Source organism: Clostridium sp. AM54-37XD (genome assembly GCF_003478225.1).
Lineage (GTDB): Bacteria > Bacillota > Clostridia > Lachnospirales > Lachnospiraceae > Coprococcus > Coprococcus ammoniilyticus.
Map to the genome: position 1 here is coordinate 229,652 of NZ_QUEV01000003.1, position 51,580 is coordinate 281,231.

Below are 51,580 nucleotides of genomic sequence, written 5' to 3' on the forward strand. Positions count from 1 at the left end.
TTCCGGTCTCCCGGAGATCCTTATGCATCAGGTCGCCGATTTCCCGCATCGCATCGATTACCTCGTCTGCAGGAATAGCACTTTCAATCCCTGCCAATGCCATATCAACAGCGCACAGCGCATTCATGGCACCGGACGCATTTCGCTTCACACATGGCACCTCCACCAATCCTGCAACCGGATCACACACCAGTCCAAGCAGGCTCTTTAATGCCATCGCTGCTGCCTGAGTAATGAGATGGCTGCTGCCGCTCTTTAACCATGCAAGTGCACCTGCTGCCATAGCGGAAGATGCCCCGATCTCTGCCTGACATCCGCCTCTTGCCCCTGATATGCTTGCCCGTCTTGCGATCACATCCCCGATGCCTGCTGCCACAAACAGAGCCTTTACCATATCATTTTCCGAGGTGTTCGTCATTCTTTCATATGTGATCAATATCGCAGGCACAACACCACAGGAGCCTGCCGTCGGTGCTGCCACGATCCGCTTCATGCAGGCGTTGCTCTCCGCCATCTTGATTGCCCTTGCCATGACTGCTCCGCCAAATTTACCACACATACATTTGTGTGTTGCCGCATAATCAGCCATTTTTTTACCATTTTTCCCGGACAGGCCGCTACGGGAAGTCAAACTGTCATCATACGCTTCATCTGCTTCCTTCATCGAACGATACATCTGGGTCATCCGGTTTACGATATCCATTTCCGGCTGCTGCGAGTCCCTTGCCTCCTCCCGGATCACAGCCTCCCAGAACTCACATTTATTTGTTTTCATATAAGCATCGATTTCTGCCAAAGATGAAAATGCCATTATCATTCTCCTTTTTAATTTCTTTCCTGTGCCACTGCATCCTTTATTACCTAGATTCCACGATCAATCATCTTTCAGACTCAGATAGGTTACCTTCAAGATTCCTTCCAGATGCTCCAGCCATTTCAGGGATTCCTTTGGAACCTCCTGATCACATTCCAGAACCATGACTGCATGACCTCCCGGACATGCCCGATACAACTGCATCGTTGCAATATTTATGGACTTATGTCCAAGCATCGATGTCACCTCTGTCACATGTCCCGGCTGATCCAGATTATGCACGATCAGAGTCGGGTAATCGCCACTGAAATTTGCATCCAGACCATCGATCTTACAAATGCGGATTCGCCCTCCGCCGACTGATTCCGCTTCAATATCAAGCTCTCTGCCGCTTTCTCCTGTCATATGAAGCACGGCTGTATTTGGATTTGCATGTGCAAGCTTCGCTGCATAAAAGATAACCTCCATGCCTGCCTGTTCTGCCAGTTCAAAGCTCTCAGGTACGCGGATATCATCCGGCTCCATACCGAGAAGCCCGGCAACCAGTGCTTTATCTGTACCATGCCCTTTTCCTGTTGCAAGAAATGAACCATACAGTCCGATCTCCACCTTCCGGATCGGTTCATCTATTAATTTATAACAAATATATCCAATCCTTACAGCTCCTGCCGTATGCGAACTGGACGGACCTACCATGACCGGACCTACAATATCAAAAATACTCATTTTGCCACCTTCCTGTTTCTTCCAGTATTCCTCAAATTTATAAATTTTATTCTACGACTGATCTTTAAAGCCATCCTACATAATAGTTCATGAACCGAATCATACCGCCTGTCAGTTTTGCCGCAAAAGCAAAAGCCACCGATATCTTCTGCAATTCATACAGTCCTGTATCACAAACGCTCTATGAAATAACATCTGATATTCCGGTGGCCTTTCACCTTATGTTATGAACTTGTCATATGCTGTCCATATCCGGTACAACATATTCTATTTTGCTTTCTTATAAGATACCTTTGCTGGGATATTGCTCTTTTTCAGAAGGCTTTTATAACTATTCGCCTGCTTTTTCGGTATCGTTACAACTGCTTTTTTGCTGATGCCTTTAAAGGCCTTCTTGCCAACCTTTGTGAGCTTCTTTGTTGTAAATGTAATCTTCTTTAGCTTTGTACATTTTTCAAAGCTGCTCTTGCCGATTGTCTTCACACTCTTGCCAATCGTCACAGTTGTAAGTACTTTGCATCCATAAAATGCCTGAGCACCTACGGTCTTTACTTTATCACCAATCGTGGCACTCTTCAAGTACTTATATCCCTTAAATGCCTTCTTACTGATGGCTGTAACATTAAATGTAACTCCACCGATCTTGACCGTATTCTTAATTGAAAGCTTAGTAAACTTCTTATCTGACTTCTTCTTTGTTGTACCAATTACAGTTACAGTTCCCTTACCATTTGTCGATGCTTTTGTGATCTTATACCGGATGCCCTTTACCGTATAGGTATTATTCTTAGCAACCTTGATCCGGAAAGTCTTTGTTATTGTACCTGTATACTTTCCCTTACCGATAATCGTAATCGTCGCCTTACCAATATTCTTATTATTCTTATATTTCACAGTATAATCTGATTTCGCTGACAGCGTCTTTCCCTTGACTGTCACAACAGGCGTCTGCTTCAATTTCTTTCCTGTATAAATAACAGAGGCCTGTATACCTGTAACAGAGGCTTTACTGATGTCAACCTTTGTCGTAGGCTTATTTGGTGTCGGATTCGGCTTTACCGGTGTTGGATTTGGCTTATCGGAACCCGGATCGGTCGTTTCCTCTTTCTTTGGCAGAATCTCCTGCTTCTTGTAACCACATACTGTACATTCATAGGTCATAATACCTGTAGCTGATGTAGTCGGTGCCTTTGTTACTTCTCCCTTACCAAATACATGCTCTGCCCGCTCAAGGATTTCACCACAGCTGCATTCCTTCCAATGCTGGCTGTCGTCTGACTTCCATGTATAGGAATGTGAATGCTCCTCGCTGATCACGATCTCCACACTGAATATAATTCCTCTATGTGCCTGATTCCAGCCCTTATTACCGGTCCAGTCATAATTTGTACTGTCATCCGGCTTGAAGCATACCTGTACGGTGCTGTTCTCTGACAGAATGGTCTGGTTTGCTGTATACCAGTAGTAGTATCCTCCTTCTGCATCCGGAAGCTCCACATCCTTTAACACAGTGTCCTTCTTTACTGTGATCGGTGCGATCTTCTGTGTAAATTCTGCTTTTACAGGTTCTACTGTTACTGTAAGCTCTACCGCATCTACCTGATCATATACTTCTGTATTCTTTGGAATATAGCTTGCTTCAAATGTATAGCTTCCTGCTTTTTCAAGCTTCGTTGCCGGAGCTGTCCATACAAAGCTTCCACCCTCTGTTTCAGGAATCTCTACGTCTGCAAGCGTCTGTCCATAAATACCGGTCAGACCGGTTGGAACCGCAAAGTCCGGAGCCTGTTTTTCTGCTGCTACAGATATCTTTACCTTGATCTGGATCGTTCCATCTGCAAGCTCCTCATATGCACCTTCTGCAAGGTCTGCTTTACTCCAGTCATAATCTGATGTATTCGCAGGAATGAAATATGCATCATATTCTTTTGTTCCTGCTTTTTCGATCACTGTCTCCGGAGCTGCCCATTTATAAGTACCCTTTCCGGATGTTGGAAGTGTTACGCTCTCTAATGTCTTTCCTGCCAAACCGGTACACGGATCCGGTGTCTCCATAACAGGTGTGCCCTTTGCAACCTTTGTAAATGTCAGCTTAAAGCTTGCAACGGTCTGATTCTTACCGCAGATCTTGATCGTTACCGTCTGTGCTTCCGCAGCTGCCTTTGTCGGTGTTCCATAGATTCTGCCATTCTTCAGCTCCAGACCAGCCGGAAGCACCGAACCCTTGGCAAGGGAATAACCAACTCTTGCTGCAGCACTGTCAATATCGTTTGCAATCTTTAATGCAGTCAGATCATATAATGGCTTATCCTCAGTTGTTGTCACCCCTACAACTGCTGTATCTACTGTATCTTCGTCTTTATCCAGAGTGATCATAGTTGCTGTATCATTCTTCATATTAACCGTAAATACTGTAGGTTCATATGGCATAGCGGCTGTCCATGTTGTTTCATCACTCTTATTCATCACTGATTCAGAAGAACCATAAACGATGGAATCAACTGTTGTATTTTCTATCGGAATACCGGTTACTGTTACTTTTACAGAACCGTTACCACGGATATATACAGCATCATCACCTTCTATACCGGAGGTCTTCATATCACCCGTCGTGGAGGCTGCAAGCTGTACAGGAGCTGTATCGCCTTCCTCAAAGCAGAATTCCGGATAAACAAGCTCTGCTTTGTAATAGATTGTACTATAGTAACTTAAAGTCTTCATCATGGATGGTTCCTTAGAGGTAAGGATATCTCCGACTGATGTTGAAGATACCATCTGCTCCAGATCACCGTCATTGATGATTGTTCCGTTATTTGTCAGCTTACCAAATTTGAATCGTCCTGTTTCCTGATTGATAACAGAAGCACCTGCATGGATCGTCAGTGTGCTTACAGTCGTATAACTGATCTCGCCACTATTTGTAATGGTGCCGGATACAGTTGACTTTGAATATCTGTCACCCTTACACGTCAGACTGCCTTTGTTGGTCAACGTGCCATTCAGATCCGCATCTCCTGTATATACAACCTTCACACCATCTGCGATCGTGATGTTGGAATCCTTCAGCGTATGAATATCTCTGGTTTCTACATCCTTATCGATCGTGTACGCTCCACCAAGATACAGATCCAGATAGTCTTCCGCATACAGACCGCCATTTAATGTCCAGTTGTTGTTATTCTGGTAGATATAGGTAACAATACCTCTGACATTTCCGGAAACTGTACGTTTTGCCCGGATATTATCTACTATACCATTTGCCGCTACCGTATAATTATTGCGACCCGTTTTGTCAGTAATATTGATGTCTCCAACAGTTCCGCCATATGCCAGCGTACATACAGTTGTATTCTCCAATGCACCGCTGACACCAAATGAATTCGTATCAAGTAAGACATCCATATCTCCATCTATTGTAGAATTATAAGACAGGTAATTCTTACCACTACCGCCTACTTCCCAGTTACCAATGATGTCATACTTTACAGATCCATGAATGGTACTGTCACATAAGCCAAATACGGAGCTTGAACCGGTAATCTGCTGTCCATTATAATTTGCAAATGCATATCTGCTTCCGGATGCCCCAATTCTTACATTTACTGACTTATTTACGACTGCCGAGCTTGTAACATACATCTTGTAATTTTCTCTATATGCCGTCTGTGCCATCTGTGCTGATCTGTAAACTGGAATACCAGTTCATCCGCCGTTGCCACACCAAGACCATATACATACTGATACATAGTACCTGCTGTCGCATAAAGCTCTGCCTTCTTTACAACTGCCAGATTTGCTATGTATGTATTGCTTGAGATCTTACCGCCCTTGATATATAAGCTTACGGTACCATCTACCTGCGCCTGGGAACCTGTAATATTTGCTTTACCTCTTGCGCCGTACAGACTGCCAATCGTTCCACCATACATATAGATAGAGATATCACCCTCATATGGTGCAGTTGTATCTGCATATCCAATTATGGCTCGTGTACTCAGATCGTAGGATGTTGCCCCTGCAATCTTTAATGCCTTTCCATTATCTGCAATTCCATCATGGTCATCATCCGGATAGATGGATACCTTTTTGCTGTCTGATGGATCCGGAAGAATGACAACGGAATGTCCCTTCAGATCAATATCCGTATACTGCTGTACATTCAGCTCCTTCGTCAGATCTGTAATCTTATATCCTTCCTCCTGAACAGTAAATGTAATCTTACATTCTGTCGCAGATCCATTTCTTCCTGTAATACGGAATACTGCCTCTGTTGTTTCTGCATCATCCGCAAGTGTACCGACTACCTTTGTTCCTTCCAGCTTCAGACCTGCAGGAAGTGCGGAGCCAGACTTAAGCTGATACTTAACAGAGCCCCCATACTGCATGGTTGTATCATTCTGGATCTGGATCTGACTAAGATCGTACGCCGGATCAGCAGTTGTATATTGGGTTCCTTTTACTACCATTGGATCTGCATACTGTTTGGAGCATGTGATCTGCTTCGGAATATAATCAATATATAGTTCAGATGCCGCTTGTGGAAATGCCAGCTTACAAACGCAGTCCGCATCTCCTTCTACCGGTTCTCCCCCATTTACAGATATTGCCCCTGTATATCCTGTAATATTTTTGTACTTTATATTCTGTGTTTTATTTCCCGGAAGGTAATAATAGGATTTCTTCTCATCCTCTCTGTATTCGTATGCATAATCTTCTGCAGAAGAATAAGATGTGATATCCTGTAAATTTGATGTCACAGTCACGACAAAATACAGCTTCGACCAGTCACTGATATCGGTATCCTCTGCAAACGCTCCATCCACCATCCATTTTCCGGTACAGGCAAATGTCTTTGCAGACACAGCTCCTTTATGGAAGATCTGAGCAGATGTATTCTTGATCTTGATATCTTCTGCCTTGAGCACCGCATCCTTTTCTATATATACATATGCATATCCCGGTGAAAAAGTATCAATGTTACATGTACCATGGAACCAGACCTTATCATAGGTCCATTCGTTTTGAGGTTCCGGCAGTTACACCCTTATTAAATGTTGTCTCTGTCCCTCCCGGAAGTGTGATCGCACCGGTGATCTCTACCGGAGCATTCGCAGTAAAATCCTTATACTGCGTTACCTGCAAAGAATCTCCTGTCAGCTTCTCATTTACTATATAATCCTCGACTGTGATCGCACCTGCCTGATCGATCAGATACCCTTCATAGAAACCATAACCGGATGGATTCTTAATAGCCATCTTGCCAACAGCCGCTTCTTTTCCCCGCTTCATCCTCATATACTGCACATGCGCACTGGAATCCAGTCCGTATACAGTGCTAACAGCTCCACCCTGAATATCTATAACAAGTGAATCTGAATCGGCATAGGACATAGTTGCACTCTTAACTCCAAATATACTTCCAACCGAACCACTAAGCACTGTGATCCTGATCGGGCGATCATAATCAATACCGGAAATACCATAGATCGTATATCCTGACAGATCTCCGCTATACATAGCCTGTCTGCCATCAGCCTTACCATCCCGATCATCATCTGCATAGATACCAGTGAGGATCACCCCATTATCAGATGTACCTGTCTGCTGAAAGACTGCAGATGTTCCGTTCAGGCTGATCGTCTTGTTTTCTTCATCGACCGTCAACCGTTCGATCGTGCTTTCCTGAATTTTCTGTACCTTGGACACGATCACATTTAATCTCAGAACAGCTTCCGTCCCATTTCTACCTGTTACATGGATATCCACGCGTTTTCCATCTTCATATAAAACAGTCGGAGTACCAATGATCCTGCCCTCTGTAAGTGTTAAACCTTCCGGAAGACTGTATGTAGCATCCTCTTTATATGAAATTGTGCCTGTTTTTGCATCATTCATAATGATCAGTCTGTTCAGATCATATAATGGCTGTTTCTCTGTATAGGTCTGATTCAATACAGCACTTGGATCAACAGATGTTTTCTTGATATCAATCGGAATTCCTTCAAATGCTGCTGTAACTACAACCTGCTCATCCGGCATTTCAAAGCTATAGGTATTTCCTTCCTTTGCAAGCTCTGATGCCTGGGTATCTGACTGCTTCTTTACCGTTGCTGAAAGGAATCGATAGCCCTTATTTGTACTGATATATACGGTTACAACATCTCCTGATTTACAATACCGCGTATCCGGATCCAAGGATGTCTGTTCACCGCTTCCAAGCGACATACTACCCTGATTCTGATCTACCTTCATAACAACCGGATATTTTATGCCTGCTTCATTTGACTCTGTCTCAATCTGTCCATTATTCAGATAGATCGCTGCAGCAGATGAACCGATCTGCTTTATAGCTGCTGCTTTTATCGTTCCCTTATTCACTACCTGCGCAGTGTATGGAATATATACATTTTCTTTTGTAGTCACTGTGATCTTTTCCGGAATCAGAACAGCTGCATAGCCGTAGCTATAATTACCATACGATCCGAAATACACATTATCCGCCGTTACATTTTCTGTAAGAATAACCTTGCCACCATAATAAATATCATTTTTTACCTTAACAACTGCTGACGCATTCTCTGTCTGCGAAGATGCCGGAATCACATAATACTTCGATGGTAACTTACAGTCATCTGTTATCGTCATATTGAGTGTTGCCTTTTGAGGTAATGAATTGGAAAAGGTTACCGCGCTCAGCTTGCTGAAATCTGTATTCTCAATCCATACATCTGTCGTTCTCTCAGCCGAATCCGAAATACTGCTATTATTGTTTGCAAAAAGAATCTTTTCTGATGAAGTTGATGTGATCTCACTGTTTCTGATCTTATAATCTGCATTTCCATAAAGAGTAACATTATTGATTGCATAGAAATACCGTGACCGTATGCTATTTACATCTGCTGTGAGATCGCCTTTTATTGTTGGTGAATATACAATATAATAAGAGCCATTGCCCGCCGATGTATTCGTATTGATCACCGGCTCTTTATCCTTATCCAGGATCGTTGCATCATTCTCATGGGCAGATGTAATCTTTACATTTTTATCCACATATGCATTATAAATTCCGTAATAGTCATAACAGATATTTCCGGATGTCCGTATCTCACAATCATCTCCCAAATAACCATTCATAACTCCATATATGCTATTTCCTGCTGTACAACCTGTGATCGAGATCGTCTTTTTTCCATATCCTTTTCGGGTTTCGCTGTTCGAACCATAATAACCCCAGATATTACTTCCCTGGCATCGGCTGATACTGATGTCAGCCTGTCCATTTATATTTGCAGAACCTGTATAATATCCATATACATTTATGCCATTCCCTGTAAGATCTTCCATCGTGAGCTTCACAGAATGAGTCTCAACGACATCATACAGTCCATATATGATGCCCCCGGCTGAGTTCTTTCGGATCGTGATATCTGCATCATAGCTGTCGCCCTGTACCCCTTCATTTCTTAGAAAGGAACAGCCGCTGGCTCCGTAGACAGCTCCTGATACCGTACAGTTCTCGATCAGAACCTTTACCTGTCCCTTCAGACCGGAGGAACCATTTATACCATATACACTTCCAAATGTTCCACTGCCGCCAAGGATCTTGATATCCGTATCACCTTCTACATAGCTGCCGCTTTCGATGCCGTAAAATGTCCATCCGGAGCCTGTATAATTCTTCAATGATACATCCAGCTTTCCGGTACAATTTGCCGCCTTTAGTACAGTAAAGGAATCGCCTCCGAGTGCATTAACTCCATCCGCATCAAAGGTCACATTCCCCACAATCTTACAGCCGGAGTCCACTGCTGCACCTTTTGCACTTTCACGCAGCGTAATATTACGCATTGTGACATTCAGATTCTTCTTGACCTCCGCTCCTGATGTAACCACACCGATTCCATTGTAAGTACCGCCATTTAAATTCAGTGATACATCTCCTGAAACACCAGCGGTCTTAACCGCATATAATGCAGACAGGCTGCATCCATCACCTGCTTCTACTGCCACAGAACCTTCTACGGCTGCATTCTCAGCTCCTGTTACAGTTCCGATCGTTGCACCGTTTTTTATACGCAGTGTTAATGCTGTCTTGCTGCTGTCTGTGTTCAATGCTCCATTGCTCAGTCCGTATACATAGCCAAGCTTTGCACCATCTATTGTGATTGAAACCGGCTGATCATATGTCTGCTGATAAAGTCCATATATCGGCATACTGCTTGAATAAATGATATCTGCACTTCCATCTAACTTAAATGCCGTTTCACCCTGATCAACGATTCCATTCTGATTCTTATCCTCATATATATTTATATAAGGAATCTGCTCCGTTGCATTTTTCGATGTACATATGACAACTGAATTACCATTCAGATTCATTCCTATCGTACTGCCAGAGTCATTCTTTATATATGTAACTCCTTTTGACGGATCAGCTGCTGTATAACCGGAATCTGTCCCGCTGTCTCCCTGTCCATCTGTCGCCGCCTGTACAGCTAAGCCCTGTGTCATACAAAGACCTGCCGCAAGTGTCAATGCTGCTACATATCCTCTCATACTTCGTTTTCTCATTCTGTCCTCCATTCATCGCTGTCTGGAACCGCATTCTGCCAATTCCTATATATACTTTGATATACTATAAATTGCCAGTTATCCAACCCCTTGGGATAACTGGCAATGTCATTATGTTTCCGGTTGTGATACCTTGGGCATATTTTTGTGTAATCTTCTAAATTATTGCACAAATCCGTATTATTTTTGTGAGAAACTATCCAAATTTATCACACCATATATATTGTAGCACATTAGCTTTATAAATACTATTCACAATTTTGCAACATATTTTTAGCTATTTTTACCAATTTTAACAAATTATTTGTATATTTTGTACTATACGCTTCTGCAACCCGAAAATTATTCTCATATATGTGCATCCATTTCTCCATATTCATCCTGTCATAAAACAAAAAAATAACCGGAAAGCTGAAAACCGGTATCATTCAATACCACATTTTTTCAGCTTCCGGTTACATTCATATCATATCCCGGCATGCCCATAAATGTGCACTCCGAAATATCAGATATTTACTTTTTAATCATCTTCTTCTGTTTGTAAGTAACAGCAAACGAACAAGCTGAAGGATTGCAGTTACCATTGCGGCTACATAAGTAAGAGCTGCAGCAGTTAACACTCTCTTGGCCCCACCAAGTTCTTCTTCTGTCATAAATCCGCCATTTCTTAAAATAGCAATTGCTCTGCCTGATGCATTAAACTCAACCGGCAGGGTTACAAACTGGAATACAACGACCAATGAAAATAACAGAATTCCCAGTGTGATACATACATCCAGTCTTGGGATCAGTAAACCGATCAGGATCAACGGCCATGATAATGTAGAACCAATGCTTACAACCGGCACGATCGCTGAACGAAAACCAAGCGGCGCATATCCTTCCGCATGCTGGATCGCATGACCACACTCATGTGCTGCTACACCAATTGCCGCTATCGATCTGGAACCATATACATTCTGTGACAGATTCAAGGTATGATCCTTTGGATTATAGTTATCCGTTAATTCTCCGGCAATCGGGCGGATCGTTACATCTGTGATTCCGGCATTTCTGAGAATCATCGCTGCTACCTGTTCTGCAGTAAATCCTGATCTGGTCGATACCTTCTCATACTTCTTATATGCTGATTTCACCTGAGCAGATGCGATCAGTGACAGAACAACTCCGATCAGAACTAATATATACGTTGGGTCAAAATAAAAATAAGGCATATCACTCATCTCTTTCTTAATATATATAATATCTGTAATAGTCTTTCCCTTTAAGTTCTCCCATTTCAAACGAAATACACCAAAGGATTATTTTTTTCTTCTCTTTGACTTTTTATCAGTCTGTTCCCCATACATTTCTCTGTACATTTCTTCTCTCGGATCGACCTCTTCATTTTTTCTGTCTGCCAAAAGAATCCTTCCGATAAATCCAAGTCCACCAAAGATCAACACCAGAATAACCAGCCAGTCAAATAAAGTCATGGTCGTCAAATGTATATTCGTTGTCAGAATGACCATGATGACGATCAACAGTCCTGCAAGTGCCGAAAAAACCTTTGATGCAAAGGAATCTGTCATAAACATCCAGACAATTCCTATGATCAATGGAATCACTACCATTCCTGAACTGATTCTTGCTCCCCAGATGGACATCCCTCCAAATGAAGAAAAGAAACTGGACGATACGATTACTTTCTGTGATAAGATAAATAACCCTGCCACCAGCATCACGATCCCGGCAACAAATGTCATCAGCTCATGTTTTGGCTTCTTCATATACTCCTCCATTTCTACCACTGTATGTGAATCAATCTGTTATGCTGTAAACTTCACTGCCGTTCCGGAAACAAGGATCTCCGCACCACCGGCAACAATTGTTGTTGAAGCAAATCTGACATTTACGATTGCATCTGCGCCCATGCTCATAGCCTGGTTGATCATATATGAAATTGCTTTATCCTTTGCTTCTGCCATCATCTGTGTATATGCCTGCATTTCTCCTCCTACCATATTACGGAAGGATGCTCCGATATCTTTTCCGATATTCTTACACATAACACAACAGCCTGTTACTAATGAGAGTACCTGATACTCTCTTCCTGGTATATTCTCTGTATTTACTACTACCATTTTCTTTTCCTCCTGCGTTTTCCATAACCTTTTATTTCTCCTGCTCCCTGCAGGCTTCTTTATCATACCACGAATGAACGCGACCTGTAAATCACTTTATACTACACGTTAGCATCATTAAAACATGCATTTTTTATGTTTTCTTTTCACAATTCATTGACATCCTGAACATAGAATAAACACATTTATCCAGTAATATAAATACCATCAAAGGAAAACAAAACCAAGAGGACATCACCGGAAATGCGGTCAGAGCAAGCGTTTCCGACTGAATGTCCTCAGATCTAAAAAGTGCATACCTGAATATCAGATACACACTTTATAATTATTGCTTACTTTCATTTTTCATAGATTCCCTTCCTTCGCCCCGTAGCAATACCTGCTGCGGGGCTTTTGTTTATCTCATGTCTTATATAGCATCTGCCATATTCCGAACATTCCGGAAGACTTCTATTTTTATTTTATTTTCTTAACCTTAACGCTCTTTGCAGCTCCGGCTTTTTTGAAAGCTGATTTATATGCCTTTACCTTTTTCTTTGGCACGCTGATCGTTGCTTTTTTATTTATCTTTGTAAATGCTGATTTTCCGATGGTCGTTTTCTTTAATTTACTGCTCTTGACCGTGATTGTTTTCAGCTTCTTATCACCATAAAATGCCTTGCTTCCAATCTTGCTTACCTGCTTTGGAATCGTGAGTTTCTTGATCGCTGTACACTTGGCAAATGCTTTATCACCAATTTTTGTAGCTTCGCATCCAATGTAACCTTGGCAAGCTTCTTGCATCCGTAAAATGCACTCTTGCCAATTGATTTTACATTTTTACCAAGCTTTACGGTTTTCAGCTTCTTGCAATTCTTGAATGCACTTCCGCCAACAGAAGTAACCTTGAATTTGTAGCCCTGATACATAACAGTTGCAGGAATTGTTGCTTTCGTTACAGACTTCTTGGCTCCATATAATGTAACCGTTCCTTTTTTCACATCTGACTTTGTAATCTTATAACGCAATTTTCCAACTGTGAACTTTGTTCCAACTGCCGCAGGTTTTTCTGCCTTGATAAATTTCTGGGAATACTGATTCTTTGAAGTATCAATACCATCCTGCTTTGCTCCTGCAAAACTGTTGTTTGAAATATGGGATACATTCTTTGGAATCACCATCTCTTGGATATTATTGCAATTCTTAAATGCATTATCTCCGATATTCTTAAGACTGTCCGGAAGTTTTATCGTATTCAGATTATGGCATCCATCAAATGTGCCATTCGCAATCTTTGTTACACCCTCCGGGACATCGATCACATGAAGATTATCACAGGTCTTAAATGCTCCTGTACCAATTTCCTTTAATGTCTTGCCAAGGAACTTTACTTCATTCAGATTGTTGCAGCCATAAAATACATATGCTCCTACCTTCTCCAGGGTCTTTGGTGTTATCAGTTCATGAAGATTATCACATTCATAAAATGCATAATCCGGAATTATACGGATCTTTGTCTTTGAAATATCGATCTTAATATTGACACAATATGCAAAGGAATATTTTCCAATCGATGTTACACTTGCAGGAAGTGTGATCTGCAGATTGGAATTTCTTGCAAATGCATATGCTCCAATAATCGCTGTATTAGATGTTTTTGCAAACTCGATCTGGTTCAGATTGCCGCACTGATAAAATGCATAATCACTAATCACCTTTATTGTTGTCGGTATCTGAAAACCTCCATTTAAAGCAGCGGTTTCAAATGCATATGGTGCGATCGTCGTTACCGGAACAGGGATCTTATACAATCCCTTTCCTGTATAATGAAATGCCGGAGCAAAACGATACGCCTGCTTTCCATCCTTACTGAGAAGCAGTTCACCTTGATTCTTATTCTGGATCTGTGCCTGGTTTGGATTATTTGTATTCCATGTATATGTCTTAAAATAAGCGTTTGTATCTGCTGCTGCAAATCTGCCGATTGACCGGCAGCCGGCAAATGCCCCTGTACCAAGCTTTTTCAGATTGGAAGGAATAGCGATAACTCCCATCTCAGCATATGGAACAACAACACCCTGTGCCGTTGCAGTTCCTGCCGCATCCGTTGCCGTAGCTGTATCATTTGCATCTGCTTTCTTGTAGCTGTACAGTGTACTAAGGCTCTGGCAATTCTCAAATGCCCGGTCACCGATCGTTACAATCGTATCCGGAACTGCGATCAGGGAAACCTTCTCACATCCCTTAAATACATTATTGCTAATTCCTGTTACTGTCCTGCCGTTGATCGTTGCCGGTACAATGATCTGTTCCGCATTCTTGTTTCCTTTGTATGCGGTGATCGTACCATTTGCATCACATACAAATGATGCTGCTGCACTATATGTATACATCTGTCCTGCATTATCAGCTTTTGATAAAGAGCCCGCACCCATCAGTGCCAGTATGCAAATACACATTGCTGCAGCAAGCATCAGCCATAATTGTTTACTTCTTGTCTGCTTCATAGCATAACCTCCCTAAAAAATACTGTTTCTATTTTATCATGCCATTCCACAGAAAGATAGTTTATTTCGATTTACCCTTATGAAATACTTTTATTTTTTGATAGTTGCTTTTACAACACCCTTTACAACCTTATATTTTTTATTGCCCAGTTTTACAGTGCCTGTAACCTTCTTTGCAATCTTTCTTCCTCCAATGTAAATGTGATCGTTGGATTCTTCCACTGTGTCCATCTAGAATTTTTATCCATTTTTAGACAAACGAAAAAAAGCCTAAAACCTTTCAGTTTCAAGCTTTTTGAATAATGCCGGCGACCGGCACTTTCTTAATTTTTCCCAACTATGAAAATAATTGAAAAATCTAGGTTTTAAGCCATTTTCTAGCACTTCTTATTGTATCAAATATGAAAGTAAATGAAATATTTTTGCCCCTAAATTGCCCCTAAAATCAAACAGCTGGTAATGTCAATATCTGCCCAACATGAATCGTGGTGCTTGTGATCTTCGACAGGCTCATGATCTCCCTGTACCGTGATCCGGATCCGAGATACTTTGCAGCAATATCCCAAAGTGTGTCACCTTTTTTGACCGTGTATGCCTTTGTCTTCTTTGATGCTTCGTTTGCTTTCGCATTTGTGCCCGGGATACTAAGTACCAAGCCTGGATGAATCGTTGCACTTGTAAGTGAGTTTAAACTCATGATCTCTCTATATCGTGATCCTGATCCGAGGTACTTCTCTGCAATATCCCAGAGCGTGTCGCCTTTCTTTACTTCTACAGTCTGGTATCCGGTATCATTATCTTTTATATCTGCTTTAACATTGTCGACATATGACGGCACACCATATCCTATAATGTACTTATCATCAATCCGATATATACGCTCATGCACAGCATCCGATGTATTTCCCTCAACTGTATATATATAAGGAGGACATACCTTTGTAACTATTCCGACATGTGACGGATCCGTCAGCTTGTGAGCTTTTGAAAAAATACCGGAATTCCGGGAACTGGTGTGTATGTGCCACCATAAGCCTTTGCATTCTTCCATTTTCCCTGCTTGATGAACCATTTCATTCCGGCAGTACATGATGCAAATCTTGAGACAACATCTTTTGCGATTCCGCATACGATCATAACCCATGTAACAAATATAGCGCACCACGCAACATCCATTCCGAATGTTGAACCTGTCGCTTCGTTATATATTTTAATGTACTTATCATCACCATCCGGCTCACATGTTCCAATCTGGCTCTTCGCTGTGCTTATAATCTTGTCAACAATACTCATATTCTATTCCTCACTTTCTGATTTTTTCTGCAATATATCAATAGCCTTAGTAATAACCGCCGGGAGTGGTACACCCATAAGACCAGCGTTCTCGACAAGTGATATCAGTTCGTTCGCAATGAATGCAATGATCACCGCATCTCTGATATAGTTTGTTCCGATAATCAAATCAAGCCTGTACGACACAAGAACAAATACAAGCGTCATGCATTTACGGCATAACCCTTTCCAGCACGTCTTGCTTTCAAGGCTGCCGGTGTCCGTTTTTCTGCTCTTGTGAAACACTCCTGCGACCACAAGACCTGATACATAATCAAGCCCCATGAAAATCAAAAGAGACACCAGTCCGGTGTCCCATCCTCCAAACAATGCTGCTATTCCGGAGCCAACCGCTCCGATCATTGTACATATAAACTGTTTCATGTTTTCATTCTCCTTTCTATGATCCGATCATTCCGCCACCGGGGTTTATAATACTTCCACCAGATTCTATCTTGATTTTTGCAAGATTAATAAATCCGTCATGCAGAGATGCTACAAGCGGATCAAGTAACTTTCTTACATCCGCTATTGTTGACACTTTTGTTTCATCCGGCAGTAACGGCAATGACATTACACCTGCTATATTTGTGAACTCTGCACTGTATTTGTTATCAACATTCTGTAACTTTAATACATCTGCAGACACTGTGTTGATGCTTTCCTTAACATTATTAATGTCTTCAGTATGTTTGTCAGATAAGTTCTTTATAGAAGCCTTTACGGATTCTATATCTGCGTTTACAGCATCCAGTTTATTTTTATTATCATCTATACCTTGTGAAAGTTCAGTATCTTTTTTTGACAATGATAATATGTCACTTTTTACTCCATCAATAGCAGATGTTCTTGCCTGTGTCTCCTTATCAACAGCATTTTTTATATGATCATCCGTCTCTGCCTTTGTGTAAACCGATGACAGCCTTGAATATAATATCTCAAAAAGAGGTTTTACTGTTCCTATATTAATACCATTGATATTAATCTCATACAGTGGGAAGGTATCTTCTGTTGCTCCCCAATATATACTTCCTGTCGGATATTCTGGTGTTGCTGCTGTCCCTGCAGATGGTGTACCTTTAATTACTTCAAGTGTTACATTTTCAATGCCAGTGTCTTTTTTGTACTTTGCTACAATAAGATCTTTCCGGTTGTATCCTTGACTGCCGCTGTCAATCATAAGATCGTCATAATCTCCTGCAGGGATCCGAGCATGACACCCTTTCATAACCAGATCCCCACAGGATACTCTTGCAGTATTGACATCGACCATAGTCAACTTGAACATATCTCCAACTGGCAGCACATAGTTATCTTTTCCAATGATTCCAAGATTCAACGCTCGGTCATCATCTGCCGTTACATGATTTACTCCGGTTTTTCCTGTTACTATTTTCATTACTTATCCTTTCCGTGTAGCATCACCTACACTATATGATATATCAACTGTATCATCATCTAACTTGACTATTATATTTGTGATACTGCTTATTACATAGGAATCTGTCACGCTTTCATGCCCGCCAATTATATCACCTATATGTTGCTCAGTATCACTGCTTGTAACTGCAAATGCATCAGCTCCTATTAATTCCTGCAATCTCTCTGTTCCACCAGAGACAAGGTCCTCATCAGATTCTGCAGATGTGTTCTCATAAGTACTCACATATTCCTCAATTCCATATAGACGTTGAGATGTGCTTATATTCCCATTTGCATCAGCATATAAATGCACTACAGTTCTATCCTGAAGTTCTCCTTTACCAAGACATATAAGATGATTTACACCTCTATATGTCTTCTCAATAGTGAAATTAATATCGTTCTGGTTGTATTCTATCCGGTCGGAATAATCAACTAACGGCACATATGATACATGAACTATTCCATTTTTAACGATTAAGTACAAATTCATACCTATAGCTTTACCAAGCTTAACTAACCCGGTATATAGATCTATGTATCGGTCAAACCGAAATGTTTTTACTGTGTATCCAATACGTTCGGCAGCAAATACCGCTGACAGTCCACATAAATTTATAAGATCCTGAATAATGTTTCCAGCATCTCCTGATACAATCCGATAGGCTGCCCCAGACGGAGGCTCTATGATCTTACTCATAAGTACTCCCCTGAAACTTCTGCCTGAATATCTGATCTCATTATTCTCCGTTATCACTTTTACGGAATCTACAACACCACCATACTCCGTATCATTGACATACCACCAATAGCCTCCACGCATGACATTATTCTTAATACCAACTGTGATCTCAAAATTCTTCTCATTTGCAATATCAAGATCAATATTATAATGATGCAGGCAACCTTCATCATTAAGATTTCGGTCTGTATAGATCACATCCAAATCGGTTCACTCCTTTCAGCTTTCAAAAGCAAATCAAAATTAAAATCCGCATTCCAATATATAGCCTGTTCTCCGGATTTAATTTTGTGAAATATATCATTCTTTCTGTCTCTGAATCGGAATATATTTACAGTTGCTCCATTCGTTTTATACAGCCTTATAGTCTGCCGTATTGAATCAATCTCTACTCTTTCACCAGCCTGAATAGTATAGTTTAACGCATATATATGACCACCTATTGATATAGCCGGATTCTGCGCATATCCATAGATGGTCATAATAAATTCTGCCTCATTAAAATTACTATTTGCAAACTGTGTAGCATTCCCTGGTGAAGCGGAATAATCATATTCATAACCATATGAATACCCACGTCCACTATCGTCTGATTCTATCGTTTCATATCGATACTGGAACAATTCATCTTTCACCCATGTATCTGTAATTGTTACAACCTTTAAAGATAACTTTGTATATGGCCCTGCCAAATACTCTGACTTATCACTTGCGTAAATAAAACATTCAAGGTAATAATTGCCAATATACAGTTTTCCAGGCACTTCATTGATGATATCCTGTTCAAACAGTTCAAACATATCATTCTTTACATTCCTGCATATCCTCGGAGTCGGGCAACAAATAGTGATCGGAAGCGTCTTTTCTGTAATTTTCTTTCGAAAATTCTCCACACTTTTCCGATCACTATCATAGATCCACTGATAGTCTCGAAGGTCATTTTCATTTGCAAAGATATATTTCTTTCCAAATTCAAGAACATTCCCCTGACTATTTACATATTTTATATTCTCAAGCATATGTTCTCACCATCCTTCCAAATACTCTACCATCAATCTTAAGCTTCGTGCCTTCTGTAAGTGCTCTTACCATGTATTCATACATATTTTCATCAATATGTCTTACCACATCAAGAATCAAATACAGAACCTTTGATAACTCTGATTCATTGTCTACTGTTCTTCCTGTTGCTGCTGCCATCTGATCTGCTACCTTACTGATCCATTCTGTATTCTTCTCAAGCGGCACAACAGCCTCAGCTCCATTACCTTCAAGTATACCGACCTGACCTTTCTTAAGTACACCACCTTCTGCAAGCTGTGGTGCATTCAATTTATCAAGCTTATTAATTGATACTCCCGGAATCGCATTAATAACGGATATACAAGCATTGATTGCAGATATAAAACCATTAATGATCTTTGTCGCTGTACCTAATATGCCATTGATAGCTGCTGTAACGGCTCCCTTGATGCCATCTGCGATAGCTGTTCCAACCTTGGAAAAGATATCCTTAATCTTCTGCCATGTATCTGAAAAGAACTTAACCATCGGTGAAAATGCATTCTTGATACCAGCCCAAGCCTTGCCAAAAATGTCACTAAACCATGTACCTACTGATGCATATGCACCTTTTATTCCATTCCAGATTCCACTGAAAAATCCAGTAACAGCCGACCAAACACTCTTAATTCCATTCCACGCTGTTGTAAAGATGCCTTTAAAAAACTTTCCTACTGCTGCAAATGCTGATTTTATACCATTCCATATGCCTTTAAAAAAGGCAGGTGCTGCATTCCAGACTTTCTTAATGCCTTTCCAAGCCATTGAAAACGATTCACGACAGTTGTTGATAACTGCCATAATTGCAATAATCGCCGCTTCCAATGTGATCTCAAGCATCTCGCAAAACCATTCAAGTATCGGTTTCAGCACTTCAAGTATCTCTTCTGATATCAGACTTATCACCTCAACAAGCGGAGGCAGGATCATATTGATAAGTTCCATCAATGGAGCCAATATCATTAAGACCAGATTTATAATTGGATTGAGCAGATCAAGTATTGGCTGCAATAATTCCAGTACCGGCTGCAAAATCGAAATCAAAATAGGAAGGATCTGCGACACTATCTGCACAATAGGCGGCAAAAGCATATTAATCAAATTCGTAAGCGGTGGCAAAATCGTTTGAACTATCTGCAATAATGGTGGTAACAGTGTATTAACAAGGGATAATATAGTAGGCAAAATAGCTTGCAAAGTTCCGAATATAGACTGTAATGCAGATGTAAGTGTCTGCCCCAGCTCTCCACCTATACCCGGCAACAAGGTTTCAAGTATGCCAGGAAGGTTATTCACCAATTCGGACAGCAACGATGTTGCGCCCTGTATAAGTGATGGCAGTATCTGTTCTATAAGTGGCGGTATATATGGTGCCAATTTCTGTGCAAGACTTGATATGCCTGTAACTATCCTTGGCAGTGTGTCTGCTATTCGTGGTACAAGGTTATCAACTACAGCCATCACAGAATCAACAAGGTTATTGATCAGCACTCCCATGTCCTGTGATGGGTCGGCCATTCCTGTGAGCAGATTCGTCCATGCGGACTTCATCATGCCGATGGATCCCTGTATTGTAGTGGCTGCCTCTTTTGCGGTTGTGCCTGTTATCCCCATATCAGTCTGTACAACATGAATAGCCTCAATCATCTTATCGAATGACACACTATTGACATTATCTGCTGTCACAGTCATGGTGTCACCAAGTACACCAGAATCGTTGATAAGCCTTGCCATCTCGGATGCAGTACCACCATAACCAAGCTTCAAGTTGTCAAGCATGGTGTAGTTTTGCTTTGCAAAGCCCTGATATGCATTCTGTATAGATGCCATATCAGTACCCATCTTGTTGGCATTATCTGACATATCTGTTATGGCAAGATTTGCAGTTTCAGCCGCCTTTTCCGTGTCACCGCCTAAGCCTTGAAGCAATGACGCTGAAAAGCTTGTTACAGTGTCCATGTACTCGTTCGCTGACAGTCCCGCCGTCTTATATGCATTATTTGCATACTCAACAACCTTATCAGAGCTGTCCTTGAACAGTGTCTCAACACCACCAACAAGCTGCTCGTAGTCCGCATACTGCTCTACAGCACTCTTTGTCATTGCAGTTAAACCAGTCGCCACAACGGTAGCGGCGACTACTCCAATCTTAGCCGCCGCTACTGATACTTTAGCTAGTGCTTTTACTGATGTAAGAGCACCTTTGCCTATGGCTGAAAACATTGACTTCATTTTAGCCTTGATATCCACTGTCTTCTTTCCAGTCTTATCAAGGTGCTTGTCTACCTTCTTGTGCGTCTCACCAGCTACATATCCAATGTCTGCATAGGCTTTCTTCATAGCTTCAGATGCACTCATCCCCTGTTTTCTATACTCTGCTGCAGCTTTTCCCACATCACTTTTTAACTGGTTGACTGTCTTTCCTGATTCGGCTGCTATTTGTGACAAGCTTTTACCTGTATTAGCATTGCTTTCCGATATCTCCGAGTTGCTTTTTATAGCGCTTCTGCCTATAGACTGGAATATCCTACTCAGCTTACTTTGCGTCTTCTCAGCAGTTTCACTTGTCTCATTTAAACTTTTCTTAGCCTCATCATTTTTTATGGCAATCTTTCCCAGTATCTTAAATACTTCCAAAAGGGTCTACCCCCTTTCCTCGATAATAAAAAATAGAGACACACGTCTGTGTGCCCCTATGGTTTGAAATTCTCTATGATTGACATAGAATCCTTTATGGTTGTTTCAAGTTCGTCTCTGCTTTCAAATGCCCCTGATCTGGCCGGCTGTGAACTGCCACCTGATGTGCCATACAGCCTTGCCTTGAAGTCATTAAATGATATATTCTCCCAGCACTTATGGATATACATATCCCAGAGCTTGTCGTCATCATCCAGACGCACGAATGTGCATACAAACTCATCAAAGCTCTGATTGTCTATCATCGTATCAAGCAGAGTGTACGGATCCGCATATCTCTTAAATATGAGATCCATGAACTTGAGATAGCCTACTGTCTCTTCTCGAACAATCTTGAAACAACCTTGATAAAATCCGCAAAACCTGGAAGAGTGACCGCATCATATAACATCTGTGTGAACACAGAAAGGTCAAGATCTGCTACCTCATCCACTGTCATACCTGACAGGTGTGATAAGCAGACAAATACCTCACGCTGACAGTCTGACAGCTTAGCCAGTATCACATCTGCAAGCTCGAACGCAAGACCAATACCCACATTTTCAAGGAAATTTGATGTGTCCTCATCATCCTCACCATCACCAGCAAGCTTCTCACGTTCTTTTGCGATGAGCTCTTTGAACCCATTGCCGCTGAATGAGTCTTTGAAGTCCTTTACTCCCAGCTTACTGAACAGTTTCAGGAATGATGCTATATCTGTGGCCTTTGGATTTCTCAGCGTGTAAGGCTTGATCTCCTGCACATCTTCAACTGTCTCTGCCTCTTCAACTACTTCTGCATTCTCTACTGCTTCTATATCTTTGTTCTCTTTTATCTCGGTTGTTCCCATGATTATATCTCCTTTTCTATATCAATTAGTCTGTCACTTCTGTACTGGAATCTATAGACTGCTGAACCTGTTCCGTTGTCGTGCCGGTAGGCAGATAGATGTGGTATGGCAGTGTGTCAGCTGCTGGTGACAGATCCGCATAGCACTCCATTGTCAGCGCAAATGTGCCATTCTCCTTGTTCTTGCCCTCTATCTCAAGGCTGATGTACAGAGCGCATTGTCAAAGATCACGATAACAGGACGACCATCTAAGAATCTTCCAATATATCCGAAGTTCTCAATGTAATCATCCTTTTCAATTCTTGCCTTGGATTCGATCACATCGTATCCTTCCGCTGTTGATGTGCCATTCTGCCCGATAATAGCCATCTTGATCGTCTCAGGCGACAGCTCCACCATGTTAGTATCCATCTGTGCTGTCTCGCCTGTCTTAACTGCCAACTCCTTAACCTTAACTGATGCACCATCGACCTCTATATCCTTGAGCTCAGGCTTGATTGACAACTTCGTACCGCCGGATGTCGCACCAATCAGAGATTCAGCAAAGTTCCAAGTCTTTTTTGATGTGTCATACTTCAAACCTTTGTGAATTGTTCCAGCACCAAACACTATGTTCTTCGGTGTCTTGCTTGTGATACCTGATGACTTGAACTCTTCAAAAGTTAATGTTTCTGCCATGTTATAATCACCTTCCATTCTTAAATTCCTTAATTGTTAAATTAATCTGTATACGTTTGAGGTCTGCATCCCCTGTTGGCACCTGTGACGCATTCCCATAAAAAACGGCAACCCCCGCACCACTTGCAAGAATTGCCGTTCGTTCAATATTCTGTTCTATCTTCTGCTTGTACTTCTCCAGGCTAAGCCATGAACCTCTTGTGAAGCCGTCTATGATGAATGTTATTTCCTGACACCCATCTTCCTCAGGTGTATCACCTTCAGAATATTCACCGACAAAGTATGCCTCTGGTGGGTCGTCCTGCCACTCCATGAATGCATATGGAATCTCAAGCTCATCTGTGAGTACACTGTTGATATATTCTAATGTACCTATTCGCAAGCTAACCACTCCTTTCAGTCAGAAAGACTTTCTTTCATTATCTGCTCAGCCCTCTTTATGATCTTATCCTTGTTTGCATTAAAAGCATGCTCCATTGACCGATTCGGTCTTTTTCCATATGTATGATGATATTCGCCTGATGCATCCTGATATGTCCATCCACCTTTACGGCCATCACCTTTTAATGCATATTCACCAGTACCAAATTCATTCCAGATAGCATTTTCAAGCGGAGATCCTACAGTAGCAGTGCCTGTCGATTCATCTACCTCATAAGTCCATGAGCCTTTTAAATCACCTGTATCTACAGGAGAAGCTGATGCAATAGCACTTGCCAACTCACCTGCCGCCTCATACAGAAATGCCGTAATAGCGTCATTCATTGCAGCTTCAATCTCAATTCGGTTATCCTCAAATGTTATATCTGCCATTCTACTGCCCTCCTGTATACTTCAGATATATTTCAAGCTGCTCATGCATGCCCATGGGGTCATCTATCAGCATAATGTCATATACCTGACCATTAACCACTATACGGCTGTTCTCAGCCTTGATCATGTCACTGAGACGTTTATAATCAGCTATGAACATATGCGTGGATTCCTGCACCTTGGCATTGTATGTTGTGTACTTGCTGTCACCGCCTGAGAGGTCAAGCCATCCGGTCAAGGTATCTTCAGATGTCCATGTGACTTCCTGTTCGCCTATCTCATTTCTGGTTATGCTTTTAACCTGTATATCTGCAACTGCATTTCCGCCTATTCCTCGCATCTCAAAACCTCGCTTTCATGTACGGTTTTAAAAAGCCAAGAAGCGACTTTGGATATCCCATGAGGGAATTGTCGCCATCCATGTTGAAATAGGTCACAGAATGCCTACTTATGGTCTCGGACTGTACACCAACCTTATCCCGGTTGTTCAGGTCCCATGAAAGCATGTTGGCTACTCCAAGCTTGATATCCATCGGATATACTATCTTTGTCACCATGGCGACCGGTTCGCTTACAAGCTCCTCATTCGCCTCTATATGTCCATTGTCCATATCCACAGCTTTGATGGTGTACAAGCCATCATTGTAGTGTGATTCTGATACCTGTACAGTGTCACCAGCCTTGAACAAATCAGACGCATACTGGAAACCTGTAGCAACGTCCACCGGTGCAATAAACCGCCTGTTTCTATCCTGAAAGTTATTATTTGTATATTTTCTGATCAGGAGTTCCAGTGCCTGAAGCTTTGCTTCAAGCACCTTATCCTTTACTGCACCAGTATCAACATACTCTTTCAGTTCATCAACAGTCATGATCATATGACCACCACCTTACTGTGCTGTAACTGTATAACCATCATGCTCCATGAACCAGTCTGCCATACGCTTAGATGTGATCTCTGCTTTGCCGTTTGCAAACTGCACACCACCGGCACCGATTCCGCAATATGATGGATTTCCATTTACTGATACAATCCATTTTGATTCCTTTACTGCTGCCATATCCTATCTCACCTATCCTTTCTAACTTACGCAATCTTGATATTACGAAGCGCACCTGCATGCTGTGTATTCTTCAGAACTGTAGCTGCGATCATCTCTACTTCAGCATCCTTCACTGTTCCAGGCTTACTGAAATCAGGCAGATACTGATCAATAACTGAACCACCATTCAGGCTGATTCCGTGGAATCCATCGTTTACATCAAACTTGACTGCATAGATATCTGTAAGACCTGTTGTTTCTGTCTGTTCAGATCCAAGTTTTCTCTTAAGGCCTTTCTTAACAACAGAATTTGCAACAGCCGATCCGCTTGATACTGTGTAATGATTCTGCATATCGATAAGCTTCACTCCATCAATCGTAGTAATACGCTTTCCGAATGCTTCCTCACTCTCTGTCCTGTATCCAAGGATACGTGCTACAGTCTGAATCTTTGTGATCATCTCTGTGTTTGTAAGCACTGCATCAGCATCTGTAGTCTTGATAAGGAGACTCAGAGCCTCATAGAACTCATCAGCGTTTGCTTTGAGTGAAGTGATAGATGAAAGATCAATAGCCTTGTCTGTGCCGTACTCTGTCGTTGTTCCGGCGATCATAGAATCAAGGCCCTGAAACTCCGGATGATCACCAGATGCTGTTGTGGTTGCATCTCCATTAATCAGCGTGTAGTGGAATAAAGACACGATTGCCTTGATATGTTCCTCGATCTGATATGCCATGTTGTCAAAGTTACCAGCAACCTTGTTGAGCACTCTGTCCATCTGAACTGCTCCGCCCATGATCGCAAGATTTGCTTCGCACTCCTGCTTTGTAGCTGCCGATGCAGTATAAGAACCGCCTATCTTTCTAAACTCCGCTGTAGCTGGAAGTACCTTTCTGAGATACTTATACTTCATTGTTGAGCCACCGCCTGATGCTGATACACAGTCATCAAATGTCAGTGACTGTAATACTGTTGACTGTCTAAGAAAGATATCCACAATCTGTGAAAATACCTTGTCACTCATACCTTTCTTAAGTTCTTCTAATGTCATTGCCATAGTTTTCACCATTCCTTTCTTTACTGGTTATTATTTGCATTTTCATACTGCTGTTTTAATGCCTCTGCAAGAGTTTTCGGTTCGCTGTTATTTGCGCTCGGATCACCCTTCTGAAGCTGGTTTTCAAGGATGTTCTTCTGGTTACTTCCAGCACTTTCAAACTGGTTCGGAAGCTGTGTCTTGAGATCTGTAAGCATGCTATCCCATCCTTTGATGTTGCCATCATCGTCCAGTTTAAGCTCCGTATTCTTTTCTTTCAGGTTTGCCTTTAATTTGTAAGCAACATAATCAACATCACTTACATGAGCAGATAATAACGCAACCTTAATAGCTGAATTAACTCTCGTTTCCTCAAGTTCCTGCTGCAGTCTTGTATTTTCAACTTCATAAGTAGAAATCTTCTGCTGCATCCCTTCATCGCCTTTAGATGCTTTTTTCAGTTCCTCAATGAGCTTATTTGCATTGCCAATCTCCGTGTCTTTGCCGGTGATCAGTCCATTGAGTTTTTCAAGCTCGGAATCATACTTCTCTTTGCTGACGTACTTGCCCTCGGACAGATCTGTATATCTTACATGCTTGAGTTTATCCGTCTCTGCGCTGTTCTTCTCGTCAATCTTTGCCTGTACCTGTTTGTACAATTCTTCTCCTAACAGTTCCTTTAATTCCATTGTTCCATCCTTTCTTGGCTTTAATCGTAGCCACACATGGCAGTTATCACTCTTGCCGGAGTTATTTTATCGTCACAGTTTTACCGCCTTAAGCCGATTTTTTGGGCATAAAAAAAGACCATGTTTTTATCATGGTCTGAATTACTAATTATTTAATTGCATGAAAAAAGCACTCTGCTAATGCGGAGTGCTTTTAATACCACATATATTCTACTGTTTCAGGATAACTATCATTCTCAATACATTTTTCAATAGCCTTTATAGCTTTATTAAAATATGTCTTCAAATTAGCTTTGCTATCTTTTTGACAGTATTTATGCTCGATAACTTCATGTTTTTCTATATCATAAATAAATGTTCCAACATCCTGCTTACTATCTTCCGGGAAATACTCAGCTGATATTATATTATTCGTCTTTTTTATTTTTTCCAAGGTTACCATAATATTCATCAACTCCCTTTTGATAATCGTATTTTCTGGTAGCAATAGCATGAGCCTCAGTATGGCTCATATTTTTATTTTCTTTCTTCAACTTCATCTCATACAATTCATGCTCGATTAATACTTTATCATGATCCTTAATATCCTTACCACTCATAAGTCTTTGCCATGATTGTGCAATAGCGCAATCAGGTTCAAAAGAATCATTATTAAATAAATAATCTTTTATGCTCTGTATTTCCGTTTCCGTTTTTCCTATATTATTTGCTATATGTTTGCAATCTGTACTAAATGATTTTATTTCACGATAGTACATTTTAGCAAATGCCGTAGCCTCTTTACTATCAGGGTCCAATATTCTTGCACCTGTTATCATTTTAGCACTTGTATCCACATTTGCAACAGATTTTTTATTGAAATACTTATCAATGACTTCCAATACCTTGTTTGAATATGTCAAATCAGCACCATATTTGGGAGGTAATTCCAATTTAAGTTTAGACATTTTTGCCTGTGTAAATGCCTCGGCAAAAAATTCGTCAACACTTCTACTACTATGTTCATATGAACTGATCCATCTTGATGTATCTGATGTTTTATCAACATCTCTGTGATATTCTCTTTGTATTTTTTTTATTTCTTTCCAAAAATCTGCATCATTAGTAAGGCCGTACTTATCTGCTGCACTATTTGCAAGCGTATGTGCAAATTCATGAACAGCAGTGTTAACATGTGAATCCGATAATCTCATCACTGCACCTGACATATCAACATTACCAGCTGACTGTTTTGCCCCTGTCGTAACTTTCTGAAGCCTTGTCCTGTACTCATTTGACAGGTCTGATATAATTTCCTGCTGTTTTTCACGTAATTGATTCTTATCCTTCCAGTCAAACTGTATTATTTCTCCATTTACATTTGTAGGATTTATTTCATCAATCACTTTCAAATACTTCTCTTTGTATTCCTCAAAGTCAGAAGTCTTATCCAGACCAAAGTATTCCGCTCGATCTTTCAATCGCTGAAGCTCATCATCATCCAGCGCCCACCTTGCTCTCTGCAATAAGCAGCACCGGCAATTACAATCCTCTGCCGGATCTCCAAACATCCCAGGAGCATCTACCTGTATACCACCAGCTTCAAAAGGTTCATCTATTTCACGAATCTGTCCATCAAGCAGTCTATGCAGATCTCTTGTATTGCCATCAAGAGTGGAATCCCACTGCTTCACAATATCCGCACCTTTACTCTTTGCAACCATCTGAGCATCCAGTGCTGACTGTACCTGTATACGATGTCCTTCCGTTCTTGCAATTCGGATAGAGTTGTTATAAGCCTTTTGGAACGGAGTATTTGCCATATGTCTTGAGAGCTTACCAGCTACTTCATTCCATGTTGATCCATTGGCTATGCCTCTTGATACCTCTGCTCTGACCGCTTTCTTAAGATATGTCATATCCTCGCCCATTTTGTCGTAGAGTGACTTACTGAGCTTGCTGTCCGTCTGAATAGCTCTCACAACTGCCGCCTGATCTATCGGCATGATGATCGGAATACCTGTCTGCTGCAGGTCATACATGACACCTGTGTATCCGTCTCTATAGCACTTTGTCAGATAGTCAGACACAGTTGCATATGAGTTAGACTGCAAGTTGCTTAGAGCACCTTCAAGTTGTGCTTTCAAAGCCTCCTGATATTGTTTCTGGTATATGATGCTCTGCAAATTCTCCATGTCAGTTCTTGCAGACAACTCTCTGATCTTCTGCTCACAGTCTTTCAATGCCTGCTTATATGTATGCTTCAGACTGGCAATAGTTTTTCCCTCGTTATGTAGTTGTTCCTCGATTACTTCTTTCTGTCTCTTGTTCATATTACTCTAACATTGAATCATCAAGCTCGATTGCCCACTTCATGTGTGCTCCGCCGTCACTCGCCATATATTTTTTTTTATCCAACCCAAATACATAGTGATCATCCGTATTTTTATTGATGTCACATCTGTACAGACCATCGATAATTGCATTCTTATCCTTTAATGCGATCGCCCCCATTAATACGAGATTATCAGCAAATCCATACACATTACTTAAATTGTAAGTTACTGATGTGCTATCTGACAATGAGAGCATATAAGTTCCGGCTGAAATATATCCATATACACTTATCTTTTCATCTGTTCCAATGACAGATGCATCTGCGATGCAATATGCCAGATTTACATTTTCATAATTTGTAAACTCAAAAATGGTAGCTCCGTTTTTACCTTTTGAGTAACGCAACACCAATTTTTTAACTTGTGTCGATACCGTAAATTGTACACGGCACTGTAAATTAGTGCCTGTGGTTGAACTTGTCGTTACTTGACCATTCAAGTATCGCCTTACTTCAAAATAATTTGACACGATTTGGCACAACCAACCATTATCCGTATTTGTGCCTTTGTACAACAACCATTTGCTACCGCTTGTCATGATCTGTAAATTACAGCCCAATGCTGTAGCAATCTCCTGCATCTTCTCGTCTGTTATATCAGCCTCATATTCTTCTGCACTTGATCCAATTGCTGTTTTTACTTTATACAGATTTATAATCTTGTACCCTAAGATACTCATTAACTCGCCTCCTGTTCTTCAACGGTATACAATCCGTAAATTGCAAATATTCCACCACTTGTTTCTATTGTTGTATCAATATAACCGCTCACACCATAACCGGTTGTCTGGATCTTCCTAACATTCTCAGCCATCGTAGCAAACGAATCACCGCTTGCGGTATCAATTCCTTTTTCAGTGATAGCCTCCGCAAGCAATGTCTTGCCATCACTGACAGATTTTTTTAGATTTTCTTCCGTTTCTTCTATCTTTTTCAACCAATCACCAACGACCTTTGCATCTGCCGCTTCACCGGATATGGACAAAGTAGAATCGACCTTAATCAAATATTTCACAAACTGTGCAATGATGTCTTTCTCCTGTTCACTGTCTATTGCCTTTCCAAGTTCGCAGCCGTCAAGGACTCTACAAACTGAAAGCTCTGTATTATACTCCTGCGTTATATTCGATTCCTCATCAATCTTTGTAAAGCAGATCACGAAGCCAACCATGCCTGGGACTCTGCAAGCTGTAGCACCTACAAGCCACGAAAATGTAATGTAATCTTCAGTTGAGAGCATATCATCAACGGCATAACAATCTGTTTCCTTGTCCTCATTCACATAATTGACCTTTATGCTGAACTCAGACATGTCATTATCCTGATAATATCTCGGCATTTTAAAATGCTTTCTTGTCACATTTTTATCATGATATACTCCGAGTATCTTCTCATTTTCCGGAAGTGTAATCTTTCTCAAATTGCTATCTATTTTGCAATATGTAATATTCTCCATCTTTATTCTTCACCACCAGTCTCTACATTTACCTCTTTCAACAGATCCTGCGCTTTTTTCGTATCGTCTTCTTCCTTTGCCGGTAACTTGTCTTTTATCTCCTCATAGTCAATATCTAACCAATCGCAAATAGCCTTAACTACAGTCTCATCATCAAGCACATTTGCAACGCTCAAGATCGTATTAATCTCTGCCTGTCTGGTTTGTGCTTCTGTCAGCTTGATCTGTGCATTTTCCTGCGCATTACTCATAATCTCATGGGTAAACTCAAACCGGACATCCTCAACCTGATAGGCGGTTCCATCCGCATTGTTAATCTCATCTACGACTATCTCAACCAGCTTACGCAGCATCTTCTTGAGATTTTTCTCTATCTTTTTTGCTTTCAGATCCAGAAGTGAATAGGCCGCTTTAATTGCTATATTCGTAGTTGCTGATGTATCTTTAAGCCCGGCGGTGTTTAGCCCCATACCAAACCGGTATATGTTCTTCTCGTCAAGATCAAGCTTCGCCTGTCTTGCCTGATATGGGACATCAACAGTCTTGACATCCACATCTCCATTCTCACCTACACCTATAAGCTTCTTTGTCTTAAGGTTTGTCTGAAGCTCATCAAGATTGTCTCCCTCAAATCCTTTTATTGCATAGATTGGGGAATCAAAGTCAATGAGATTGTTTGACAGGCTTGATGCCATCAAATCATAGTCATCTATGAGGGGCTTAACAGGCTTAAGGCTTGAGAACTGCTTCTTGTTGTTGTCCAGCCGGATAAATGGAATATACCCAAATCCATCAAAGTAAGTAGCATCTTTCTTATCTCCTTGTGTATATAATACATGCGGTCTTGGATTTAGCTTTGATTCATCAAGCTGTATATCTCCACCATCAACCTGAGTATAGAACCATGTTTCTTTTTCATCCCATACCTGTATGCGTTTTATTATCTTTCTGCCCTTGTCGATACGTTCAATGTAATGATATATCGTATATTTGCATCCATCGTCCGCATCCTTTTCTCTGACTTCTATTACATCCAGCGCATCAGCCGCCGCAAATGCCATCTTATCTTTTGCATTTTTGTACGCATACATATATGCCCAGCCCTTTACCTGACTATCTGTGATACAATCTGATAGTTCAGATATAAAGCTATCATTGTTGTTAAAATAGTTATCCATATAGGTCTGTAGCTTCTGATCATCTGCTACAACAAACCGATCACCAGACAGCACATACTGAGTACACTGATCAACAAGCTCCGTAAAGAACGGATGCGATATCCTCACATTGCTCCGTGTTAGATCTTCTACTAACTTGCCATCTGCATTGTAGTAAAACAATCTATACTTGTTTATATCGTGATCTCCGTCATAGTAGCGTTCGCCTGTTCTGGCAAACTGCTTCTTGTCTGATGTTTTGTCATTATCAATCAATACCTTTATTTCATCAGTGGTTAACACCTTTTCCATCTCCTTCATGTTAATCTATATCAGCCATGAACGAGACTTGCGCCATCCCTCAATGCCGTACCTAAGAGCTGCCATTGCATCGTCCATTACTGGTACAGGCTCATCAAGATATTCGCCTGTCTTTTCATCTTTTTTCCATTTCCACTGTTGCAACTCCTTGATCGTGTTTACACAATGAGGGGCTACATATATCCTTCTGCGTACTGTATGGCTTTTATCTGTCACACCTTTCAACCAGTCTATCTGCGCTTTTACAGATCCGTTTGAACCGCCTTTGTTAACCCCCTTGGCTCTATATCCAGCACCCTTCCAGGTCTTTATTCTGTCCGGTTCTGCACTATCACACCACATAATCTTATTAGTTGGGATAGCATGCTTAATTGCCAGCGGTATGATCTCCGCTGTTTCTTTCTCATGCTCATATATCTCATCTATGATGTATATGTTGTCATCCTTAATACCAAGGAGAAGGATGGCATTGGCATGATTAAATCCAAAGTCTTGACCTATTGCTATATCATCGTAATCATTAAGATTCTGAGATACCTCTGCAACTTCCCAGTTGTGCAGAATGAGACCGCCTATCTCACCCCATTCTCCAAGTCCATATATCTGATATCCCTCAGGATCAACTTCTTTCCTGCGCTCCATACGGCGGTGATATGCCGCATCTATGAAGCGATTCCCCAAATATGTGCTGTGATGTGTCAACACATCAGGATCGTATCTATCAAAAAAGGCCTTCTTTATCCAGTGGTTTTTGTTCACTGGATTGAAGGTCATTCTTATCTGGTAGAACTGCCCTTGTGGCAATTCTCCACGCAATCTGTCATCTATTATCTCTAGGTCTGCCTGCGTAAATTCAGTGGCTTCTTCAAGCCATACATCCGTAAGTTTACCCCGTGGAAATGTGATTGACTTCAACTTTTCACGCTGTCTATCGTCGTTCATGCCACGGAATATAATCTGGTTTCCGTTATGTTTACATGTAAGGCTCAACGGACTTCTATTGATTTTCCAATAATTATCGACCTTATCTCCAAATATCTTATAAAGAGATCCGGTCAGTTCAGCGAATGTACTATCTCTGTTTGTTATATCAGATTTCCGCATTGCAACAAGGTTTCTGCCTTTGTCCTGCATTAGCCTCAATATGTAATTCTGTGCCGTATCAACACTCTTCCCTGATCCTGCAGAGCCTTTCATCACGATATATCGCTTCTTGCTCCGGTCTACTTCCTTGAACCCCGGATTTGCTTTTATATTAATATTCAATCAGCATCACCGCCGGCATCGTCATCATTGCCATAGTCGATGTTAATGTTGAGATCCGCATCTACATCAGCCTCCACCTTCTCGGTATACAGACCATATCTCTTACCTAAAAGCTCTGCAGCTTTCAAGCGTTCTTTCTCCGATGGTTCTTTCTCCATTGCCCTTGCTTCTGAGCACCCATCACCAGTGCCCTCAACAACTATCTCAGTTGATACGCTTTCACCACGCATCACAGAAGTGAGATACTTAAGGACTTCGTCCTGATCGGCAATTAAGGCTTTTTCTTTCTCGGCCAGTCTATTGTCTATGTACTCCCTCATAGCTCTATTAAATTTTGAACTTGGTTTTTCTTGGCTTTTTTCATTCAGCCAATCACTTGCCTTATATGCTGTTTTCTTTGAGTATCCCGCCCTTATAGCCGCCTGTGTGGCATTAAGGTCAATCAGGTATTCATCACAGAATCTCTGCTGTTTAGCTGTCAGTTTAGCCATAATGTCACACCTTCTTTCTATTACTTCTGTTTCTTTCTCACTCTCTTCGGGATCACAATCTTGTACAGCGGTTTACATACACTCTTTACTTTCACACCCAACTTTATAGTCGGCTGAAGTTTGTATATCTTAGTGCACTTAACCATCACCTTTATCATGGCTATCGGTAATGCCAATCTACCAAGTACAGGATGTATGTATTCAAAACTATATTCAGGCCTCACGACCTCAAACCTTTTAATCTCACTCATATCACACCTCAAACAAAATAGCCCAGTGGCAAGAGATTATCATTCACATTAAAGGGGTGGGAGAGGGTTTGTATAACCACTGGGCATAAAGGAAAGGGACACAACCTATGGCAACGGCTATGTCCCTTATGAATCAATACTATATAATTTTACCACTACAGTATATCACAGTTGCTAGGTGCTATTCGGTGCTAAATGGTGCTATTTGGTGTCAACTTTTCAAAATCTTTATCCGAAATGCCTCAAGAGCAACTCCATGAATATGTTTTGTCCTGTCATATGAATACTTTATTTCAGATGCTATATCCTTTAATGACTTGTACTCTATATACTTCTTAAACAGAATCTTCATGTAGATAGGATTGTTCAAACTGTGGATCTGATTGATCACTCTATGCTTGAGTTCCGCAAATCTGGCATTATCCTCCTGCAGCTCTCTCTCAAAATCAACATACTTCGCTACTTTCACGCTCAATGATTCAGATGCGCTTGTCTGTACTTTCTCCTTGGAATAGTCAAATGCTCCCAAGCCTATTGCATTGTCCTTAAGGCTATCTAATTCTATCTTCTTCTGCCTGATCTTCACATCCAGCAGTTCTACCTGTTTCAAATACTCTTTCGCTTTCACTGCCTCACCTCCTACTTATTTTCCCTGATGGAGAACTCTATTCCGGTTTCTTCCCTCAGTGCATCTATGAAATCATCCCAGATCACATCTCCATCACATATACACTCTGTCTTCAAATTGAATCGGTCAAAGAACTGTTTGATTCTTTTCTGCCCAAATCCAAACTCATCTCTCAACACCATACAAGACATAATCAGCACAGTATCGATCGTATTCATCTTGATCTTCGTAACAGATTCTTCCAGCTGCTGTTGATTGATCTCCAGAGGAATAAACATTGCCCTTCTGGCCGCAAGTTCCTTTTTGGCTTCATCCATGCCTTATCCTCGATCAGCTTCATGATCCATATTGCACCAGCCATTCTTGCCTCATGTAACTTTCTATCCGACTTAGCCATGATATATCACCTCACTTCTGATTTGAGCCGTAATGCGCTCCCACTCATGTATAAACGCTAATGTCCATGTAGCTGGGTATCGTTGCACCCCCATCTGTATTGATATATCCACGGCACGGCTCCAATCCGGATCACTTGCTATTTCTGTTGCAACTCTTGGCATATTTTACACCCCCATTTCACAGTTAGCAGGAATCTCACTTAACAGGCATCCAGCTCGGTTATAAATGAACTCATTAATTTCAGGATCTTTATTGAGATAATCGCAAAACTCTTGGCATTCCTCAGCCGAAGTAAAGAATATACCACGACGCTTATCCCCAATATCTTCAAAATTCACATTATGGTCTACCATCATATCTGCATGTGTGGCTTCTCTTTCGAAATAATAATCACTTACTGTTCCTGTCTTTTTCTTGTACCATGCATGTACTTCCCTTTTTCCCACTCTTTGACTCAGTTCATACAATTCATACTGCTTTGGCTTATACACTTCCATGGTTACATTGCATTTACACCTATCATCTACAACCCTTCCGGATGGTAATGTAATTTGTATGTTTCTGCTGATATCACACTTATCGCACTTCTTTTTATACAAGTATTCAGATTCCACGCCGTATACGATAACCTTGTTATTCTCCATCAATTCAGACAGTCTTGCCTGTTTTGCCTTGTACTCAGCATCTCGCATTGCAATTTCATATTCATGCTTTTTCTTCTCAAAATCATTCTTGATGGCTTCAAAATTCTTCTTGATACTCTGTAGCTCCTGATTCTCTTTACGAAGTTTTTCAATCGTATCTTTAGTCTCCTGCTTTACTGAATTTCTAAGTTTTTCTTTGAGATCTTCGATTTCCTCATCAAACTCTCCCGGTTCAAAATAATCTTCTTCATTCCAATAACACATATTACTCAACCTCTCTTTCTGCCATAAGCCAGTTCAATGTACATTCCTGGCAAAACTTATCATCCTTGTGGCATTCTACTTCGTCAAACCCTATCTCATTCGGGCACATTACAATCTGTGCAAGATCAACATCACTGAGCGACCGGATATAATCTCCGTTGGTCATTGGCTCATAGTTATCCGTCGCATTCTTGGTACAGTGTGCGCATGGTTCATCTGCTTTATATCTACTCTGGTATTTGCATGTCTCACAGCTCTTATCCTGTACTGGTACTATTTCCATCGAATCTCTCCTCTCCTGATCATCTCAACAATATCTATTCTGGTGAAGCTCTCCCGGTAGCCGTATTCGCTCTTCATCACTATGTGATGATCGTGAACCTCCACAATGGTCCATTTCTTCCATGTCATGATAAAATTCCGCCCACTGGTGGTTTCTTTTGTATGGATCCGCACGACCTGCCCCGGTCGGCAGATCATGTTGTATGTAATTTCTATCTCAAAATTTGTCATGTTGTTTCTCCTTTATCTATTCTATACAAAACACAGTTGCCCATTGTCATCCTCTCCTATCCGTATATTTGGCATTCTTTTTCTCAAGCAAAGCTCTGGTAAATTTGCTCTTACCATCGCCGCCGGTATAGGTGGGCAGACTGCATTTCCACATCTCTTAACCTGTTCACTTCTTGAATATGTCTTACCTGTGCTGTCATGATCTATGATGTAATCATCCGGAAACCCTTGGCACCCATATAACTCCTTTGGCTCAAGCATTCTGAGACCAATGTCCACTATCTGATACTCAACACCTTGGATTGTTACAAGACCGAACCGGTCTCTTGATGTCACTGTATCAAGCGGCTGTTCTATATCTTGGCCTGTACCCTCTCCGTAGTATTTGATCAGAAATGCCCGAACTTCTCCAAAATGCCCCGCAGACGTTGTCACTGTATGTAACGGCTCTCTTTCATCCTGCCCTATCCCTGTCTTGTAAAACTTGCTGAGGAACGAAGTCACAAGGCCATATCTGTTTGAGCTGTCTACTGTCATGATCGGATTCTCTATACCTTGACCTCTTACCTCATCTGAATTGGTCTCCGAATGATATTGAATAAGTGTAGGACTTATTAGACAGTGCTCATTCTTGCTGACAATAGTTGTAAGAGGTTCTCTCACATCTTTGCTACGATCTGCAGAGAATCCAGTCTGACCTATCTGAACAATATATGGTTCTACAACTCCATATCCATGCTTGCCTGTGATTGTCGGCATCGGATCTCTTATATCCTGCGGCTTTCTTTCGCCGCCATGATTGCATTGAATGATGAATGGCTCTGGATTGTCCAGAACGAACTTCTTCAGCCCTCTTGCAATCCTCTGCATAGTCTTTGGCGCAAGTGGTCTCACCGCCCGGATACCATACTTCTCCTTGATCTCTTCTGATGTATCAAAGATACTTGGACATGGTAGGCTAAAATCAAGCTGTGTATATGCCCCAACATAAGGTTTGAGCAGTCCCATCTTGACCTCTTCGCTGTCTGTCGGTGCATGTGTAGGCTTTGGCCACATGATAGGTACTCCATCACGTCTTGCGATCATGAAGAACCTTTTTCTCTTGGTCGGTGCTCCGTAGTCTGCCGCCACAAGTTCTCTGAACTGTACTTCATATCCCAGATCATTAAGTTGCTTTACAAACTGTCTGAATGTATCACCTTGCTTTGCCCTTATTGGATGATGTCCTCTGTTGAGTGGCCCCCATGTTTTGAATTCTTCCACATTTTCAAGCATAATCACTCTCGGTCTCACAAGTGCCGCCCATCTGCATGCTACCCATGCAAGCCCTCTGATGTTCTTATCCTTTGGCTTGCCACCCTTGGCCTTTGAAAAATGCTTGCAGTCTGGTGAGAACCAGGCAAGAGCTACCGGGTGTCCCTCACAAGCCTTCACAGGATCAACCGCCCACACATTCTCACAATAGTGCTTTGTGTTTGGATGATTGACCTTATGCATCCTGATGGCTTCCGGGTCATGGTTGATAGCTATATCAACGCTGTACCCTGTAGCCATCTCAATTCCTGTTGATGCTCCACCACCTCCAGCGAAGTTATCAACGATAAGCTCTCCGTTTATCACTCGTCGCCCACCTCCAGGAAGTCAAACAACGTCGGTGAATCAACCTCATTCTCCTCAGACTGCAGATAACAAACACCATCTCTGAAGTAATCTGGATTGAGCTCACATCCCTTGCCAAATCTGTGCATCTTGACCGCCATCATCGGTACAGTCATAAGACCGCCGAACGGATCATATACCACATCACCCGGATTGCTGTACCTGTTGATAATCCTCTCAACGATATCAAGCTGTAAAGGACATACATGCATGGTTGCCCTTCTCTGGCTCTGTGTCGTATTAAGAGTTCTCATTCTGTTAATATCATCCCATACCTCAAGCTGGTTCCATGATCCCGGAGCTACTACCATGAATGTAGCTGGTAATCTTCCATCCATATCAAGCTCCTTTGCAAGTGCCACATGATCCTCATAGTTATATACATGCTCTCTGCTGTACTGTCTGTATACTCTCTGTAAGTTGTCCACAGATACGCCCTCAAGTTCTTCTTTACTCACAAGCCTGTCTCCTGAGCTTCTCCAGTATCCGTGAGCATCTATCTGCCACTGTGCCCTTGTGTATTCATCCTTGGACTTAGTAACCGGCTCATCAGCGTATGCCTTGCTGTGATCCGTTGGCAGTTTGCGGAACAGTAAAATATATTCAGGGCATCCAACTCCCATCTTGGTACCATCCTTACACTGTTCCGTCCATCCAAGGCGGTAGGTCTGGTTGTTCTCTCTGACAACATCCGTCACAACTGTGATCATTCCAAAATACTGAAATCCATGGTTCATATAATGTTCTATACAGTCAGCATGAAATGGTTCAATAGTTGGCATTCCTGTTCCGGTAGCATTTCCGAACAGCACTCTGTCTTTAACATGAATAGCTGCAACTCTTCCCGGCTTCAACACCCTTAAAAGCTCCGGTGTCAAGAAATCCATCTGTTCAAAGAACCTCTCTGTATCCTGATTGTGCCCAAAATCGTTATAATTTGCTGAATATTCATAATGATTACCGAATGGTATTGACGTATGGATCAGATCAATGCTGTTGCTTTCCATCGCTCTTGTTTCTTCCACACAGTCACCATATACGGCTTCATAATGATTTCCTCTTACTGTTCTTTCTTCTCTTGTACCTTCCACACCCATCTTCCTTTCTAACCGCTCTGTTTTATTCGCTGAATCAAGCCCATACTTTTTCACGATCTCGATCATCTTCTGCACCATATGATCATGATTCTTCCATTTCTCAATTAAAGCATTTTTAATCTCTCGCTCATTCTCCATATAGATTATGTCTATAACCACAGTTTCTTTTTGCAAGAATCTATAGCATCTGTGAATAGCCTGTATGAAGTCATTGAACTCATAATCAATACCAACAAATATCTCCCTGTGACAGAACCGCTGAAAGTTACATCCTGAACCACTGATTGACTTCTTTGTTGCAAATAGTCTCGTTTTACCTTCTGAGAAATCTATAACTCTCTGTTCTCTAAGGTCATAGTCCATAGATCCGTATATATCCACTGTCTCCGGCAGAGCTTTCTTGATCGCATGTCTCTCTGCTTCCTGATCATGCCACAATATAAAATGATCATCCGGCGAACTGTCTACAATCTCACGCATCTTTTCTACTCTCTCATTGATACTCTCACGCTTCACCTTTGCAGCTTCTTTCAAACCTGCAGATGCCTGTGTAAACAACTCCATTTGCCCATCTTTATCAACTGTATCTCCATAGTGAACCGGTATCTCATGCCATCTAACATCCAGAGGTGGTAAGTCATAACCATTATCAGAATAATCTGGATTGAGATCCGATGGCTTTGTAATGAAAAGTGCCCAACTACTCACCCACAGCCAGAACTCATCTTCCATGTTTGGGTACAGTGTCAGGTTATTTGCCTTTGTTGAATCCCTCTGAAAGAATCTTGTAAGTGCCTGTCCTGTATCCATGACTTCAAGATATCCAGCATAATGAATAAGCTCTTTATATTTATTCGGTGATGGTGTAGCAGTTGCTACCAGCTTATAAGGTACGTTTTTGAACTTTTCAAGGAACGTCTGATATGTTTTAGATCCGAATGATCTAAGGACGGATGCTTCATCAAGTGAGGTTGCCTGGAAGCAATCCGGTCGGATGTCTCCGTCCCTCACCCTCTCATAGTTCGTCAGAACGATCTGACTTGTGCTTGCCTCAACCTCTTCCATGGTTCGGCAATACTCTGGTTTCTCATAGCCCAGGAGTTCCACGGCATCCCTTGTAAACTCCTGCTTAACTCCAAGTGGTAATACGATCAATGCTCTACCACCTGTATGTTCTGCTGCAAGGTGACAAAATTCTATTTCCTGTGCAGTCTTACCAAGTCCGAAAGACTCAAACAAGGCTCTACGTCCACCTTTCAGTGCCCATGCCACTGCATCTCTCTGGTGTGGCTTTAATGCTTTGTTAATACGGTTCTTGTCAACCGAAAAACCACTATCAACTGCAAGTTCTATCTTGCTTTCTAAAAACTCTTTGTAATTCATGTTTAAAAGGAACCCGATATATCGTTACCCCGGCCGGAGGTTCGGCTCCTTCCTTTGATTTATTTTTATCTGCTCCGGAGTTCTTTCAACTCCTCAAGCATATCTGCGATCTCTGTATGATACCGCCGGTTCAATTCAACAGCAGTTTCATCTGCTCCATCTTCAAGATCTGCATATTTTGCTTCCCATCTCTCATGCTTGATAGCTTCCTCAATCTCCATCATCTGCTACCTCTTCAAAACTACCGGATCCACAGCTTGGGCACACTGCTGTATGTTCATATGCCGGCTGTCCCTGATATTCACCGATGCACTCCCGGACCATGTCCGGTTCATCAAACTCATAAAAGCAATCCGTGCACCTATACATCATCCTGTCTCCCTTCCAACATCATCATGCTGTTGCTCTGTATCTTCTGTATCGCACTTCTAAGCCTTGCCGGCATCAGCGCATCCTTTTGCTTCCGCTTTGCAAGCTCCTCATAGACCATGCGGAAATTTGCCCGGTCTATGTCAATATTCTCACTTCTGCAGATGCTGACGAATCCACCGATCTGTTTCACAGTTCTGGCCGTCAGATCATCAAATGTGAACATTGCATCCTGCGGTCTGTATGATCCATATATCCGGATCGCATGTAAGACAGTCTCCCATGCTTCGCTCCATGCCGGAATCTCGCCCTGCCTGACCTCACAGCACATCTGACGTATCTCTGCGATACTTGGGGACCATTTGTTTGTTGACACCCATTTGTTGAGTGCTGTCTCTGCCACTTCATACGGCAGATCCTGAAGCTGTCTGTACCAGAGTTCCATCGCCGGTCTGTTCGGCAGTAAGTTCTCTCTCGGGTAATATGTCTTTAGTCCCATTGCAAACTTCGCAAACTCCTGTTCTGTCATTCCGCTTTACTCCTCTCCACTTTTCACACCTGCCATGCATCTGACGGATCTCGTCTATGTACGAATTATCAAGATCACAGACATGTAATACTCTGCCTGTATCTGAAAGCGTACAGGTCTGGTTGTGTCTGCAGGTGTTACATCGTTTATTTTGTTTCATGCTCATGTATGATCTCCTGTTTTGCTCTCTCTTTCGCCCAGTCTGCCATCATCTTGTATGATTCATCCAACTGATCCGCTACCCGGTTGTTACTTGCTCTTGGTGAATGGGAATACTGCTTATTCTCTCCCTTAAGCTCATATACCCCTGTCCATCCCTGCATGATCGATTGGTTCAGTATCTGTACCTGCTCATACTTGTCATGGGATAATGTCTCAAGCTTGTTCATCATCAAGGTAACTGCCCTGTCACTCATCGGTTTTTTCATACCCTTGCGAAATTTAATGAACTCATGAATAGCCTCATCCAATTCCGGCACATCACTATACACGACCGGATCTGGCTTCTTGTGTGACTTGACCGCCTTTTTTGTATGTGCGTTAGCACATATTTTTTCTGGAGTATGTATATACTCCTCATTATCACAATCATTATCATATTCATTATCACTATCATATTCATTATCGGCTTTTCTGGGTTCTGTTGGGTTATTGTCGGTTTCTTCAATAACCGTTCGGTTTTCTGAAAAACCATTCGGTTTCTTTGGGTTATTGTCGGTTTCTTCAATAACCGGCTCTTTTGCAGGTCTGCCACCCTTTTTCCCATTCTCCTTGTTCCGTTCGCACTTCTCCTCATACTTGATATTATCTTTATCCATCCGTTTCTTAATGAATGAGAAGCACATAGCAAGAGCACTACCCTTTGGCAGATCAGGGACTTCACCGGTCTCCTGATAATCAATCAGAGCTAACATCAACTCACCGATCTGCTCTGGTGGAAGCATTTCTAAATGCTCTCTATATTCGGTATAAAAGACGAAGCTCTTTTTATCACTCATAGCCACTGTACTCCTTTCATTTTCTTGCATACTCCCTGAAAGCCTGCTCATTCTTCTGCCGCATATTTCTCACATATCTGTTACCGGCAAGCCACGGATTTGCCGCCTGTATCTTCTGTCTTGTACGTCTCACTGTCTCGGTTGTTGGTAAGCCGAACTCTGACAGATGCAGGAAGAACTTTGGCACAGAAACATGATCAATATTGTATCCATGCTTTTCTCCAATCTGTTTACATACGAGATAGTACAACCGGTTATCACTACTTCTTGCTGCTATATCTTTTTCAAGGACTTCATAAACAACATCCTGTGTTGATATCAGCTCTTTTTTCTTCTCTTCAATGAGGTCTGTCATCATACCCTCTATACCTCCTTAATTCGTATTCCATAACGGTGGAGCATCAATTTTCGCTTGATCACATAATCTTTCGTTTTCATGCCCTTGGTGTCCTCTACAACTATGCAATCACCCTCTTTGTAGACAAAATCGGCAACATAGTAGCAGCTCTGTTCTATGACCTTACCGGGCTTATATTCGCCCTTATGAGGTCCAGCCTTATACATTTCAGTCGATTGTTCTCTCTGTCTCGGTATAAGCTCGTATCTGACCTGTCTCTTGAGGTCTGTGATCTCTCCTGCCTTTTCTAACAGCTTAAGCTCCATGTACCGGTTTGCTTCTTTCTTACTGTCAAACAGTATCCCATCGACCTCAACCTTTTTATTCCTGTACTTTCTGCTATTCAACGATGCGCTCTTTATCCACTGTGGATTCATCAATCAATGCTCCTTTCTCCCTGCCACCGGATCAGCGGCAGGGCTATATACAATGGCTTATACTGTGTGTGATGTGTGTATCTGCCATGAACAAGTATTATGAAAACAGTGCAGCGGCGGCAGGATTCTGCTGTGTAGTCTGCGGCTGTTCAATAACAGGTGCTTCCTTGCCCTGTTCCGGTTTTGCTTCCGGTTCTGATGCAGTGGAATCAACATATTCCTCTGTATCGTTTTCCACATAGGTCACATTTCCATCTCCATCCATAGTGGTCATATCACGCTCAAATGCACTCTGAAGATCAATACTCATAACACCCCACTTGGAAATTAACTGACGGAGCATTGTTTTATATGCCATTCCATCAAAATTCTTGTACCAGAATGAGGAATACATCCATGCATCACGAGGGTCATAATTGCCAGCCTCGTAGTCGGCAAATGATACCTTCTGCTTCTCTCCATACTTTGATTTGACTGTCGTAGCATCTTTTGAGAATGCCTGTGAATACTTATCAGCATGTGCAAGCATCTGTGCCTTGCTCCAATACAATGTTTTTCTGAATCCATTTGTCAGCTCAAACATGGCATAGTAGCCGATTGTCTCAGCTTTTTCACGCTTGTCCCAGTCATCAACCATAAGATTGACTTTGATGTCCTCATTGAGCGGATCAAAGTATTCAAGCTCACCTTCTTTAATGGCCACTACGTTCAGTCTCTTATACTGACCGGATCGGATTGCAAGCTGGATATATCCCTTGTATCCCATCTGGAACTGTGCCTCTTTGGTACCTACCTTGGTATTATTGAACGGGACCATGTAATAATGTCCGAGCTGTGGAGATGGTGAAAGCTGTAAACTCTCACCAAGAAGTGCTGCTGAAAGAATCGACTGATTTGTGCACTCCTGAAGTGTAGGGTTGGTGTTATATGCTGATACGATAGCAGAAATGAAACGCTGTCCGTTCTTGCCGCCAACTACCTGATTAATCTGATTTTTTATAGCATCCTGTGTAAGGTATGCTGTAATTCCCAAATTCTGCTGTGCCTTGCTTTTTTTCACTAAACTATTATTAACTGCCATTATTTGTCCTCCTCATTAAAGCTAAAAAGTTCATGTAACAACTGATCAAGTTTTTCCTTTGCTTTCTTAATCTCCTCGTCAAGTTCCTCATCTGTAAAAGAACTAAGCTTTATAACATTGTCTAATTTCTCTTTTGCAACACACGGTGGATAGTTTTTATGTAAGAATCGTGTGTATCCTGCCAAAACAGCAGCTACCTGTGATTCTACTTCATCCTCTGAGCCTTCCATTCTCAAATGACTTCCTTTTACCTCTATCATGCTTTTTCCTCCTAAATAGCTTTAAATTCTATGCTTCTACTCTTAAAGAACTCTTTCAATGCATAAGCATCTTCCGTTGTGAGCAATACCTCAAATCTGACTACCATTCTCTCCTGTGTGCTGTTAGCACTCTGCACCGGTTCTGGCGGTGTCACAGCCTGCTCATGCGGTTCTGTCGGTACAATTACCGTCTGTTCTTCTTTGATCTCCTGTGCCTTGCGCTCTTCCTCTGCCTTTCGTCTTGCCTCTTCTGCAGCCTTTCTTGCCTCTTCCTCAGCTTTTCTCCTTGCCTCAGCTTCAGTCTTTGCCTTGGCAATCTCTGACATCCTCTTAGCCTCTGAGATGGCCTTGTTTATATCAAGCGTCTGTTTGAATACCTCTGTAGCCTCAAATCCAAACTCTGGAAGCTGGCTGAGTGTATACACATCATCGCCGATCTGATACATTCTTGCTCTCATCTGTTCCTCAATGCTTTTCATCGAAGTGGATGCATTCAGCCACTTAGGATCCCAAATCTTTTCAAGTGTAACGAAACTCTGAAAGCCCATGCCGGCAAACAGTTCTTCAATAGCTTTCTTCTTCTGTGCTTTCTGTTCATCATTGTAAGCAGCAATTCTCTCATCTATCACTGCAATAGGCTTATCAACGATTGCTATGAGCTCATTAATCTGAGACTTAAACTGATTGAACGGATTCATATATTCCTTCTCTTTTCTGATACGTTCAGAGTTCGCTGTATTCTTAAATTTGTTCAGCATTGCTCTATCTGCCTTAGCATCCTTGATCTGCTCATCTGTATATAAAAGAGATCCATAGTATTCAGCCTTATCCTTAAGTTCAGCCTTAAGTTCTTCAAAGTTTAAAACTTTAATCTCCTCCGGTATTGCTACCTCATTCACTCTTAATTCCATGTACATCCTCCCACCATAGCCAGTTCATACTGACCATCTTTGTTTATTTTCATCATGCTCATGATCCGGTCTGTCTGTTTCTGTCTCTCCTCTTCACAGTCGCATCGCTCTCCCGGATCAAGATTTGCTCCACAGTTACTGCAAATTCTGTAATACATTTTTCTCTCGCCCCCTTTACTATATTTCCGGTAATTTCAGTGCCGGTGCTTTTTTCATCTGTACATGCTCCCAGAACTTCGATTCTTCCTCGATCAGATACTTGATATCTTCTTCAACCTCCGACCGCTCTATCGGATAATGTCTTGTCTGTAAGTACACATTCTCTCCATATACAGATTTAAGCTGTGCCTTAAGTACAACATAGTCAAACTCTGTAACCATTAAGTAATGCAGCACCTGTATGTAATAGTTATCCGGTATCCTGTGATCCCACTTCTCTTTTTGCATGGACTGTAAGATATTCGTCGTCTTACATTCCCATATGCCTTTACGACCATCCTGATCTATGAGCCATCCATCAAGAGATGCATGTGCCCACGGATACTTGTCATTGAACCAAATGTTATTCTCTTCATAACACACTTGGTATTCCGGATAGTCCAATTTGAACAATTCCCTGAGAAGCGGCTCAGCTTCTGTTCCATATTTCACATATGGCTTATCCGATATATCCACCGGTTCAATTCCATATGCTTTTTCTTTCCAAAGCTCCACATTGCTTTTATATGGGTTCATTCCCACAATAGCCGAAGCATCCGAACCACCTATCTTTGTTCTTGCCTTGAGCCATTCTTCATGACTGGATAACACTTTCATCTCAACCATGCTTTTCTTCTCCTGCCTACCAGATAAGGGAGTGTCAGCAGCACTCCGACAAATGCCTGTCCAAGGTGTGCATACCATGGTTCAATGATCTGCATATCCATGGCGAACGCAACTGAGTTTGCTGCTCCGAAGATCAGGAATAAACCAATAGCACACATGGTATAAACCGCATATCTGCACATCTTCTTTTTCTTCATTTGCTTCACTATCCTTTCTCACTGTGCATCCTGCAACACCGTCCCACCTTCTGCAACTTTCTTAGGATTGAACGGTGGTACTCTTCTGCCGGCTTTCAATTCTTTGCGGTATCGCATAAAGTCTACAAGCGCAAGATAGTTGACATATGTCACACCAAAACCATCCAATATGGTGTATTCACTGTATCTTCCTTTTGCAATGTATATCGCCAGCTCCGATAATCTGTTACATACCGTTCTTATCGATATTCCAAATTCCTCGGCAATCTCGGCTTTTGTCATATATGGACCGGCTTTTACATATCTAATTCCTGTTATATCCATTTCTTACCTCTCCTTTCTCTTGTCGTCCTCGTTATTTCACCCTATAATTTCCGTAGGTGCTACCAACACCAATTCATACGAAAGAAGGTGAAACTATGTCAAAAGATTCCTTTAAAGATGCCTTGACAAATATTGAAGACATTGCACTGGCTTACACAGTCAAGACATCAACTGCCACAACACCTGAACAGTTTCTTGACGATTATGTAAAGAATAAAATTTCATTTACTGAAATCAAGAAACAACATGGTGATAAGTGGATGATCTAAAACTCGAATCTGGCAATTGATTTAAGAACCTCTTTTGTCACATCGAGTAGGTGTAGTGAGTGCTTTACCGAGTATTTCTTTGCTCCAAGTACTTTTAAGATGTCCTTGATAACGCACTCCTCGCCGTCATACGTTTCCGACAATTCACAGTTCTTTGCGATATAATAGAAAATTATCTCCTCGTCAGTGAGAACTTTCCTCACCTCAGAGAATTCTTCTATATCTTTCGTTTTCTCTGCTATGTCTACCAGCTTTGAATTTATGCTGTTTATCATGCCTCTCCTTTCTATCCATTTTAATTGGATTCTGACGGTAAAAAAATATAGTCTAACGGCATATCATACAGTCTTGACAATTCCTTAGCCTGTGAGATTTTAGGTTCTGATGTACCCTTTTCCCAACTAACAATAGTCTGCTTGCCTACTGCCATATGTTTTGCTACTTCTTCCTGTGTCATTCCTGCATTTACTCTTGCTGCCGCTAAACTAATCTGGATCTTTTTCTGTGTTTTCAATTTTGCTCTCACTTCCTTTCTGTATCATGTTCATATTGTATATCCATTTTAATTGGATGTCAATACTAAAATTCATTTTAATTGAACTTTCTGTTGCTTAATATACATTTTTGTTGTATTATATGAATATATCAGAAACAGGGAGGTGCTCCTAATGTCAGACGAAAAACAAAAAGAAGTTTTTGCACGAAATCTGAATAAATATTTAGAAAAAAGTGGAAAAACACAAAGAGAAGTTGCGCAAGCAATCGGTGTTATTCCAACTACATTTAATACATGGTGTCTTGGTCAAGCTTTACCACGAATGGGTAAGGTTCAGTTATTAGCTGATTATTTTGGTATAAATAAATCTGATCTAATTGAAAACAAGCAAGATTCAGAATACTATCTTGATCCGGAAACAGCTAAAAAGGCACAGGAGATCTTTGAAAACAAGCAACTCTCTCTTCTCTTCGATGCCGCAAGGGACGCAGAGCCAGAGGACTTGGAGACAGTTCACACAATGCTCATGGCTCTCAAGAATAAAGAAAAGAAGTAATGTACAAAAAACATCCCACGGTATTTGTTATTGTATCTACAACTATGTTACAAGGGGGATAAGTTAATTGTATGATATAAATGTACAGATGATGGATCTGAAGACTACAAAAGTTAAAGAAACTGTTACCTGCAATGAAGATGGTTCATATACTATCTTTCTTAATACACGATTCACACAGGAGCAGCTTAACGATGCTTATATCCATGCCATAGGTCACATCACCAGAGACGACTTCAACAAACACAGCTCTGCTGATGCTATTGAGGTTTATGCGCATGGATTAAATAAAAAATAATGAAGGAGAGATTTTCATGAAAAAGAAACTATTAACAATTATGGCTGTATCAACACTAGCTTTGTCTCTTACCGGATGTGGTAATGCAGGTAATTCTACTACTGTTTCCACCACCGAAACTGTAACAACAGAGGCCACCACTGAAGCAACAACAGCAACTTCTACAGAAGAAGAAACCACTGAAGCTGCCACATCAGAAGAAACTTCAGAAACAGAAGCTCAGTCTGGTACATTAGATGGTCTTGCTCAGTATCTTCTGGATCAAGGAGTTGTTACAGGTTCAACATCGGAAACTATGTACTCATATATCGGAGCAATCGGCGGATTCAAGTATCTTGATTCTAATGTAGAAGTTTATGAGTACGACATGAATTCAGATACGTATAAGCAAATAGTTGATACTAATAGCGTGAGTGGTCTTACTGTGTCCGCTATCAATGGGCCTTACGTTCTTATGTTTAGTAATGATGACGTGAACCAGTCTGTAATAGACGTATTCAATGCATACAAATAAGAGCTTTTATATGATATAGAATAAAAAAAGGGGGGCTAGTTGATATGTCATTATTTGGACCATCAAAAAGAGAATTACTGGAATGGCAAGCATTTGTTACTGGGAAACCATCAAGCAAACTACTAATGAATAAAGCTCAATTAAAAACGGCAACTCAACAGATTGCTCAAGACAGCCTAAGAATATCTAACGATTGTGTCAGAATTATCTCTGAAACAATTAAGCCTGATGTATTCTTCTCAAGAATGGACTTGCTATATCATCATACATACAAGTTATCTGTTTGTGAGAAATATATAAAATTCTCAGATGCATTACCATCACAGGCGTTGGCACAATTTGGACAAGATCATTTTAATGCTGTACAAGCTTTTATTAACAGATATACCCAAGCCACATACAGCAAAGCTGACACACTAAAGACAACCAAAGGGAAATTGAATCAAGCAGTAAAATTCTATGATTCACTTGTCCCTTATTTCAATAATATAGAGCCTCAAAATATACAGATGATTGAAAACATAAAGCAATCCATGCTTGCTAATTTGGGAGGTCAAAAAAATTAAATTCAGTTACCCAAAGTCTCTGCCGATGTTATTGAAGATTATGCGTATGGATTGACTGCGAAGGAAACTTAGATTATAATAACTGCATTAAGCAGCCTATAGGGCATGAATATGTGATTATTTTCTTAATCTTAGACCTCGCAGAAATGCGGGGTCTTTTACGTTACATGATACATTGAAAATAATTCAAATAAAAATCCCCCAGATGCTACCAACATCTGAGGGAAGTTACCCACAAACCGAAGGCTTATGAATAACGTATCAGCAAACTACATTATATCACAAGCCTTCCACTTTTGATAGGCTTATTTTTTATGCCTATCTTTAGATAGGAGTTGATATTATGTGGTCAGAAATACAAAAAAATGGAACTGTAAAGTATTGTGAGCGGTACACAGATCCGCTCACGGAGAAGGTTAAGAAGGTCACTGTAACGATGCAAAAGGCATCACCGCAGAATAAGAACAAGGCGACGAGGATCCTCAATGCCAAAATCGATGCTGCATTGGATTCAGTATATGCAGACAAAAAGACTACTTTAAGAGAATTGCATGACGCATATTCCGCAGCTCAATGTGTGACATATAAGTTATCTACGACCAAACGAAATAATATAATAATCAATTCTGTTCTTGATATCTTAGATGAAGATGCTATTGTCAACAATCTATCAGCTCAGTATGTAAACAGTAGATTCCTTGACAGTGGTAAGAATATATCAACGCTTAATACATATATTACGAGATTTAAAGCCATGCTTAATTGGGGATATAAAAATGACTACCACGATAATTACCGGCTTATCAGTAAACTTGAATTATTCACAGATCAGACACAGGAGGAAAACACACAGAGTAAATATCTTGAACCAGCCGAAATCACAAAACTACTTGAATATATGCAAGATCAAAATATGTGGCATTGGTATTATGTCACTGAATTTCTTGTCCTGACTGGACTGCGTTTTGGAGAGCTTGCGGCGCTCAAAGATACTGATGTAAGCTTGCAAGACCTCACTATTCACATAGATAAAACATATGATTCAAATAACGATGTGGTTACTACTCCTAAAACGGATAATTCTATCAGAGATATTCACATTCAGCCGGAATTGATTACTGTAATCAAAAAGATACGATTATGGAGGAAAGAAAAGATGTTAGAGCGGAATCTGTCAACGACCCTATTTATTCCAGACATCTCTACCGGATCATATATATCATATGCTGCGTATGATAATTATCTAAAAAGAAAATCTAAGCTTGTGCTTAATCACCAGATATCGCCTCACAAGCTACGCCACACACACGCCTCTTTACTTGCTGCAAATGGTATGACTCCAGATCAGATTGCAAGAAGGCTGGGCCACGGTCGTAGCGATGTCACTCAGGACATATATATACATGTCACTCAGCAGGTCGTTGCGAATGATAATAAAACTATTGATTCAATAAATCTTATCTCATAGTTTTAGTATTTTGCCCCTATTTTGCCCCTACGGCATATTTTAAGGTAAAGAAAAAACCCTGAAACCCTTGATTTCTCTTAGGTTTCAGGATTTTTCTTTAATGCCGGCGACCGGCACTTTCTTAATTTTTCCCAACTATGAAAATAATTGAAAAATCTAGGTTTTAGCCATTTTCTAG

Annotated in this window: 64 protein-coding genes (1 of these 64 only partly in view); 6 read left to right on the forward strand and 58 right to left on the reverse strand. The window is 41.2% G+C overall.

Annotated features, from left to right (window positions below):
- From sdaAA to DXA07_RS04535, 56 genes are all read right to left on the reverse strand, one after another.
- Positions 1-811: the 5' portion of an L-serine ammonia-lyase, iron-sulfur-dependent, subunit alpha gene (gene sdaAA, locus DXA07_RS04290; protein ID WP_021943698.1), read on the reverse strand. Its footprint begins 53 nt before the window's first position; 811 of the gene's 864 nt are visible here — the first part of the coding sequence; the start codon lies at positions 809-811; its stop codon lies beyond the left edge, outside the window.
- A 63-nt stretch (positions 812-874) separates the two neighbouring features.
- On the reverse strand, positions 875-1,540 hold the full coding sequence (gene sdaAB / locus DXA07_RS04295) for an L-serine ammonia-lyase, iron-sulfur-dependent subunit beta (RefSeq protein WP_021943699.1): 666 nt from the start codon (positions 1,538-1,540) through the stop codon (positions 875-877).
- Between the two features lie 267 nt (positions 1,541-1,807).
- Entirely contained in the window at positions 1,808-5,212 is a 3,405-nt protein-coding gene (locus DXA07_RS13355) for a leucine-rich repeat domain-containing protein (protein ID WP_243015412.1), read from the reverse strand.
- Positions 5,152-6,465 (reverse strand): putative Ig domain-containing protein, encoded by a 1,314-nt coding sequence (locus DXA07_RS04305; protein ID WP_118483502.1) that lies wholly within the window; start codon positions 6,463-6,465, stop codon positions 5,152-5,154. Before DXA07_RS04305 ends, DXA07_RS13355 begins: the two co-directional genes overlap by 61 nt.
- A gap of 79 nt (positions 6,466-6,544) precedes the next feature.
- Positions 6,545-10,111 carry a hypothetical protein gene (locus DXA07_RS04310; protein WP_118483504.1) on the reverse strand — a complete coding sequence of 1,189 codons (3,567 nt, stop codon included), beginning with the start codon at positions 10,109-10,111 and terminating at the stop codon, positions 6,545-6,547.
- 524 nt (positions 10,112-10,635) lie between these two features.
- Positions 10,636-11,334: a zinc metallopeptidase gene (locus tag DXA07_RS04315; protein ID WP_347465505.1), complete on the reverse strand. Its 699-nt coding sequence runs from the start codon at positions 11,332-11,334 to the stop codon at positions 10,636-10,638.
- Positions 11,335-11,412: 78 nt separating this feature from the next.
- Positions 11,413-11,880 (reverse strand): hypothetical protein, encoded by a 468-nt coding sequence (locus tag DXA07_RS04320; protein ID WP_021943702.1) that lies wholly within the window; start codon positions 11,878-11,880, stop codon positions 11,413-11,415.
- Between the two features lie 39 nt (positions 11,881-11,919).
- Complete coding sequence (locus tag DXA07_RS04325; RefSeq protein WP_021943703.1) at positions 11,920-12,234, reverse strand: YbjQ family protein; 315 nt, start codon at positions 12,232-12,234, stop codon at positions 11,920-11,922.
- Between the two features lie 456 nt (positions 12,235-12,690).
- Positions 12,691-13,017 (reverse strand): leucine-rich repeat protein, encoded by a 327-nt coding sequence (locus DXA07_RS04330; protein ID WP_118483506.1) that lies wholly within the window; start codon positions 13,015-13,017, stop codon positions 12,691-12,693.
- Positions 12,909-14,720 carry a leucine-rich repeat domain-containing protein gene (locus tag DXA07_RS04335; protein WP_118483508.1) on the reverse strand — a complete coding sequence of 604 codons (1,812 nt, stop codon included), beginning with the start codon at positions 14,718-14,720 and terminating at the stop codon, positions 12,909-12,911. The genes DXA07_RS04330 and DXA07_RS04335 overlap by 109 nt, the downstream gene beginning before the upstream one ends.
- Before the next feature lie 90 nt (positions 14,721-14,810).
- Positions 14,811-14,951, reverse strand: a complete 141-nt coding sequence (locus DXA07_RS12995) for a hypothetical protein (protein WP_181983923.1) — start codon at positions 14,949-14,951, stop codon at positions 14,811-14,813.
- 214 nt (positions 14,952-15,165) lie between these two features.
- On the reverse strand, positions 15,166-15,609 hold the full coding sequence (locus DXA07_RS13000) for a LysM peptidoglycan-binding domain-containing protein (protein WP_182427450.1): 444 nt from the start codon (positions 15,607-15,609) through the stop codon (positions 15,166-15,168).
- An 80-nt stretch (positions 15,610-15,689) separates the two neighbouring features.
- On the reverse strand, positions 15,690-16,013 hold the full coding sequence (locus DXA07_RS13005) for a hypothetical protein (protein WP_182429565.1): 324 nt from the start codon (positions 16,011-16,013) through the stop codon (positions 15,690-15,692).
- A 3-nt stretch (positions 16,014-16,016) separates the two neighbouring features.
- Positions 16,017-16,436, reverse strand: a complete 420-nt coding sequence (locus tag DXA07_RS04345; protein ID WP_118483512.1) for a phage holin family protein — start codon at positions 16,434-16,436, stop codon at positions 16,017-16,019.
- Between the two features lie 16 nt (positions 16,437-16,452).
- Positions 16,453-17,451, reverse strand: coding sequence for a hypothetical protein (locus DXA07_RS04350; RefSeq protein ID WP_118483514.1), 999 nt, complete (start codon positions 17,449-17,451; stop codon positions 16,453-16,455).
- A 3-nt stretch (positions 17,452-17,454) separates the two neighbouring features.
- Positions 17,455-18,420: a hypothetical protein gene (locus DXA07_RS04355; protein ID WP_118483516.1), complete on the reverse strand. Its 966-nt coding sequence runs from the start codon at positions 18,418-18,420 to the stop codon at positions 17,455-17,457.
- Positions 18,411-19,235 carry a hypothetical protein gene (locus tag DXA07_RS04360; protein ID WP_118483518.1) on the reverse strand — a complete coding sequence of 275 codons (825 nt, stop codon included), beginning with the start codon at positions 19,233-19,235 and terminating at the stop codon, positions 18,411-18,413. The genes DXA07_RS04355 and DXA07_RS04360 overlap by 10 nt, the downstream gene beginning before the upstream one ends.
- A complete protein-coding gene (locus tag DXA07_RS04365) occupies positions 19,228-21,915 on the reverse strand; it encodes a hypothetical protein (protein WP_118483520.1) in 2,688 nt (895 codons plus the stop codon). Before DXA07_RS04365 ends, DXA07_RS04360 begins: the two co-directional genes overlap by 8 nt.
- 56 nt (positions 21,916-21,971) lie before the next feature.
- Positions 21,972-22,271 (reverse strand): hypothetical protein, encoded by a 300-nt coding sequence (locus DXA07_RS04370; RefSeq protein WP_118483522.1) that lies wholly within the window; start codon positions 22,269-22,271, stop codon positions 21,972-21,974.
- 14 nt (positions 22,272-22,285) lie between these two features.
- Positions 22,286-22,804: a sigma-70 family RNA polymerase sigma factor gene (locus DXA07_RS04375; protein ID WP_118483524.1), complete on the reverse strand. Its 519-nt coding sequence runs from the start codon at positions 22,802-22,804 to the stop codon at positions 22,286-22,288.
- Between the two features lie 189 nt (positions 22,805-22,993).
- Positions 22,994-23,482 (reverse strand): hypothetical protein, encoded by a 489-nt coding sequence (locus tag DXA07_RS04380; protein WP_147352405.1) that lies wholly within the window; start codon positions 23,480-23,482, stop codon positions 22,994-22,996.
- Positions 23,483-23,489: 7 nt separating this feature from the next.
- Positions 23,490-23,864: a hypothetical protein gene (locus tag DXA07_RS04385; RefSeq protein ID WP_118483528.1), complete on the reverse strand. Its 375-nt coding sequence runs from the start codon at positions 23,862-23,864 to the stop codon at positions 23,490-23,492.
- A gap of 14 nt (positions 23,865-23,878) precedes the next feature.
- The gene (locus DXA07_RS04390; protein WP_118483530.1) at positions 23,879-24,295 is read right to left on the reverse strand and encodes an HK97 gp10 family phage protein; all 417 of its coding nucleotides are present in this window, start codon (positions 24,293-24,295) and stop codon (positions 23,879-23,881) included.
- 1 nt (position 24,296) lies between these two features.
- Positions 24,297-24,635 (reverse strand): head-tail adaptor protein, encoded by a 339-nt coding sequence (locus DXA07_RS04395; RefSeq protein WP_118483532.1) that lies wholly within the window; start codon positions 24,633-24,635, stop codon positions 24,297-24,299.
- Position 24,636: 1 nt separating this feature from the next.
- Complete coding sequence (locus tag DXA07_RS04400) at positions 24,637-25,173, reverse strand: hypothetical protein (protein WP_118483534.1); 537 nt, start codon at positions 25,171-25,173, stop codon at positions 24,637-24,639.
- Positions 25,174-25,185: 12 nt separating this feature from the next.
- Positions 25,186-25,356: a hypothetical protein gene (locus DXA07_RS13010; RefSeq protein ID WP_173783895.1), complete on the reverse strand. Its 171-nt coding sequence runs from the start codon at positions 25,354-25,356 to the stop codon at positions 25,186-25,188.
- A gap of 26 nt (positions 25,357-25,382) precedes the next feature.
- Positions 25,383-26,396 (reverse strand): major capsid protein, encoded by a 1,014-nt coding sequence (locus tag DXA07_RS04405; protein ID WP_118483536.1) that lies wholly within the window; start codon positions 26,394-26,396, stop codon positions 25,383-25,385.
- Positions 26,397-26,416: 20 nt separating this feature from the next.
- Entirely contained in the window at positions 26,417-27,064 is a 648-nt protein-coding gene (locus DXA07_RS04410) for a phage scaffolding protein (RefSeq protein ID WP_118483538.1), read from the reverse strand.
- A gap of 193 nt (positions 27,065-27,257) precedes the next feature.
- Positions 27,258-27,506, reverse strand: coding sequence for a hypothetical protein (locus DXA07_RS04415; protein ID WP_118483540.1), 249 nt, complete (start codon positions 27,504-27,506; stop codon positions 27,258-27,260).
- The gene (locus DXA07_RS04420; protein WP_118483542.1) at positions 27,472-29,376 is read right to left on the reverse strand and encodes a phage minor head protein; all 1,905 of its coding nucleotides are present in this window, start codon (positions 29,374-29,376) and stop codon (positions 27,472-27,474) included. Before DXA07_RS04420 ends, DXA07_RS04415 begins: the two co-directional genes overlap by 35 nt.
- 1 nt (position 29,377) lies before the next feature.
- A complete protein-coding gene (locus DXA07_RS04425; RefSeq protein WP_118483544.1) occupies positions 29,378-30,118 on the reverse strand; it encodes a hypothetical protein in 741 nt (246 codons plus the stop codon).
- Positions 30,118-30,894, reverse strand: a complete 777-nt coding sequence (locus DXA07_RS04430; protein WP_118483546.1) for a hypothetical protein — start codon at positions 30,892-30,894, stop codon at positions 30,118-30,120. Before DXA07_RS04430 ends, DXA07_RS04425 begins: the two co-directional genes overlap by 1 nt.
- 2 nt (positions 30,895-30,896) lie before the next feature.
- A complete protein-coding gene (locus tag DXA07_RS04435; RefSeq protein WP_173783891.1) occupies positions 30,897-32,354 on the reverse strand; it encodes a phage portal protein in 1,458 nt (485 codons plus the stop codon).
- A 24-nt stretch (positions 32,355-32,378) separates the two neighbouring features.
- Entirely contained in the window at positions 32,379-33,638 is a 1,260-nt protein-coding gene (locus tag DXA07_RS04440; RefSeq protein ID WP_118483550.1) for a PBSX family phage terminase large subunit, read from the reverse strand.
- Positions 33,635-34,129, reverse strand: coding sequence for a terminase small subunit (locus DXA07_RS04445; RefSeq protein ID WP_226801075.1), 495 nt, complete (start codon positions 34,127-34,129; stop codon positions 33,635-33,637). Before DXA07_RS04445 ends, DXA07_RS04440 begins: the two co-directional genes overlap by 4 nt.
- Before the next feature lie 20 nt (positions 34,130-34,149).
- Positions 34,150-34,380: a hypothetical protein gene (locus tag DXA07_RS04450; protein ID WP_118483552.1), complete on the reverse strand. Its 231-nt coding sequence runs from the start codon at positions 34,378-34,380 to the stop codon at positions 34,150-34,152.
- Between the two features lie 211 nt (positions 34,381-34,591).
- The gene (locus DXA07_RS04455; protein ID WP_118483554.1) at positions 34,592-35,008 is read right to left on the reverse strand and encodes a hypothetical protein; all 417 of its coding nucleotides are present in this window, start codon (positions 35,006-35,008) and stop codon (positions 34,592-34,594) included.
- 11 nt (positions 35,009-35,019) lie between these two features.
- On the reverse strand, positions 35,020-35,325 hold the full coding sequence (locus tag DXA07_RS04460) for a hypothetical protein (protein WP_118483556.1): 306 nt from the start codon (positions 35,323-35,325) through the stop codon (positions 35,020-35,022).
- A gap of 246 nt (positions 35,326-35,571) precedes the next feature.
- Complete coding sequence (locus DXA07_RS04465) at positions 35,572-36,315, reverse strand: hypothetical protein (protein WP_118483557.1); 744 nt, start codon at positions 36,313-36,315, stop codon at positions 35,572-35,574.
- 1 nt (position 36,316) lies between these two features.
- Positions 36,317-36,598: a hypothetical protein gene (locus DXA07_RS04470; RefSeq protein WP_118483559.1), complete on the reverse strand. Its 282-nt coding sequence runs from the start codon at positions 36,596-36,598 to the stop codon at positions 36,317-36,319.
- Positions 36,589-36,828 (reverse strand): hypothetical protein, encoded by a 240-nt coding sequence (locus DXA07_RS04475; protein ID WP_118483561.1) that lies wholly within the window; start codon positions 36,826-36,828, stop codon positions 36,589-36,591. Before DXA07_RS04475 ends, DXA07_RS04470 begins: the two co-directional genes overlap by 10 nt.
- A 21-nt stretch (positions 36,829-36,849) precedes the next feature.
- A complete protein-coding gene (locus DXA07_RS04480) occupies positions 36,850-38,448 on the reverse strand; it encodes a DNA cytosine methyltransferase (protein ID WP_207663720.1) in 1,599 nt (532 codons plus the stop codon).
- Positions 38,445-40,967 (reverse strand): DNA methyltransferase, encoded by a 2,523-nt coding sequence (locus tag DXA07_RS04485; protein ID WP_118483563.1) that lies wholly within the window; start codon positions 40,965-40,967, stop codon positions 38,445-38,447. The genes DXA07_RS04480 and DXA07_RS04485 overlap by 4 nt, the downstream gene beginning before the upstream one ends.
- A 65-nt stretch (positions 40,968-41,032) precedes the next feature.
- Positions 41,033-41,191: a hypothetical protein gene (locus tag DXA07_RS13015; RefSeq protein WP_182427452.1), complete on the reverse strand. Its 159-nt coding sequence runs from the start codon at positions 41,189-41,191 to the stop codon at positions 41,033-41,035.
- The gene (locus DXA07_RS13020; protein WP_182427453.1) at positions 41,178-41,339 is read right to left on the reverse strand and encodes a hypothetical protein; all 162 of its coding nucleotides are present in this window, start codon (positions 41,337-41,339) and stop codon (positions 41,178-41,180) included. Before DXA07_RS13020 ends, DXA07_RS13015 begins: the two co-directional genes overlap by 14 nt.
- Positions 41,329-41,865, reverse strand: coding sequence for a replicative helicase loader/inhibitor (locus tag DXA07_RS04490; protein WP_118483564.1), 537 nt, complete (start codon positions 41,863-41,865; stop codon positions 41,329-41,331). The genes DXA07_RS13020 and DXA07_RS04490 overlap by 11 nt, the downstream gene beginning before the upstream one ends.
- Positions 41,866-42,011: 146 nt before the next feature.
- The gene (locus DXA07_RS04495) at positions 42,012-42,863 is read right to left on the reverse strand and encodes a DUF6291 domain-containing protein (RefSeq protein ID WP_118483566.1); all 852 of its coding nucleotides are present in this window, start codon (positions 42,861-42,863) and stop codon (positions 42,012-42,014) included.
- A gap of 16 nt (positions 42,864-42,879) precedes the next feature.
- Positions 42,880-43,221 (reverse strand): hypothetical protein, encoded by a 342-nt coding sequence (locus tag DXA07_RS04500; protein ID WP_118483568.1) that lies wholly within the window; start codon positions 43,219-43,221, stop codon positions 42,880-42,882.
- A 5-nt stretch (positions 43,222-43,226) separates the two neighbouring features.
- A complete protein-coding gene (locus tag DXA07_RS04505; protein ID WP_118483570.1) occupies positions 43,227-43,637 on the reverse strand; it encodes a DUF1064 domain-containing protein in 411 nt (136 codons plus the stop codon).
- 97 nt (positions 43,638-43,734) lie between these two features.
- Positions 43,735-44,718, reverse strand: a complete 984-nt coding sequence (locus tag DXA07_RS04510; RefSeq protein ID WP_118483572.1) for a recombinase RecT — start codon at positions 44,716-44,718, stop codon at positions 43,735-43,737.
- Positions 44,718-44,978, reverse strand: a complete 261-nt coding sequence (locus tag DXA07_RS04515; RefSeq protein WP_118483574.1) for a hypothetical protein — start codon at positions 44,976-44,978, stop codon at positions 44,718-44,720. The genes DXA07_RS04510 and DXA07_RS04515 overlap by 1 nt, the downstream gene beginning before the upstream one ends.
- A gap of 11 nt (positions 44,979-44,989) precedes the next feature.
- Positions 44,990-45,889, reverse strand: a complete 900-nt coding sequence (locus tag DXA07_RS04520) for a DUF1351 domain-containing protein (RefSeq protein WP_182427454.1) — start codon at positions 45,887-45,889, stop codon at positions 44,990-44,992.
- The gene (locus DXA07_RS13025) at positions 45,880-46,047 is read right to left on the reverse strand and encodes a hypothetical protein (RefSeq protein ID WP_182427455.1); all 168 of its coding nucleotides are present in this window, start codon (positions 46,045-46,047) and stop codon (positions 45,880-45,882) included. The genes DXA07_RS04520 and DXA07_RS13025 overlap by 10 nt, the downstream gene beginning before the upstream one ends.
- Positions 46,048-46,066: 19 nt before the next feature.
- Positions 46,067-46,714 carry a YqaJ viral recombinase family protein gene (locus DXA07_RS04525; protein WP_118483578.1) on the reverse strand — a complete coding sequence of 216 codons (648 nt, stop codon included), beginning with the start codon at positions 46,712-46,714 and terminating at the stop codon, positions 46,067-46,069.
- Positions 46,702-46,911 carry a hypothetical protein gene (locus DXA07_RS04530; RefSeq protein ID WP_118483580.1) on the reverse strand — a complete coding sequence of 70 codons (210 nt, stop codon included), beginning with the start codon at positions 46,909-46,911 and terminating at the stop codon, positions 46,702-46,704. Before DXA07_RS04530 ends, DXA07_RS04525 begins: the two co-directional genes overlap by 13 nt.
- Positions 46,912-46,929: 18 nt before the next feature.
- Positions 46,930-47,235, reverse strand: a complete 306-nt coding sequence (locus DXA07_RS04535; protein WP_118483582.1) for a hypothetical protein — start codon at positions 47,233-47,235, stop codon at positions 46,930-46,932.
- A 95-nt stretch (positions 47,236-47,330) separates the two neighbouring features.
- On the opposite strand from DXA07_RS04535, the gene DXA07_RS13030 reads away from it, so the two are divergent.
- Positions 47,331-47,504: a hypothetical protein gene (locus DXA07_RS13030; RefSeq protein ID WP_182427456.1), complete on the forward strand. Its 174-nt coding sequence runs from the start codon at positions 47,331-47,333 to the stop codon at positions 47,502-47,504.
- Here DXA07_RS13030 and DXA07_RS04540 read toward each other — a convergent pair.
- Together DXA07_RS04540 and DXA07_RS04545 are read right to left on the reverse strand one after the other, a co-directional pair.
- Entirely contained in the window at positions 47,501-47,779 is a 279-nt protein-coding gene (locus tag DXA07_RS04540) for a hypothetical protein (protein WP_118483584.1), read from the reverse strand. The genes DXA07_RS13030 and DXA07_RS04540 overlap by 4 nt on opposite strands.
- Before the next feature lie 20 nt (positions 47,780-47,799).
- The gene (locus tag DXA07_RS04545) at positions 47,800-48,018 is read right to left on the reverse strand and encodes a helix-turn-helix domain-containing protein (RefSeq protein ID WP_243013734.1); all 219 of its coding nucleotides are present in this window, start codon (positions 48,016-48,018) and stop codon (positions 47,800-47,802) included.
- Positions 48,019-48,172: 154 nt separating this feature from the next.
- Here DXA07_RS04545 and DXA07_RS04550 point away from each other — a divergent pair, with 154 nt between their 5' ends.
- The 5 genes from DXA07_RS04550 to DXA07_RS04570 all read left to right on the forward strand — a co-directional run bounded on the left by DXA07_RS04550 (position 48,173) and on the right by DXA07_RS04570 (position 51,402).
- The gene (locus DXA07_RS04550; protein WP_118483586.1) at positions 48,173-48,556 is read left to right on the forward strand and encodes a helix-turn-helix transcriptional regulator; all 384 of its coding nucleotides are present in this window, start codon (positions 48,173-48,175) and stop codon (positions 48,554-48,556) included.
- Positions 48,557-48,623: 67 nt separating this feature from the next.
- A complete protein-coding gene (locus DXA07_RS04555; RefSeq protein ID WP_118483588.1) occupies positions 48,624-48,854 on the forward strand; it encodes a hypothetical protein in 231 nt (76 codons plus the stop codon).
- Between the two features lie 16 nt (positions 48,855-48,870).
- Complete coding sequence (locus DXA07_RS04560) at positions 48,871-49,368, forward strand: hypothetical protein (RefSeq protein WP_118483590.1); 498 nt, start codon at positions 48,871-48,873, stop codon at positions 49,366-49,368.
- A 44-nt stretch (positions 49,369-49,412) separates the two neighbouring features.
- On the forward strand, positions 49,413-49,934 hold the full coding sequence (locus tag DXA07_RS04565; protein ID WP_118483592.1) for a hypothetical protein: 522 nt from the start codon (positions 49,413-49,415) through the stop codon (positions 49,932-49,934).
- 343 nt (positions 49,935-50,277) lie between these two features.
- On the forward strand, positions 50,278-51,402 hold the full coding sequence (locus tag DXA07_RS04570) for a site-specific integrase (RefSeq protein ID WP_118483593.1): 1,125 nt from the start codon (positions 50,278-50,280) through the stop codon (positions 51,400-51,402).
- Positions 51,403-51,580: the final 178 nt, after the last annotated feature.

Coding starts and splice junctions, on each gene's coding strand:
- DXA07_RS04500 (WP_118483568.1), bottom strand. CDS start 43,221: ATGATGACAGACCTCATTGAAGAGAAGAAAAAAGAGCTGATATCAACA.
- DXA07_RS04505 (WP_118483570.1), bottom strand. CDS start 43,637: ATGAATCCACAGTGGATAAAGAGCGCATCGTTGAATAGCAGAAAGTAC.
- DXA07_RS13020 (WP_182427453.1), bottom strand. CDS start 41,339: ATGATGTATAGGTGCACGGATTGCTTTTATGAGTTTGATGAACCGGAC.
- DXA07_RS04375 (WP_118483524.1), bottom strand. CDS start 22,804: ATGGGAACAACCGAGATAAAAGAGAACAAAGATATAGAAGCAGTAGAG.
- DXA07_RS04425 (WP_118483544.1), bottom strand. CDS start 30,118: ATGAGTATCTTAGGGTACAAGATTATAAATCTGTATAAAGTAAAAACA.
- DXA07_RS04470 (WP_118483559.1), bottom strand. CDS start 36,598: ATGGAAATAGTACCAGTACAGGATAAGAGCTGTGAGACATGCAAATAC.
- DXA07_RS04345 (WP_118483512.1), bottom strand. CDS start 16,436: ATGAAACAGTTTATATGTACAATGATCGGAGCGGTTGGCTCCGGAATA.
- DXA07_RS04335 (WP_118483508.1), bottom strand. CDS start 14,720: ATGAAGCAGACAAGAAGTAAACAATTATGGCTGATGCTTGCTGCAGCA.
- DXA07_RS12995 (WP_181983923.1), bottom strand. CDS start 14,951: ATGGACACAGTGGAAGAATCCAACGATCACATTTACATTGGAGGAAGA.
- DXA07_RS04565 (WP_118483592.1), top strand. CDS start 49,413: ATGTCATTATTTGGACCATCAAAAAGAGAATTACTGGAATGGCAAGCA.
- DXA07_RS04495 (WP_118483566.1), bottom strand. CDS start 42,863: ATGAGTGATAAAAAGAGCTTCGTCTTTTATACCGAATATAGAGAGCAT.
- DXA07_RS13010 (WP_173783895.1), bottom strand. CDS start 25,356: ATGGCAGCAGTAAAGGAATCAAAATGGATTGTATCAGTAAATGGAAAT.
- DXA07_RS13030 (WP_182427456.1), top strand. CDS start 47,331: ATGTCAAAAGATTCCTTTAAAGATGCCTTGACAAATATTGAAGACATT.
- DXA07_RS04445 (WP_226801075.1), bottom strand. CDS start 34,129: ATGGCTAAACTGACAGCTAAACAGCAGAGATTCTGTGATGAATACCTG.
- sdaAB (WP_021943699.1), bottom strand. CDS start 1,540: ATGAGTATTTTTGATATTGTAGGTCCGGTCATGGTAGGTCCGTCCAGT.
- DXA07_RS04515 (WP_118483574.1), bottom strand. CDS start 44,978: ATGATAGAGGTAAAAGGAAGTCATTTGAGAATGGAAGGCTCAGAGGAT.
- DXA07_RS04330 (WP_118483506.1), bottom strand. CDS start 13,017: ATGCAAGAAGCTTGCCAAGGTTACATTGGATGCGAAGCTACAAAAATT.
- DXA07_RS04520 (WP_182427454.1), bottom strand. CDS start 45,889: ATGGAATTAAGAGTGAATGAGGTAGCAATACCGGAGGAGATTAAAGTT.
- DXA07_RS04430 (WP_118483546.1), bottom strand. CDS start 30,894: ATGGAGAATATTACATATTGCAAAATAGATAGCAATTTGAGAAAGATT.
- DXA07_RS04325 (WP_021943703.1), bottom strand. CDS start 12,234: ATGGTAGTAGTAAATACAGAGAATATACCAGGAAGAGAGTATCAGGTA.
- DXA07_RS13015 (WP_182427452.1), bottom strand. CDS start 41,191: ATGATGGAGATTGAGGAAGCTATCAAGCATGAGAGATGGGAAGCAAAA.
- DXA07_RS04420 (WP_118483542.1), bottom strand. CDS start 29,376: ATGAACAAGAGACAGAAAGAAGTAATCGAGGAACAACTACATAACGAG.
- DXA07_RS04315 (WP_347465505.1), bottom strand. CDS start 11,334: ATGAGTGATATGCCTTATTTTTATTTTGACCCAACGTATATATTAGTT.
- DXA07_RS04485 (WP_118483563.1), bottom strand. CDS start 40,967: ATGAATTACAAAGAGTTTTTAGAAAGCAAGATAGAACTTGCAGTTGAT.
- DXA07_RS04510 (WP_118483572.1), bottom strand. CDS start 44,718: ATGGCAGTTAATAATAGTTTAGTGAAAAAAAGCAAGGCACAGCAGAAT.
- DXA07_RS04380 (WP_147352405.1), bottom strand. CDS start 23,482: ATGGCAGAAACATTAACTTTTGAAGAGTTCAAGTCATCAGGTATCACA.
- DXA07_RS04525 (WP_118483578.1), bottom strand. CDS start 46,714: ATGGTTGAGATGAAAGTGTTATCCAGTCATGAAGAATGGCTCAAGGCA.
- DXA07_RS04570 (WP_118483593.1), top strand. CDS start 50,278: ATGTGGTCAGAAATACAAAAAAATGGAACTGTAAAGTATTGTGAGCGG.
- DXA07_RS04400 (WP_118483534.1), bottom strand. CDS start 25,173: ATGATCATGACTGTTGATGAACTGAAAGAGTATGTTGATACTGGTGCA.
- DXA07_RS04370 (WP_118483522.1), bottom strand. CDS start 22,271: ATGGATCTCATATTTAAGAGATATGCGGATCCGTACACTCTGCTTGAT.
- DXA07_RS04360 (WP_118483518.1), bottom strand. CDS start 19,235: ATGCTTGAGAATATAAAATATGTAAATAGTCAGGGGAATGTTCTTGAA.
- DXA07_RS04405 (WP_118483536.1), bottom strand. CDS start 26,396: ATGGCAATGACATTAGAAGAACTTAAGAAAGGTATGAGTGACAAGGTA.
- DXA07_RS04395 (WP_118483532.1), bottom strand. CDS start 24,635: ATGCGAGGAATAGGCGGAAATGCAGTTGCAGATATACAGGTTAAAAGC.
- DXA07_RS13005 (WP_182429565.1), bottom strand. CDS start 16,013: ATGAGTATTGTTGACAAGATTATAAGCACAGCGAAGAGCCAGATTGGA.
- DXA07_RS04460 (WP_118483556.1), bottom strand. CDS start 35,325: ATGGATGAAGCCAAAAAGGAACTTGCGGCCAGAAGGGCAATGTTTATT.
- DXA07_RS04530 (WP_118483580.1), bottom strand. CDS start 46,911: ATGAAGAAAAAGAAGATGTGCAGATATGCGGTTTATACCATGTGTGCT.
- DXA07_RS04320 (WP_021943702.1), bottom strand. CDS start 11,880: ATGAAGAAGCCAAAACATGAGCTGATGACATTTGTTGCCGGGATCGTG.
- DXA07_RS04450 (WP_118483552.1), bottom strand. CDS start 34,380: ATGAGTGAGATTAAAAGGTTTGAGGTCGTGAGGCCTGAATATAGTTTT.
- DXA07_RS04490 (WP_118483564.1), bottom strand. CDS start 41,865: ATGACAGAACAGGAGTTTGCGAAGTTTGCAATGGGACTAAAGACATAT.
- DXA07_RS04535 (WP_118483582.1), bottom strand. CDS start 47,235: ATGGATATAACAGGAATTAGATATGTAAAAGCCGGTCCATATATGACA.
- DXA07_RS04475 (WP_118483561.1), bottom strand. CDS start 36,828: ATGACAAATTTTGAGATAGAAATTACATACAACATGATCTGCCGACCG.
- DXA07_RS04465 (WP_118483557.1), bottom strand. CDS start 36,315: ATGTGTTATTGGAATGAAGAAGATTATTTTGAACCGGGAGAGTTTGAT.
- DXA07_RS04540 (WP_118483584.1), bottom strand. CDS start 47,779: ATGATAAACAGCATAAATTCAAAGCTGGTAGACATAGCAGAGAAAACG.
- DXA07_RS04560 (WP_118483590.1), top strand. CDS start 48,871: ATGAAAAAGAAACTATTAACAATTATGGCTGTATCAACACTAGCTTTG.
- DXA07_RS04410 (WP_118483538.1), bottom strand. CDS start 27,064: ATGGAATTAAAGGAACTGTTAGGAGAAGAATTGTACAAACAGGTACAG.
- DXA07_RS04350 (WP_118483514.1), bottom strand. CDS start 17,451: ATGAAAATAGTAACAGGAAAAACCGGAGTAAATCATGTAACGGCAGAT.
- DXA07_RS04310 (WP_118483504.1), bottom strand. CDS start 10,111: ATGAGAAAACGAAGTATGAGAGGATATGTAGCAGCATTGACACTTGCG.
- DXA07_RS04550 (WP_118483586.1), top strand. CDS start 48,173: ATGTCAGACGAAAAACAAAAAGAAGTTTTTGCACGAAATCTGAATAAA.
- DXA07_RS04415 (WP_118483540.1), bottom strand. CDS start 27,506: ATGGTAACCTTGGAAAAAATAAAAAAGACGAATAATATAATATCAGCT.
- DXA07_RS04390 (WP_118483530.1), bottom strand. CDS start 24,295: ATGGCAGATATAACATTTGAGGATAACCGAATTGAGATTGAAGCTGCA.
- DXA07_RS13355 (WP_243015412.1), bottom strand. CDS start 5,212: ATGGCACAGACGGCATATAGAGAAAATTACAAGATGTATGTTACAAGC.
- DXA07_RS13025 (WP_182427455.1), bottom strand. CDS start 46,047: ATGTATTACAGAATTTGCAGTAACTGTGGAGCAAATCTTGATCCGGGA.